General features: G+C 39.4%; 50 protein-coding genes, 3 pseudogenes and 1 riboswitch (2 of these 54 only partly in view). Of the genes and pseudogenes, 24 read left to right on the top strand and 29 right to left on the bottom strand.

Translation table 11 applies throughout. The annotated features are described in order from the left end of the window. Positions 1–637, top strand: partial view of an AAA family ATPase gene (locus tag L6469_RS14260; RefSeq protein WP_006281436.1) — the 3' portion only. It extends 707 nt beyond the left edge of the window; the window shows 637 of its 1344 coding nt (coding positions 708–1344); the start codon falls outside the window, past its left edge; the stop codon is at positions 635–637. Positions 638–641: 4 nt separating this feature from the next. Further along, positions 642–1283 (top strand): RloB family protein, encoded by a 642-nt coding sequence (locus L6469_RS14265; RefSeq protein WP_143067189.1) that lies wholly within the window; start codon positions 642–644, stop codon positions 1281–1283. A 338-nt stretch (positions 1284–1621) separates the two neighbouring features. On the opposite strand, the gene L6469_RS14270 is transcribed toward L6469_RS14265, so the two are convergent. The 10 genes from L6469_RS14270 to L6469_RS14315 all read right to left on the bottom strand — a co-directional run bounded on the left by L6469_RS14270 (position 1622) and on the right by L6469_RS14315 (position 14367). Further along, positions 1622–1918, bottom strand: a complete 297-nt coding sequence (locus L6469_RS14270) for a hypothetical protein (RefSeq protein ID WP_006281438.1) — start codon at positions 1916–1918, stop codon at positions 1622–1624. A 287-nt stretch (positions 1919–2205) separates the two neighbouring features. Further along, positions 2206–2781, bottom strand: a complete 576-nt coding sequence (locus L6469_RS14275) for a hypothetical protein (protein ID WP_039869527.1) — start codon at positions 2779–2781, stop codon at positions 2206–2208. Position 2782: 1 nt separating this feature from the next. Next, the gene (locus L6469_RS14280; protein WP_006281439.1) at positions 2783–4951 is read right to left on the bottom strand and encodes an AAA family ATPase; all 2169 of its coding nucleotides are present in this window, start codon (positions 4949–4951) and stop codon (positions 2783–2785) included. Beyond that, positions 4948–5175, bottom strand: a complete 228-nt coding sequence (locus L6469_RS14285) for a hypothetical protein (protein ID WP_006281440.1) — start codon at positions 5173–5175, stop codon at positions 4948–4950. The genes L6469_RS14280 and L6469_RS14285 overlap by 4 nt, the downstream gene beginning before the upstream one ends. Before the next feature lie 2 nt (positions 5176–5177). Further along, positions 5178–7454, bottom strand: a complete 2277-nt coding sequence (locus L6469_RS14290) for a DEAD/DEAH box helicase family protein (protein ID WP_039869531.1) — start codon at positions 7452–7454, stop codon at positions 5178–5180. 17 nt (positions 7455–7471) lie between these two features. Further along, positions 7472–8575 (bottom strand): hypothetical protein, encoded by a 1104-nt coding sequence (locus tag L6469_RS14295; protein ID WP_006281442.1) that lies wholly within the window; start codon positions 8573–8575, stop codon positions 7472–7474. After that, positions 8572–11799, bottom strand: coding sequence for a hypothetical protein (locus L6469_RS14300; RefSeq protein WP_006281443.1), 3228 nt, complete (start codon positions 11797–11799; stop codon positions 8572–8574). Before L6469_RS14300 ends, L6469_RS14295 begins: the two co-directional genes overlap by 4 nt. Continuing rightward, the gene (locus L6469_RS14305) at positions 11783–12685 is read right to left on the bottom strand and encodes a DUF4007 family protein (protein WP_006281444.1); all 903 of its coding nucleotides are present in this window, start codon (positions 12683–12685) and stop codon (positions 11783–11785) included. The genes L6469_RS14300 and L6469_RS14305 overlap by 17 nt, the downstream gene beginning before the upstream one ends. 601 nt (positions 12686–13286) lie before the next feature. Continuing rightward, the gene (locus L6469_RS14310; RefSeq protein WP_155815408.1) at positions 13287–13559 is read right to left on the bottom strand and encodes a hypothetical protein; all 273 of its coding nucleotides are present in this window, start codon (positions 13557–13559) and stop codon (positions 13287–13289) included. A gap of 487 nt (positions 13560–14046) precedes the next feature. Continuing rightward, a complete protein-coding gene (locus L6469_RS14315; protein WP_039869577.1) occupies positions 14047–14367 on the bottom strand; it encodes a heavy metal-binding domain-containing protein in 321 nt (106 codons plus the stop codon). A gap of 559 nt (positions 14368–14926) precedes the next feature. Here L6469_RS14315 and L6469_RS14320 point away from each other — a divergent pair. From L6469_RS14320 to hemL, 7 genes are all read left to right on the top strand, one after another. Further along, the gene (locus tag L6469_RS14320; RefSeq protein WP_006281446.1) at positions 14927–15910 is read left to right on the top strand and encodes a cation diffusion facilitator family transporter; all 984 of its coding nucleotides are present in this window, start codon (positions 14927–14929) and stop codon (positions 15908–15910) included. A gap of 47 nt (positions 15911–15957) precedes the next feature. Continuing rightward, on the top strand, positions 15958–16977 hold the full coding sequence (gene hemE, locus L6469_RS14325; protein ID WP_039869543.1) for a uroporphyrinogen decarboxylase: 1020 nt from the start codon (positions 15958–15960) through the stop codon (positions 16975–16977). A 74-nt stretch (positions 16978–17051) separates the two neighbouring features. Further along, the gene (gene hemA, locus L6469_RS14330) at positions 17052–17864 is read left to right on the top strand and encodes a glutamyl-tRNA reductase (RefSeq protein ID WP_006281448.1); all 813 of its coding nucleotides are present in this window, start codon (positions 17052–17054) and stop codon (positions 17862–17864) included. After that, complete coding sequence (gene hemC / locus L6469_RS14335; RefSeq protein ID WP_006281449.1) at positions 17851–18531, top strand: hydroxymethylbilane synthase; 681 nt, start codon at positions 17851–17853, stop codon at positions 18529–18531. Before hemA ends, hemC begins: the two co-directional genes overlap by 14 nt. A 12-nt stretch (positions 18532–18543) precedes the next feature. Next, entirely contained in the window at positions 18544–19170 is a 627-nt protein-coding gene (locus L6469_RS14340) for a uroporphyrinogen-III synthase (protein WP_006281450.1), read from the top strand. Between the two features lie 12 nt (positions 19171–19182). Then, positions 19183–20175 (top strand): porphobilinogen synthase, encoded by a 993-nt coding sequence (gene hemB, locus L6469_RS14345; RefSeq protein ID WP_006281451.1) that lies wholly within the window; start codon positions 19183–19185, stop codon positions 20173–20175. Positions 20176–20193: 18 nt separating this feature from the next. Beyond that, positions 20194–21468 carry a glutamate-1-semialdehyde 2,1-aminomutase gene (hemL, locus tag L6469_RS14350; protein ID WP_006281452.1) on the top strand — a complete coding sequence of 425 codons (1275 nt, stop codon included), beginning with the start codon at positions 20194–20196 and terminating at the stop codon, positions 21466–21468. 108 nt (positions 21469–21576) lie between these two features. On the opposite strand, the gene L6469_RS14355 is transcribed toward hemL, so the two are convergent. The 13 genes and pseudogenes from L6469_RS14355 to L6469_RS14415 all read right to left on the bottom strand — a co-directional run bounded on the left by L6469_RS14355 (position 21577) and on the right by L6469_RS14415 (position 29248). Further along, the gene (locus L6469_RS14355) at positions 21577–21936 is read right to left on the bottom strand and encodes an HTH domain-containing protein (protein ID WP_223918739.1); all 360 of its coding nucleotides are present in this window, start codon (positions 21934–21936) and stop codon (positions 21577–21579) included. Continuing rightward, on the bottom strand, positions 21926–22897 hold the full coding sequence (locus L6469_RS14360) for a hypothetical protein (RefSeq protein ID WP_006281454.1): 972 nt from the start codon (positions 22895–22897) through the stop codon (positions 21926–21928). The genes L6469_RS14355 and L6469_RS14360 overlap by 11 nt, the downstream gene beginning before the upstream one ends. 222 nt (positions 22898–23119) lie before the next feature. Further along, entirely contained in the window at positions 23120–23962 is an 843-nt protein-coding gene (locus L6469_RS14365) for a Fic family protein (protein ID WP_006281455.1), read from the bottom strand. Between the two features lie 141 nt (positions 23963–24103). Then, complete coding sequence (locus L6469_RS14370) at positions 24104–24427, bottom strand: hypothetical protein (RefSeq protein ID WP_006281456.1); 324 nt, start codon at positions 24425–24427, stop codon at positions 24104–24106. Between the two features lie 97 nt (positions 24428–24524). Next, entirely contained in the window at positions 24525–24746 is a 222-nt protein-coding gene (locus tag L6469_RS14375; RefSeq protein ID WP_006281457.1) for a hypothetical protein, read from the bottom strand. Then, positions 24746–25234 (bottom strand): annotated as a pseudogene (locus L6469_RS14380) (KilA-N domain-containing protein); the annotation flags it as partial. The pseudogene L6469_RS14380 and the gene L6469_RS14375, both read right to left, overlap by 1 nt. Positions 25235–25326: 92 nt before the next feature. Further along, positions 25327–25680, bottom strand: coding sequence for an Imm40 family immunity protein (imm40, locus tag L6469_RS14385; protein ID WP_039869551.1), 354 nt, complete (start codon positions 25678–25680; stop codon positions 25327–25329). A 109-nt stretch (positions 25681–25789) separates the two neighbouring features. Next, a complete protein-coding gene (locus L6469_RS14390; protein WP_237851155.1) occupies positions 25790–26332 on the bottom strand; it encodes an SH3 domain-containing protein in 543 nt (180 codons plus the stop codon). Between the two features lie 218 nt (positions 26333–26550). After that, positions 26551–27021, bottom strand: coding sequence for a hypothetical protein (locus L6469_RS14395; protein WP_006281460.1), 471 nt, complete (start codon positions 27019–27021; stop codon positions 26551–26553). 203 nt (positions 27022–27224) lie between these two features. Beyond that, entirely contained in the window at positions 27225–28223 is a 999-nt protein-coding gene (locus L6469_RS14400; RefSeq protein ID WP_039869553.1) for a C10 family peptidase, read from the bottom strand. Positions 28224–28557: 334 nt separating this feature from the next. Then, positions 28558–28743, bottom strand: a pseudogene (locus L6469_RS14405) (DUF2149 domain-containing protein); the annotation flags it as partial. After that, positions 28734–28988, bottom strand: a pseudogene (locus tag L6469_RS14410) (MotA/TolQ/ExbB proton channel family protein); the annotation flags it as partial. The pseudogenes L6469_RS14410 and L6469_RS14405, both read right to left, overlap by 10 nt. Continuing rightward, positions 28979–29248, bottom strand: coding sequence for a hypothetical protein (locus L6469_RS14415; protein ID WP_039869555.1), 270 nt, complete (start codon positions 29246–29248; stop codon positions 28979–28981). The gene L6469_RS14415 and the pseudogene L6469_RS14410, both read right to left, overlap by 10 nt. Before the next feature lie 641 nt (positions 29249–29889). Between L6469_RS14415 and L6469_RS14420 the strand changes: the two genes are divergently transcribed. Then, positions 29890–32325 (top strand): sodium-translocating pyrophosphatase, encoded by a 2436-nt coding sequence (locus tag L6469_RS14420; RefSeq protein WP_006281464.1) that lies wholly within the window; start codon positions 29890–29892, stop codon positions 32323–32325. 420 nt (positions 32326–32745) lie between these two features. On the opposite strand, the gene L6469_RS14425 is transcribed toward L6469_RS14420, so the two are convergent. Next, a complete protein-coding gene (locus L6469_RS14425; RefSeq protein ID WP_006281465.1) occupies positions 32746–33924 on the bottom strand; it encodes a serine/threonine protein kinase in 1179 nt (392 codons plus the stop codon). Between the two features lie 279 nt (positions 33925–34203). Here L6469_RS14425 and L6469_RS14430 point away from each other — a divergent pair, with 279 nt between their 5' ends. Both L6469_RS14430 and L6469_RS14435 read left to right on the top strand, forming a co-directional pair. Beyond that, positions 34204–34872, top strand: coding sequence for a hypothetical protein (locus L6469_RS14430; protein ID WP_039869557.1), 669 nt, complete (start codon positions 34204–34206; stop codon positions 34870–34872). A 20-nt stretch (positions 34873–34892) separates the two neighbouring features. Continuing rightward, on the top strand, positions 34893–35177 hold the full coding sequence (locus L6469_RS14435; protein WP_006281466.1) for an HU family DNA-binding protein: 285 nt from the start codon (positions 34893–34895) through the stop codon (positions 35175–35177). A 79-nt stretch (positions 35178–35256) separates the two neighbouring features. Here the strand turns inward: L6469_RS14435 and aat are convergent, their stop codons facing one another. The 4 genes from aat to L6469_RS14455 all read right to left on the bottom strand — a co-directional run bounded on the left by aat (position 35257) and on the right by L6469_RS14455 (position 40614). Beyond that, positions 35257–35916: a leucyl/phenylalanyl-tRNA--protein transferase gene (gene aat / locus L6469_RS14440; protein ID WP_006281467.1), complete on the bottom strand. Its 660-nt coding sequence runs from the start codon at positions 35914–35916 to the stop codon at positions 35257–35259. Positions 35917–35949: 33 nt separating this feature from the next. Further along, positions 35950–38415: an AAA family ATPase gene (locus L6469_RS14445; protein ID WP_006281468.1), complete on the bottom strand. Its 2466-nt coding sequence runs from the start codon at positions 38413–38415 to the stop codon at positions 35950–35952. Positions 38416–38417: 2 nt separating this feature from the next. Then, the gene (locus L6469_RS14450; protein ID WP_006281469.1) at positions 38418–38714 is read right to left on the bottom strand and encodes an ATP-dependent Clp protease adaptor ClpS; all 297 of its coding nucleotides are present in this window, start codon (positions 38712–38714) and stop codon (positions 38418–38420) included. A gap of 118 nt (positions 38715–38832) precedes the next feature. Continuing rightward, positions 38833–40614 (bottom strand): helix-turn-helix domain-containing protein, encoded by a 1782-nt coding sequence (locus L6469_RS14455; RefSeq protein WP_039869559.1) that lies wholly within the window; start codon positions 40612–40614, stop codon positions 38833–38835. Positions 40615–40747: 133 nt separating this feature from the next. Continuing rightward, positions 40748–40863: riboswitch (TPP riboswitch) on the top strand. Between the two features lie 130 nt (positions 40864–40993). On the opposite strand from L6469_RS14455, the gene thiS reads away from it, so the two are divergent. The 9 genes from thiS (at position 40994) to L6469_RS14500 (ending at position 51063) form a co-directional block, all read left to right on the top strand. Beyond that, entirely contained in the window at positions 40994–41191 is a 198-nt protein-coding gene (gene thiS / locus L6469_RS14460) for a sulfur carrier protein ThiS (protein ID WP_006281471.1), read from the top strand. Continuing rightward, a complete protein-coding gene (locus L6469_RS14465; RefSeq protein ID WP_006281472.1) occupies positions 41188–41805 on the top strand; it encodes a thiamine phosphate synthase in 618 nt (205 codons plus the stop codon). The genes thiS and L6469_RS14465 overlap by 4 nt, the downstream gene beginning before the upstream one ends. Before the next feature lie 19 nt (positions 41806–41824). After that, on the top strand, positions 41825–42604 hold the full coding sequence (locus tag L6469_RS14470; protein WP_006281473.1) for a thiazole synthase: 780 nt from the start codon (positions 41825–41827) through the stop codon (positions 42602–42604). 2 nt (positions 42605–42606) lie between these two features. Then, entirely contained in the window at positions 42607–44301 is a 1695-nt protein-coding gene (gene thiC, locus L6469_RS14475; protein WP_006281474.1) for a phosphomethylpyrimidine synthase ThiC, read from the top strand. 43 nt (positions 44302–44344) lie between these two features. Further along, complete coding sequence (thiH, locus tag L6469_RS14480; RefSeq protein WP_006281475.1) at positions 44345–45478, top strand: 2-iminoacetate synthase ThiH; 1134 nt, start codon at positions 44345–44347, stop codon at positions 45476–45478. Between the two features lie 5 nt (positions 45479–45483). After that, on the top strand, positions 45484–46077 hold the full coding sequence (locus L6469_RS14485) for a thiamine phosphate synthase (protein ID WP_006281476.1): 594 nt from the start codon (positions 45484–45486) through the stop codon (positions 46075–46077). Between the two features lie 209 nt (positions 46078–46286). Then, positions 46287–46649, top strand: coding sequence for a hypothetical protein (locus L6469_RS14490; protein WP_143007251.1), 363 nt, complete (start codon positions 46287–46289; stop codon positions 46647–46649). Between the two features lie 92 nt (positions 46650–46741). Further along, entirely contained in the window at positions 46742–49012 is a 2271-nt protein-coding gene (locus L6469_RS14495; protein ID WP_006281477.1) for a TonB-dependent receptor, read from the top strand. 422 nt (positions 49013–49434) lie between these two features. Beyond that, positions 49435–51063, top strand: coding sequence for a DUF6377 domain-containing protein (locus L6469_RS14500; protein ID WP_074803231.1), 1629 nt, complete (start codon positions 49435–49437; stop codon positions 51061–51063). A gap of 13 nt (positions 51064–51076) precedes the next feature. On the opposite strand, the gene glmS is transcribed toward L6469_RS14500, so the two are convergent. Next, a complete protein-coding gene (gene glmS, locus L6469_RS14505; RefSeq protein ID WP_006281130.1) occupies positions 51077–52921 on the bottom strand; it encodes a glutamine--fructose-6-phosphate transaminase (isomerizing) in 1845 nt (614 codons plus the stop codon). Between the two features lie 245 nt (positions 52922–53166). Between glmS and L6469_RS14510 the strand changes: the two genes are divergently transcribed. The 3 genes from L6469_RS14510 to L6469_RS14520 form a co-directional block, all read left to right on the top strand. Beyond that, positions 53167–54651 (top strand): L-fucose/L-arabinose isomerase family protein, encoded by a 1485-nt coding sequence (locus L6469_RS14510; protein WP_006281131.1) that lies wholly within the window; start codon positions 53167–53169, stop codon positions 54649–54651. A 148-nt stretch (positions 54652–54799) separates the two neighbouring features. Then, positions 54800–55381 (top strand): hypothetical protein, encoded by a 582-nt coding sequence (locus L6469_RS14515; protein ID WP_039869282.1) that lies wholly within the window; start codon positions 54800–54802, stop codon positions 55379–55381. 565 nt (positions 55382–55946) lie between these two features. Beyond that, positions 55947–57671 carry the 5' portion of an SNF2-related protein gene (locus tag L6469_RS14520; protein ID WP_006281133.1) on the top strand. The gene runs 1122 nt beyond the window's last position, so only the first 1725 of its 2847 coding nucleotides appear in the window; it begins with the start codon at positions 55947–55949; the stop codon falls past the right edge of the window.

Below are 57671 nucleotides of genomic sequence, written 5' to 3' on the forward strand. Positions count from 1 at the left end.
ATCAGATCTTCGTCGTGTGGAGTCAAAATCTGAGGAATTGGGCATTCCCGATGAAATCAGACAGAAAATTGAGGAAAGCCTTGACGGCAAGGATGAAAAGACTGGCGTAGTGATTCACAATGAGAGCCGCTTCATCTTTGCCGAGAAAGACGAGTCAAAGAACCTAAAGTGGTACGAATTGAAAACCATCCACAAGACAGAAGGCAGCGAGTCAGACTACATATTTGAGATGTTCGAGGAGTCCGATGGAACGTCTCGCCTTTTCGATTTCATTCCTATGCTCATTGATATGCGTGCCAATGATGCCGTCTATGTGATTGATGAGGTCGATAGGAGTCTGCATCCGATGTTGACTTTGAAACTGTTGGAGATGTATGACAGCTTACTCAGAAGCGATTCACAGATGCAGTTGATATGCACCACACACGAGTCCAATCTGCTTTCCACTGCCCCTATCCGCCAAGATGAGATATGGTTTGTGGAGAAAGACAAGAAGGGTGAAAGCCATCTGTCTTCGCTCTGTGAGTACAAGCCGAGGGAGAATGTACAGAAGGGGTATCTGAACGGTCGATACGGAGCCATACCATTCTTTGGAGAACTGAACAATATTCATTGGAACAATGCGAAGCAGGAATAGTTTAATGCGCGAGCGTCAAGAGGCCTTCCGTGACGCTCGCCTAATAGTCATAGCCTCCGAGGGCAAGGACACGGAGCGAATATATTTCAAGGCATTGGCCAAAGAATATACCAATCCCCGTGTGCATGTACATATCTTGGAACGAAGTGAAGACGAGCAAAACAACTCCAGCCCAGAACATGTGTTGAAGCAGTTGAACGATTACAAGGAACAGTATGCACTAGAAGCTGACGATGAACTCTGGCTTGTCGTAGATAAAGACCGCTGGACAGAATCGATGCTTTCTCGTGTAGCTACAGAATGTTCGCAGAATGACTATATGCACATGGCATTGAGCAATCCTTGCATCGAACTTTGGTTGCTGTTGCATTTGGTAGATGCCACTTCATTGTCTCCTGAGGAGCAACAGCTATGGCTGGAGAACCGTCGAAATTCGAGAAGGACAGATCCATATCTAAAGACACGATTGCGTCAAAAGATGGGTTCTTACCATGAGGCTGCATATGATGCTCAAATGCTGATTGCCCATGTTGAGGAAGCAATAGAACGAGCAAAAGCATTGGACAAGAATCCAGCAGACCGCTGGCCTCAGACGCTCGGAACACGAGTGTATCTGTTGGCTGAGAGTGTGATGAATAGAAAGTGATACAAAAGTTGACAGAGTGATTATAAACGATTGAAAACATAATGGTAATATATTTCGACCATAAAAAACGTCTAATTAACCGATTTCTCTGCTTTGGCGATATAAAGCTAAACAAAAGCTATTTCGGGCGGAAACTGCGATATTTTGCAAGTTTCCGCCCGAAATATGTAAGTATTCGATAATAGACGTACAAAAAATTGTTTAAAGCAACAGTTACTTATCTATTATTTCCACAGTCCAACCGAGGTGTAAAGAAATCCATCTTCTCTTGTAGTGAGAGATTCTGCATGGCACTAGAGGCTGGGGGCATAGGTGTAACAGACTTATGCTCCTTGTACTTACAATAAAGGTGACATGTAAAGCGGAAGATAGGTGATACCATCCTCTACTTTATAGTCAGCTGCATGCAAAACAGTAGGAGTGGTCATATACTCTCCAAACTTATTCATACACTTCTTTAGGGAAGATAAAGTGTAGTTCTTGCCGCTTTTGACTTCTATCGGACGGATATTGTGACGATTGGTCACTTTGTCCTTTTGAAGCAAGAAATCTATTTCCATTCGTTCCTCGGCTTTTTCTGACGACTTACTGTAGAAAAAGAGCTTATTGCCGCTGGCTGTCAGCATCTGCTTCATAATGATGTCATCCGCACCTTTTTGAGATTTTACACGGTGCAAATATACACCTTTTTGAGATTTTTTTGCAAGAGTTTTGACGGAAAAGCATAAGATATTTGATTATTTTAAGTCAATTAGAGCAATAAGCAGACGGTAAAACTCAGCGCCTTAAGATTTACTGGCGGAAATATACAAAATACTGCAATCCCGCCAGACTATCGATTATAAATCATAATCAAATTTATAACCGACATCCATAACGAAACACCTGATAAGACAGCGGCAAAACACTTATCTTTTCTCCCTTAATCCAATGGATCAGGTGTTTCTTCAAATTCATCTGATGTTTTATCCTCCTTCTGAGTGAATTCAAGAAAAGTCCTTAAGAATGCTCCCTCTTTGAAAAAATAATTAGGGTTTTCTTCTAGCTTTTCTTGCATATAATCAAAACCAAAGTTTGCATATTCCTCCATTTTTCGCATAAGTTCATCAACTACCTTGCGTTGAGAAATATCTCCCTTGTCCAATGCTATAAAATCAATATCAGTACGCGCAATTAAAGCTGCAAACATATATTCACGCAAACGAGGATATGATGTACGACCAAGACGTGACTCACCAGAACCCCAGTTAGAGATGGCCCAACCAAAATGTTTTCGTTTGGCCTTGTCCTCTACTAAAGGCTTAGTTTGGTTACTATATAAGCCTATAAAAAAAGCTAAAATAAATACTTCAAAACCAGCGCCATATATTTTCCCCCTTACCTCTTGATATTGGTTCACACCCTTACCATAGTCTGAAAAAACACTAATTACAGAGTCTTGATAGCGAACTTCCCAATTAGGATCACGTTTTAACCAAAGTTCATATAATGATTCCATACTATTTGATCTTTTCTATTGTTGTACAAATTGTAGCCATATTCTTATTATCAAAGCCATCTGCTTTTTTGATTCGATAGACAGAACAAGTTAGTTTTTCTATTTCAGAAAAGCGAATTTCTCCTTTTGTGATAAAGTCTTTTGTTATAATAATACATTGCTTCTTAAGGTGATCTATCACATTATAAAAATTTTCCTCTTTGGAATCTCCAAAGGATGAAGTTGCCGCATCAAATACAAGAGGATAATCTTCATCTCTTTTTTCTTGTGTAAAATCAGAAATAGCAAATAGCACAGAAATATACATAACTGTCAATTGAGAGCCTGAAGGCTTCTTTATTTCTGTACCATTAGAACTATAAAGATGTATTTCTGTAGAATCGTCAGCAGTTTGGCTTAGACGTATTTCTCCATGGAAGTCTGTTGCGCTAAGTAACTCAAGATAGCTATTAGCCTTATCTTCCATATCAGCAAGGAATCTTCGAAGATTTTCTTTTTTGGCAACAACAAATGCTTTGGATATTACTTCAAGAACACGATGAACATCTCGATATACCTTAACTTGAAAACTATCAGGATTGAGCTCATCCATCTGCTTTTTCAATCCTTCCATACGTGCTTGTAATTGTGTTAACTCGTTGGTCAGATCTTTTAATCTTAATTCTGCTCTGTTTTTCTGCTCAAACAATCCTTTAATATCATTGAAGTCTTTTTCCAAAACCTCTTCAGATACATTCCCTGCTTGAATGAGTAAGCGTGATTTCTCATCAATAGTATCCTGAATTTGTTTTTCCACCTCTTTTAATTCTAGATTTAGCCGTCCCACCAAATCCATTCTATCGTTTATTTCAATAATAAGTCCATTAATCTGAGACTCATTGCTACCACTAAGTGATAAACTTAAACTATGCAAAGACTCTATGTTATCTGAACAAAAAAGTTCCTTCTCCTCAATGGCTTTTTTCTGACTTTTTTTGGCAGCTTCTAATTCAACATGTTTTTTATATTCTTCAAGCTTCTGTAACATAAAATTATATGCGTCAGACCCTTCTTCCATTGGGCGACCACAAACTTTACAAATTCGGTCGTGTAGCATTTCTTCCATGGTTTCTTGATTAGGTAGATACCATGGAAGTTCAGGTGTTCCATTAACTAATGCCCCTTGAATTTCCTTGACAGCTTCAACTTTACCTATTTCAATTGCCTTCTTTCGCTCATCTTCCTTCTCCAACTTTCTCTTTTCACGACTGAGCGCAGAACACTTCTGTTTAAATTCTTGTAATACTTTAGGAAACGCACAAAGAATCCACATTTTGTCGAGAAGAGCATGATTGTAATCTACTAAACTTATCTTTGCTTTCAATTTTCTACTTCTTTCTTCTTTATTCTTCAATCGACTTTGAATGTCTTTGTATCTCTCTGATGCTTCCTGATTAGCTTCTAGATCTCCCAATCTTTTGGAATATATTTCCAAGGAGGTTGTCTTGTCTTTAATGTCTTGCTTCTTTGTTGAAATTTCTTCTCCAAGCCGGTTAATTTGAAGTTCCAATGATTTTGCTTCACCCGAGACTTTCTTATCTGATTTCATTTCCTTTAGATAAGCAGCATTAGCTTTCTCCTTGAAAGATGTTGTATATTCAACAAGGTCATCAAACTTTCTTATGTCTGAAAATTTATCTACTAAATCCTTCAGTGCAGCAGGATTATTAAAAACATTAAGTTCTGATTCTCCTTTAAACATACTAAATCTTTGAATAAAGGCATCATAGCATCTATCTATAAGATTTTTACCGCTTACTTTAACACGTTCTGACCCAGATGTCTCATACCCAATATAATTAAGTGAGCCAATCCTGAAATTATTATCATCGGTACGTTCAACAGAGAAAGATTTTTCAACATACTTTTCTCCGTCATGTTCAAATAACATTGATACAGAAACTTCGTCCTTCTCACCTATATCTAACTTAGATTTTCGCATTTCAGACACGTGGTCTATATTGCCTTTGTCAATAGTTGTATTGAATAACCATTGCAAAGCTTCAAAAAACGTAGTCTTTCCATCACCATTATCTCCAAGAATAAGTGTAAGTCCATCCGAGAACTCAAACTTATTGTTATCTCCGTAATAACTACGGAAATTTTTGATACAAATTTCCTTGATTATCATACGTTGTCGATTAAAAATTTATCTATTTCTTTCCAAAGTTCTTTATCAGAAGCACCTTCCCCTATTCTTTTAATAATCTGTGCAACTACATTAATTACATAATTATCAGAGTCTAAAGCCTGATCAATAGTACTGATATCAGATGGTGTATAACGTCCAAAACTCATCAGATTGCTATCAGACAAGACTGCTTGCAGCATTTTGTTATCATTACTTCTTGCCATAATCAGAATAAATTTATGTTATAATATGATAAAATTTGGTTTAACTCATTATATGTAAAGTCAGCATTTTCAGATAATACAGCAAAATCACGAACTCTTTTTAATTCACTCCTTAACAGATTACGTTCCATTTTATAGTTTTCTTGAGCTGAATTTATTTTAGGAGCAACGACTAAATCATGTATGATAGCCATATGTTTATCTGGATGCTTTCTTAAGATACGTCCCCTTCGCTGGATGAACTGTCTTGGATTACCTGTACTGGCACAAAAAATAGCCATTTCACTGCGAGGCACATCGACACCTTCATCAAGACATTTCATAGATGTCAATACTTCAATCTCACCATTTGCATATTTTTCAAGGATTTTATTTCTTTCTTTAATTCCTGATACGAATTTTTTCACGGTTGTTGTTTTACTAACATTTTGCACAATACGGGTATATATATCTATCAGATTTTCTGAATAATCATCATCTATTATACTATCAGTGCTGTCAAAAACATCAGCCATTTCATTGTCAGGGTTCGCCCCTTCAGGTACATAGACCAAGGTATATTTCAAGTTACCTTTTTCTGCAAATCTATCTTCAACAATCTGCCTAAATATTATTTCCTTTTCACGTGCTTTATGAACTATTCGTTTACGTTTAAGTAATAAACGCATTAATATATCATCACCTTTGGGGAATGAATCTTTTTCACTATTATAAAATTTAGCTAACTGAAGTGATATACGCATGTATTCTGCCATTTCTTCCTCGTTAAGTTTCACTACATGAGGAAAATATTTGTATCTGCATAAATATCCTTTGTCAATAGCTTCTTGCATATTAAATTCAAAGGTATAGCTTTTTTCACAGCCGAAGAATTCCATAATAGCCCGATTTCCACTTTCGTCAAACTGGCGTTCTGGAGTTGCAGATAGTCCTATACGACGGGGGAATTTTATTCCACCCAATCTGTCCAATATTCTTCCGGCACCCATATTGTGTGCTTCATCTGCAATCAATAAAATTTGTCGTGTTGTGTTTCGATTGAAATCAATTAATTCTCTAAATATGCTTTCACGAGCAAAAGAGGCATATGTGGCAATAATTATGAATGAGGAATTGTCATCTTCAATCACAATACTTTCTTTGATTTTTATATTATCGAGTTCTATCTTCCATTTAGGATTTTTGGAACTTACTTTAATTATATTATTAAAATGAAACCTTTTACACTCTTCCTCCCATTGATCAACGAGCGTAATTGTTGGTACCAATATTAGTGCTTTGTAAAAATGATATTTTTTCCAAATATTCAACAAACAATTCAATGAAGTAAGTGTTTTTCCTGTTCCTGTTGCCATAGCAAACAATCCTTTTTGCGTTACCTTCCAAAGATCATAAGCTTGTTTTTGGTAATCTCGTGGTTCATCAAAAGGAAATTTTGGCTCAACTTTATCTGAGGCTTTAATTTCTAACCGCTCTATCTGTTGAATTATAAATTCAGTTTTTTTTCTTGCCTTATTCAAAATGGCTTGAATGCTTTGAGGAAGGTTATCATTAAGGCGCCGTGAAATAAGAGCCTGTTCTTCGCGCATCAGCTCACCTATATCCTTATGCCTGAAGTTTGCACTTATTCCTGCTTTTACTTCGTCGGCCTTTAGATAGCAGACAGAATCATCATTGCCTGAAAAAGTCTTTTCAAAATCTTCGACAATGTCGTTTATCTTACAAATGTCGCCTTGTCCATCCCAATCACAAAACGCTGTGAGACTTTCCAGATTTTCAATTAAAGCCGTGCGTGAAAAGTTGCAAGACCCATCAAATGCGACCTTATTCAATCCATCAGAAAAAGAACCACATTTGGAATGAGCGATGCCTTCACCGCTCTTAGGTACAACTATTTTTATTTCCAGCCGATTGTTCTTAATCAACCAAGACAAGCACTCGAAGAAATGCTGATTACGCTCCGACAAGGTGCGCTTTACTTCTTGCAGATTGTGCAAGTCAAAATATGGCAAGGAAACACTATCATCACTCACCATCATTGCTTGCTGATCTTCAATAGACAGAACATCATTGATTACCATACGCATTCGTCCCCCATTATAGAGGAATGTGGCAAATCCATCACACAAAACGTTAATGGCAGAAGACGAAAAAAAACCAAGTTTTATATCAAACTCCGTTGCATTGCACAAAGCCTCGGAAAAAAAGCCGATTGGCTCCCATTCCGTTCTGGACTTAAATCTACGGCTAGCTGGCCACAATACGTTGTTCTTTAACATGAACTATCCCCCCTATATTATATAAAGCAGTTCGCACACATGATATCATCACCTAGGATTTCTGCAAGGGTCGTCCCCTTATTATTTGCCTTGTTTTCTTTTTGTCGTCGGATAATGTCAAGTTTAATCTGACGAATACGCTCTGGTTTAATGAGATCTTTCAAACTTTCATTCTGATTCCAAGTATATCCATCTTTCTCGAATTCCATTGCCTTTCTAAAAAGGTCCGGATGCTGTTCATAAAGCCATACCCACTCTATTTTCTGCTGAAAGAAACAAAAGTAGCACCCTGAACGACTACGGCAATAGGTACCAGTCTGACCATCCACCTCAAAAGGAATTTCCTCGTAATAGGCTGGTACCCCCACACCACTTTCTCTAAGCAAACGGAATATGTCGTCTTTAATCAATATATCAGTATTATCAAGCAATGGGAAATCATCGAGCTTTCCCACAGGATAATCTGTTGTTTTCAAGAATTCAAAAACAGCATGATTAAACAATTTAACGTCATAGTCAAGTAAAGCATTCATTTTCTTAGAATAGAAAAATTGCTTAGTAATCGGCTTTTTAACGGTTTCTATTATTTCTTCTCGTAAGAAACTTTGAGGACATAAACGTTCATAGATTTCAACTATCTGATCTAAATTTTCTTTGTGCAGAAATTTGTTGATAACATCAATACTCCAGATATTTTTACGAAATGGGAAAACTGCTTGAATATTTGGTTTTGATGATATATAGCCATCTCTGTCTTCATCGCCACGAATACCCACATACGAAACAGCATAATCGTCCCCCACATATTCCTCAAACTTATCTAGCTTCATCTTCTTAGTGCACCATCGAGCTTGAGGAGAAGGTAAGAAGCCACCCATTGCTTTAAGGAAGTGATGGAATGGAGTCGGCTCCGGGCTCCCTTCGGCGGCACGGAGTCTCTCAATCTTACCTAAATAGGCTTCCAAACGATTAATTAACGTTTCTGTTTCTGCAAGTTCACATCCAGTATCAGAATTATAATACTCTATCTTCAATGATGGGTATGTTTTTTTTAGATAAATAGCAAGAGCTGCACTATCTTTACCACCAGATATGCCTAATATGTGTCTAACCTTTGTCATTTGATTATTTTTTTGTTTAGTATCGACAGTAATGTACATACATCGATATTAGTATCACCAGAAAGTAATTGGGTAATTTTCCTTTCAAGCTCAGTAGCTTTCTTTCTATCCTTTTTGGGGAGTATGTACGTCTGCGTTCTCATACTAGTACCCTTATTGGTAACCATATCAAATGAATACGCATCTGACGTATTTTCATCATCAATCTTAGTAGATATATCAGAATATTTCTCGCACTCACGGAACAAATAGACCAAATCATCAGACAATTTATCCTCTTGTTCATCCTTTAGAGTATCAAGTCGTTGCTCTAGAATAGTATAACAAATTGATTGATACCATTGGACTCGATTATCATATACTGTCATTACATGATGGTAGAACTCACGTTGTTTATCTGTCAATAGATAGTCTCTAACATGAGCCAGTCTCTCACGAATCTCAATAATATACTCTGAATAATCATAGCTCTGCAACCCAAACTGCTCCACCAATCTTGATTCTATACGGTCTATCAACTGAGAGTAACAAGATCGTAGTTCTCTAATTGCACTCTGAATAATTCGTCCATATTCTGTGATGAATTCTTCTTGCTTTAGATTCTCTTGTGTAAAGCCAAGAGCTTCTGGTAAATCTTCGAAAAAAGCCTTTTCAGGATCTTTGGCTTGAGATAACACATCTCGGAATTTCATAGTTGTCCCATGATTAAATTTTCGAGTGTGCTTTGTATATTCATTAAGTCGCACATAGAAACTCAGGAAAGGCTTAATCGTTTCAATGAAACTATCATTGGTTATCGATATTTCCTCTCCAAGATTAATAAAATGACGATATTGATTAAAAAAATCCAACTTTACACCATCAACAGAGAATTTCTTTACCTCATAATCACCTGGATGCTTTTGAAGTAAATCAAAGAATTCCATATTAACATTTGGCATGAATGCACCTCTTGATGCATCATAAAGTGCAAAGTCTTGACGCTTAATAAACAGATACGTTGGAATCCAAAAATCCAGAAATCCCTGTTTTAATTTATATGGCTTAGTTGATAGCAACTTAATTAACTCTGAAATTTTTCGAGCTTTATTTTCTGAATTACGTAAAAATTCTTCACAAGCCTCCCATAAAGGCATAAATCCCTTATTCGTTGGAACATCTGCAAATTTACCATTTTGATGCAAACCTGTATTTAATAATAGAGATGCATAGATGGTTTTTTCCGGTGGGTATTTTTCATCAGTAAATCCCATTCCATTTTCAGAATAATGTTCTGTCAAATAAGTAAGATAACTTTTGCGAGCAGCAATAATCGCTCTACTGAGTTTATGTTTATTAAACAATTCATTTACCATCACAGGCGTTTTGCTATAAACCTCGTTACAAACCTTGGACAAAAGCCTATTAAAGTCACGATGTGATTCTACTTTCTGCTCTTTTCCGCCATACACCCAAACAACTCGGTTCTCATATGAAAACAAATTATCATTTATAGCCTTGTTGAGTAAAACTTCTTCATACTCCTTTAGTTTCCGAATTTCTTTTACAGCCACCCTATCATTTTTATCAAGTACATGATCCAACAAATATATGTACTTCTTGATATTGTAAAGATGATCTATAATATCCTTTGTATCGATGAATAAAGCGAATACTAGTGCATTATTGGTTTCGGAACTGAATTTTATAATCTCCTCTAATGCATTTTTATGTGTAGAGAAAATTAGTTCAATGTAACCATCCGTATCACCGGTAGGCACAATATCAATTGGTTCTTCACGAATAATATAGTCAAAAAAACGTGGCGTCCCTTTCTGATAGTAATGAGCTTTGACTGGTGAAATTCTGCGATTAAAAAAGACATTCAGCTCGTCCACAAAAGCAATAGGACGTGAAACCATCATGCCTGCCTCACGAATTTCTGCTTCAAGATCCACATCAGTACCTTCAAACAAAATTAATCGTTCTTTGTATGCAGCATAGCGTACAATTTTCTTGGAAGAAAGCTTCTGTATAATCTCTGTAGCATTGTATATTGCCATTGCTTCTCGGGCATATACAGCGAGATTATTTACCGTAAGTTTGAATCCTGCTGTTCCGAAAAGATTCAAAAGCCCAATTGCTTTTACCAACATTACGGCTTGTAGCATTTCCTTTTCTGTAGTCCAATCCTGTCCTTCAACTCGTTCGATTGAAACCTGTATTGTACTCCAGCTCATAGAATCAGAGTTAGCATCCTTCAAATAGGAATAGAAGTTATAATGTATGTAATCATACACCATTGAAAGGTTATACGTTTGATGCTTTGCAGGCCTAAATTCAGAAATAGAGTTAGTACCTCGAACTGATAAAAATGTAAAAAGAGAACGCTCATTCTGCCCATACCGTTGAATAGCAGTTGTTATGGTATAAGCAGCAAAAATATCCAATGGAAACAACTGAATAGCCGTGCCCAATAAGAAATCTTTAGAAACATACCTTGTTTCTTTCGCCAAATCTAATAAAGGTTTGACATTGTCCGAATTGTATATATTTTTTTTCTCATGCAACTGAGTAGATGCCAAATATAGCAATTGTTCTATTGGCTCTACAAATGCAATTTCCTTAAATCGCCCTTTAACCTTTATCCACTCATTTATTTGCGATTCTGTCAGACCTTTTGCATATGCACCAAAATTTTGATGAAGGGTTGTTAAAAGCATCATATTCCTACTTGGAACATTCACCAATTCTGAAAATTTCTGTAAGAAATATAATTCCTTTTCAGGATTATTTTTTGCTGCGTGTTCTAACACCTTACCAAACTCATCAATTACTATAAGCAAGAATTTTCCCTTATTCTGACATTGGGTGTAATAATCTTTTAGACTATCAAGAATGCTAGTTGTATTTCCTTCAACGTTCAAAGCTCTTCTAAGTAATATTGACATCTCGACATAATCACCTACAATGTTCATTATCTCAAATCCCTTTGCATCGGACAGATTCTTGGCATCAAGCAGATATGTCTTTTTCCCTCTATTATTCAAATCTGATTCTAGTGCCAAAAGGAAACTTGATTTGCCTGTGCCATAAGAACCAATGATAGTAAAAGTATGAATGCCTGAACGAAAATCATTTACTATGTTATGAATAGCATTCTTTGCATTAGGAGTTACCAAATATTGACTACCTTCTGCAAAGCCATTCTTTATATTTGCCGATAAACTAAATGTTTCTACCATAGTACTTGTCTAACACTTGTTTTATTTCCAAGTTCCTTATAAATTGAATTTGTTTAATTCCTGCCACATCACTATATGTGAAATATTGTCTATATTCATTTGACAACTTTTTCAACATTTCAATAGTCTCGAAATCTTGCATACAAAATACAAGCCCTACATTCTCTTGTATAGTCTCAAATGCAATAGTATTATCACCTTCAACCTGTTTAAGTTTCAAAAGGCCATAAAGAAAAATTTCTTTTGATACTTTTCGTTTGCCATCTACATTGAAATAATAGCTTTTCCCATCTGAACTCTGCCGAATCAGATCTAACTCAATCAACAATGACGAAAAATCCTCATTTGATTGAGGATTACGAGGAAGACAATAGTTTTGTAGCAATACACTGATATCCTTTTTTACAGTATTTACATTATAGTTATTTTGTTTACCTGCTTCAGCGACCTTCAATTTTATATAAGTTTGAATTTGCTCACGTTCAAACTGAGTACGTTCTCTTTGAAGTCCACAAAAAAACATATTATACAGTGATGCATCCTTTGAAAATACAAGATTAAAATGAAGAATCCAAATCGTAGCCAAATCCTCCATATATTTATCCTTGCCACTATTGTCATTAAAAAGATAATCCCCTAACTTGGTTGGCATATCATTTTCACAAATTCCAAAAACACGAAGCCAATAGCGAATTGACGATACCATGTTTTTTCCAACGCCCAATTTGATAACCGCATCCGCATTATTGAAATTATTTTTATTGACAACAAAATCATATCCTTTTTTCAACCACAAGGCTTTGCAAGAAAATGATTCATGTCCAGAGAAGATAAATTTGTTTTCGCAAGTTGTCACTTTTGCTTTCAATTTAAGTGTAACATTCATTCATCTCTTCCCAAGAGATGTATTGAAACAAAAAAGTGTTGATATACAGATGTTTACGAAGATGTTCTGATGCGTTTTGCTAAACAAATGGCAAAAAAGCGATGCCTAAAACCCGTTTTTTGGGCATAAAAATGTGCGGTTTGCGAAAAAAAGAGTACCTTTGTACTCAGAATCCGTCTCTTGGGAAGAGATGAAGATTTTTGCTAAACATTTTTTCGTTTCGTTGTGGTTTTAGCACTCCCAACTCTCTTTGCTCTCTCTACTTTTTTGCTTTCCTGTCCCTATTTTCCCTACTCTCTTCTTGCACGCTAAATTTTCTTAAATACGCTTTACTCGAATTCTCCGCACTAACTCTATTTTTCCGTACCAAGCTTACACACCCAACCGCCCTTACGTCCCTTGCCCGCTTGACTTTCTTTCTTTGCGTCTTGACGCTCTTAGCGAGAAAAAATCCGCCATCTGTCAAATAAAATGGCCAAAATCAGGGTCTTCCGAAAATCGCCATCTAGCTCGAAAAATTCAACTTTTAGACTGCCCACTTTGTCGCTTACACACACACTTGCGGCAAAACCCCAGCTCCTATACCCCAAAAGCTTAGACTTTAGCCGCTAAAACCTATGACCTTATCGCATAAACTCTTAGCTTTTGGGGTATAGGAGCTGGGGTTTTGCCGGGCATTTCTTAACGCCCCAAAACAGCTATCAGCTAACTCGCAATGAATCAGGCAGTTACAAACTATCGCAAAATTCGCATATTTCAGTCTTTCTAACATGCCGACTGCAAATAAGCGAATTATAAGGCGGTTCATGTCAACAAAATTCAAAACAACATATTTTGCTCTTATTGCAATATTTCTAAATAATATTTCTATCACTTGGTTATATATATATAATATTTTAAATATTTTACAATCCCCGCTCAGCCCAGTGTTTATCGGGCTTGAGCGCATGTGTAACGGATCGACTTGGTAAGGGTAGCGGATCGGTTTGGTTAAGCAAAAACCTTCTAACGGATCGACTTGGTAAGTCCTAACGGATCGACTTGGTAACATTTTTGAGGGCTAACGGATCGACTTGGTAACTTTCAAAAGCAAAAATAAAAATAAACTAAAACATGTACAATAAAAATATCACTTTTTTTTGCACAAGAAATGAGCTTTTATGGCTAATCTATGACCATGTCCTTTTGAAGAAAGACATCAAGCAAGTAAATATGTATAAACCTATAAACCAAACACTTACACACAAAAATAGCCTTAAAACAAGGGGGCGAAAAACCCCTCATTTTAAGGCTAAAAATAAAATGAGGTACTATATGCGAGTTTAGCCATTTTTGTCAGCTAAACGGTACATTTTGCAACTTTAGTCGATTACCACCGCTGTACCACTCACAGCAACCATAAGCATAGAACCCTGTGCACCAATCGTTTCGTAGTCAATATCGACACCTACTACAGCATTGGCTCCCATTTGCTGAGCACGCTCTATCATCTCACGCATGGAGGTATCCTTAGCCTCGCGCAACACACTCTCATAACTGCCCGAACGACCACCAATAATATCGCGAATACTTGCGAAAAAATCTTTAAAAACATTGGCGCCAATAATCGTTTCGCCAGTAACAACTCCTCTATAACTTAAAATGCGATGTCCCTCTACGGTTGGGGTGGTGGTTACCATCATGTTGTTGATCATATTTTTAAATATTTAAGTGTTAATAATCGTATTCCATTACCATTCTTTTTGGGGGTATTTATAATACGACAAAGATAGTATTATCTGATTTAAAAAACAAATTTACATGCTGATTTTTTCCTCCTGAAACAACATAAAAAAATATAAGCAGATTTGTCGTCACGACGAATCTGCCTATCACTTGACTTGTAAAAAACCTACAAAACTTTTTAAAAACTACGTCTAGTAAAACCTAAATAAAATTAACTAAACTAGTTATTAAACTCACATATTGAGACAGGCGATTGAACGGTAAATCGAAATACCTGCCTTAAATGGATGAGTTGACCTAAATTCACATCTAAACAGAATGCAGTTCGCTTACCACAAGTTCTAAAGACAATTGCAAAAATAAATAATATCTATCAGTAAAACTTTGCAAAAAGTACCAAATAATTTGTCATTTGTAACGAATACAAAAAAATATATCCTAAATTTTGAACAAATTATAGCTCATGTTACATTTTCTTTATATATTTGCTCTTCAAAGGTTTAAAGCACGTGAGAAATGGAATATAAAAGCACTGACTCTTCTGATGACTCACCCTTACGCGAAAAAAAACTATTTCGCATCACTTTGAGGGGAAGTTTGATTAATGTGATATTGCTTATTCTGAAATTTGCAGCAGGTATTTGGGGACATTCGGCTGCGATATTAGCCGATGCTGTGCACTCGCTGACCGACTTCGCTACCGATATCGTTGTCATCGTGTTTGTGAAATTAAGCAACAAACCGAAAGATAAAAGTCATGATTATGGTCATGGTAAATACGAAACCTTAGCTACGGCCATCATTGGTACCAGCCTCTTAGGTGTTGGTCTGATGGTCTGTTATAGTGGCATTTCGCAAATCATACAGAGCCTACGGGGCGAAAATCTTGGGCAACCGAGATGGATAGCTCTAGCTGCAGCACTGATGAGTATCGCTCTGAAAGAATGGGCCTATCGATTTACGGCTGCTGCTGGCAAAAAATACAAGTCGGAAGCCGTTACGGCTAATGCTTGGCATCATCGCAGCGATGCCCTTTCTTCTATAGGTACAGCTCTAGGTATCGGCGGTGCTATCCTGTTAGGACCAAATTGGGCTGTTCTCGACCCTATTGCGGCTGTCGTAGTGAGCTTTTTTATTTCGAAATCTTCTTACAAACTGATAAGGGATGCTCTGTCAGAACTGCTCGAGGCGAGTCTGGGTGATGAAACGGAAAATGAAATCATACAAATAGCTGAAAGCGAGGACGGGGTAATAGATGCCCACAACCTGCAAACCCGACGTATTGGCAATACGATAGCTATTGAGATGCATATACGTATGCCAGGACATATTACCTTATATGAAGCGCATCAGCATGCTACCCATATAGAACATCGATTACAGGCTAAATTTGGTAAACAAACACATATCGGACTGCATCTGGAACCGATAAAAATAAACGGGAAATACGAAAAGCCAGTCGTTAACACGAATCATCAAAAATTAGGATTGCATGATTGATGTATTTTTTGTACCTTTGCAACGATTTTGTACAAAGACAGTATGACATGAACGATTTGATACTTCGTACGTTACAAGGTAAAAAGACTGAGCGACCAGCAGTATGGTTTATGAGACAGGCAGGAAGAGTACTGCCCGATTATCTGAAACTACGCGATCTCCACAGTTTTGACGAGATTATGCACACACCTGATTTGTGTGCACAGGTAACGCTTATGCCTGTACATACCATTGGCGTAGATGCTGCTATCTTATTCAGTGATATTCTGGTAGTGCCTACTGCGATGGGCGCTAATATCAGTTGGACTGACAAAGGACCGGTATTCAGTACTCCGCTCTGCCAATATTCTGACGCAAGCAAACAGCTGAAACCTGATGCAAGCAAACTGGATTATATCTATCGCAATATCGATGAAATAAAAAGTAGAATATCAGACGGCACACCGCTAATCGGTTTCTGCGGCGGGCCGCTCACTACACTTTGCTATATGCTTCAGGGTAGAAGCACGGATAATCAGTTTAACGATGCTGTAAGTTATATTTTCAGTAATCCGGCAGAAACCGACCGACTCATCGAAGCCCTCACAGAGATGACCATCGAATATGCCCGTAACCAGGTAAAGCATGGTGTACAACTCTTCCAAATCTTCGAAACAAATGCCGGTGTACTACCTCAAAATGAATATATCGCCCACTTTATGCCTGCCATACGACGTATCGGACAAGCTGTGAAAGAAATGGGTGTTCCCGTAATATACTTTGCAAAAGGTCTGGGACTTGGCTTGCAAGCTGTAACCCCAGATATGTGCGACTTTGTAAACATAGACTGGCAGATGGACTTTTATGAGGCAAGAAAATTGGTGAACCCTGCCATCGGCCTACAAGGTAATCTAGACCCAAGGATTCTCTTCGCCAGTGAAGAGATTATCCAGCAAAAACTTGAAAGCTATCGCCCATATTGGGAAGAGCACCACAACTGGATACTCAACTTGGGTCATGGCGTTCCGCCACAAGCTCCACTCAAGAGCCTACAGTTTATCACCAATTACGTAAAAAGATCATGGTAACTTATCAATCAATAAATTTTAAAAATACTTCATTACAAGATCGCGAATCATATTTTAAAACGATCGAAAACCAGATGCCACCAGAGTCTGTTTTTCTACAGACTTGTAACCGTATGGAACTCTATTCGGGTAATGGTGATGTTCCCAAGCGTGTGGCTCGCCATCTTTTCCGCGTGGTGAGTGGACTGGAATCGGCTATCGTAGGCGAAAGAGCTGTTCAGGGACAGGTGAAAGAGGCTTATCTGAAAGCACGTAACGATCATCATCTGCCTGCCGGTATTCACAAACTCTTTGAGTGTGCTCTCGAAGTGGGTAAACGTGTGCGTAATGAGACCGAAATATCTCATGGTGCTGTAAGCCATAGTTTGGCTGCTGTAGAAATTATGGAAGAAGAACAGGTAGACTTGAAGCATGCACGTATTACGATTATCGGTGTCAACAAGTTGACCAGCGATATTCTGAAATTCTTGCAGAATAAAGGTGCGCAACTTCTTTTCTTGGGTAACCGAAGTCTGGACCGAGCTCACGAACTGGCTGATCCACTCGGCATACAGGTATTCGGTCTGGAGGAAAAGAAGAACTATCTGAAAAATACGGATATCTTGATTAGTGCTACTTCTGCTCCAAGTCTGGTGGTGACAACAGACGATATCGAGCGCGACCAGAAGTTGCTGGCTATCGACCTTGCTTTCCCTCGTGATATCGATGCAGAAATCGCTACTTATCCTAACGTGCATCTCTATAACTTGCGCGATTTGGAAAACCGTGTGAAGAAGAATATAGAGGTAAGATCAAGTGAGGTGGAAAAGGCTGAAGCTATTATAGAAGATGAAATCGAGATACTCGAGGATATCATGGAAAGGAGAAAATTATATGCCACAAAATAAGGAATTAGCGCCTATTAGGGTTATCGCCAGAAGAAGCAAACTGAGCCAGCTACAGGTAGCTGAGGTCTTCAATAGACTGAAGGATATACCTTATACGATCGTCTTTACGGATACCTTCGGCGACAAAAGACTGGATTTGTCTTTACTCAACGGTGAGGCTCCTGACGATATGTTTACTCGTGAACTCGACTGGGCGCTGCTGCATGATGATGCGGATATCGCTATACACTCTGCCAAGGATCTGCCTGAACATTTGCACCCTGATTTGGAAGTGATTGCGCTGTATGAGGCTTTTGATAAAACAGATGCTCTGGTAAGTAGAGACCATATCAAACTGATGGATTTGCCTGCTGGAAGTACCGTAGGTACCAGTTCGCCGCTGCGTAAGAAAGGCTTGTCAGAACTGCGACCAGACTTAAAGATTGTGGGGATACGTGGTTGTATCGAAGACCGCGTAGCTCAGGTAAGAGACGGCAAGCTAGACTGCGCTATCGTGGCTACTTGTGCTCTGAAACGACTGGGCATGGAAGACGAAATCACAGAGATTCTACCTTTCCCTACCCATCCGATGCAGGGAAGACTGGCTATTACAGCCAAAAGAGGTGAAGCTGCCGAAAACTTGAAAAAGTGGTTTGCACCTGGTAATATTCTTAACGAAACGATCTAATCATCATCGCCTATGCGTCTCTATACCGGACTCACATGTAAAGATCAAACGGCCATTCATACTCCGCTGATCGAAATAAGAGGACTGGAAGATGATACCTTACTGCAGCAAGCGGCTGCCTCTATCACCGACCATGATATTCTGCTGATGACCAGCAGGATGACGGTGAAATACTGGTATGAAGCCATGCAGAAGGTGAAGGCTCCATGGCACGGGCAGGTGGTGGCAATCGGACATACTACTGCCCAGGCACTGCAAGAGAGAGGCGCACAAAACCTCATTATCGCTCCTCAAGACGATTCTTATGGGGTTATCGAACTATTCCGTACAGACGAAAGACTTCTACATCGCCACGTTATATTTCCACGATCGGCTATAGCACTACCCATTATCCCTGACGGATTAAGAGAGTTAGGCTATACCGTACAAACGCTGACCGCCTACCAGAATGTAATGCCCGAACACCCGAAGAGAGTGGACCTCGCGACGATAGACACCATCGTATTTACATCGCCAAGTACCATCGACAACTTCTTGAAACTCTATGGTACGCTGCCCGAAGATAAAACGTATGAAACCCGAGGAGCTATTACACAAGCCCATCTGGAAAAACAACTGAAAAAAAGAAACCATATATAAAAAGATATAACAATGAAAAGATTCAGAGAATATCGTAAAGATCAAAGTACACGCGATCGTTATGCTGACGTATTTGTCAACGCAGAAGATTTTATCTACCCTTACTTTGTCGTAGAAGGTGAAAACGTAAAACACGAAATTGCATCTATGCCAGGTGTATATCACTTCTCTATCGACCTGCTGCTCAAGGATATCGCAGAAGTGAAAGAGTTGGGTATCAATAAGTTGCTTCTCTTTGGCGTTATACCAGACGAAGAGAAAGACGAGCGTGGATCTGCCGGTTACGATGAAAATGGTATTATCTGCAAGGCTATCCGTGCTATCAAGGCCGAATACCCAGATATGATTGTCATCGCCGACGTATGTCTCTGCGAATATACCAGTCACGGTCACTGTGGACTGATTCATAATCACGATGTGGACAACGACTCTACCCTGCCATTGTTGGCTCAGGAAGCATACGTATATGCTAAGGCTGGTGCCGACTGGGTAGCTCCTTCTGCAATGATGGACGGACAGATTGCTGCCATCAAGAGCAAACTTGTAGAAAACGGCTTGTATCCTAAGTGTAAGATATTGGGTTACTCTGCCAAATATGCATCAGCCTTCTACGGTCCTTTCCGTGATGCTGCTGACTCTACCCCAGCCTTCGGTGACCGCAGAACCTATCAGATGGACTATCGTACACACGATCAGGGACTTGAAGAGATTGCAGACGATATCGAAGAAGGTGTAGATGCTACTATGGTTAAACCAGGTATGCCATATCTCGACATGATCGCTCGTGCCGTAGAGCGTTTCCCTGAAATACCAATGGTAACTTATCAGGTAAGTGGCGAATATAGTATGCTCAAGGCTGCTTCGCTGAAGGGCTGGCTTGATGAGCCACGTGTCGTATTCGAAAGTCTTATCGCCTTTAAGCGCGCAGGTGCAAAATATATCATTTCCTATTATGCTAAGGAATATATGCAGAAGTGGGCTGAACGCTATACCATTAAGAAGTAATCAAGCAGCTATAAAACTATGAACGAAAGAAAAAATTCAAAGTTGGCTTTCGAACGGGCCTGCAACGTCATTCCAGGTGGCGTAAACAGTCCTGTACGTGCTCTGAAAGCAGTAGGAACAACACCGCTGTTTGTTAGCCATGCCAAGGATACTTATATATATGATATCGACGATAACAAGTTTATCGATTTCTGTATGTCTTGGGGTGTATTCATCCTCGGTCATAATCAGGATACAGTGAGCAAGGCTGCTGCAGAAGCTGTCATGCGTGGCAGTAGCTATGGTATCTGTACTGAGGCTGAAACTGTGCTTGCCAATAAGGTAAGGGAAGCTTTCCCAAGCATGGAAAAACTGCGCTTTGTCAACTCGGGTACAGAGGCTACGATGAGTGCTATCCGTGTAGCTCGCGGCTATACAGGAAGAGATATTTTGGTAAAATTTGAAGGTTGCTATCATGGTCATGCTGATCATCTGCTGGTAGCTGCTGGTAGTAGTGTAGCTACGCTGAACAATGCCTCTTCTGCAGGTGTTCCTCAGGGATTTACCCAGTATACCGTGGTATTGCCTTATAATGACACTGAAGCGCTGGAGAAATATTTCGCAGAACATGGTGACGAAGTAGCAGCACTGATTCTTGAACCTGTAGCTTGTAATATGGGTGTAGTTCCTCCTACCCGTGAATTCTTGGAAGCTACTCGCCGTCTCACTAGTGCTCATGGTAGCGTACTTATCTTTGATGAGGTTATTACCGGTTTCCGTTTGAGTTTTGGTGGCGCCCAACAGCGATTTGGTATCAAACCGGATATGACAACTGTCGGTAAGATTGTTGGTGGTGGATTCCCTGCTGCTGCCTTTGGAGGTAAGAAAGAAATCATGGATATGCTTGCCCCAGAAGGTCCTGTTTACCAGGCTGGTACACTAAGTGGTAACCCTGTAGCGATGGCTGCCGGCATTGCCACACTAGACCAACTGAAGCAGCCAGGATTTTATGACGAGCTCGAAGAGCGTGCTAACGACTTCTGCGCCCGCCTTGAGAAGATCATCGAAGGTAAAGACATCTATCTGAACCATTGTGGTACGATGTTCACCCTTTTCTTCAACCAAAAGAATCCAACTAATTTCCAGGAGACCAAGGCCAGCGATCAGGAGAGATTCGCCCGTTACTTCAACAATATGTTGGAAAGAGGTATCTATGTTAGTCCATCACAATTTGAAGGCAACTTCATCAGTCGTTGTCACACTCCTGAAATTCTCGACTACGTGCTCAAGAGTATCGAGGAAAGTATCGAATAAAATAGGAAAAAGCACCGTAGGTGCAAACTGTACATATATAAAAGAGGAAATGTTCACAGCAAATGAACATTTCCTCTTTTTATGCTAATGGAATTGGGCTAAATCAAATCAGTGACTAACAGAAATTATAACCCACTTACCATCATTATCCTTGCCTTCACGCTTCAGAGCACCAAGCTTCTGTAAAGCAGAAAGGTCACGCTCAATGGTGCGTTGGCTCACCGACAAAGTCTCCGACATTTGTTTGCCAGTTATTGTCGGAGATTCTTTGATAAGATTAAGCATTTTCTGCTGACGCTCAGTGAGTTTCGTCTCCGACACGTCTCCGTAATGGTCTCCGACATTCGAGGTGTCGGAAGAGGCAAAGGTCTCATTACAAATGCGCGTGAGTCCACTACCTCGCTTTTCCATATAGTCAAGCTGAGCCATCACATTTGCAAGTATGGGATTACGCCTTTCAGACGACACATCTTTGATGAGATTTTTTCTTGGGTAAATATTCTGCGTCTTTTAGTACGATATAATACCAAATGATGGATATTACGAATATTCCTAAAGTCCATAAGATATCTTCAAGATATTGCTTATAAAGATTAAATGCTCTAACAAACACAGGTTCTCCGTATTTGGTGTGCGGATCATCTGAAATAGCCATTCTAAAAGCAGAGCGATTGTAACCGTATTCATCATCAAGAACCTCTATATACGTTGAATCTTCTGATGAATAATTTTTCATCTCGGCCGTTGCCCTATTTACGAATTTCCGCATTTTTTCTCCACTATACCACAAAAAGCAATGTTCTCGGACATCAAAACACAACCATACACGCTTTTGAGATTTCACAGGAACAACTCCATTGAAATACATCTTTGTTCCGCTTCTTGAACTACTTTCTGTATGATAGTTTACCCCAAAATGTGTAGTGTCGATTTCAACTCCAGCAATTTTATAGTAGCAAAAACCTGGATTGCGCTTAATCTGATTTACATTTGAAATTCTAGTAATCTTTCTGTGTAACCGAAGTGTCAACAAACTGGAAAGGCCCATCATCAACCACATAAAAAGGATAAATGGTATGCATATTGCCACCAGCTTTGTTTTTCTACGTCTATAATCTCTTATTACTACATATCGGAGTGTTGGCCATACAAGAAGCAGACAAGCCAAAACAGACACACCAAATTGAATCAAGTTGTGCATATGTTTGTCAAATACCGATGGCATCAGTTCAAACACAATCTCTGTAACCAACATATTAAGAACCAGAATAACAAGTTCTATAGTGCCAAACTTAACAAGCACATTTTTAAGATTCTCCTTAATATAGTAAATATTGTATCTTAATTTCATTTCACTTAACTCAATATGCCAATGTGTACCGGGGTCTGGATGAACGAGGGACGGTTCATTTTCGTCAGGTAAAGTCATAACTATTATACCTTAACGGGTACAAAGTTATATATTTTTTTAATAATATACCAAAACGGGTATATTTTTTAATGTAATCTTTTGTTTTATACCCGAACTGATATATTTTTCAAAGAATTACACGCAATCACCAAAGGGAAAGAGTTTATCATTTAAGATACGGTACACATTTACGGATTTCCACGGGAATCGTCTCAACCTGGGATGAATCCCGTGTGATTTTCAGGCGGACCATGCAGGCGCGGGTGTTAATGTGAAGATATAACCGAAGTCTGTCTCTTTTATTTTTACATCACCTCCATATAGGTCATCATATGTCCCTAAAAAGAAACTGGTTATGATAGCAAATCTTCCTTCGACGCCTAATGATTTGAAAGCGTCTTTGATTTCAGAGAATCGAATCCGATAAATAGCTTCTGCTCGATGCATTAGAAATTGTACATTGTAGTGCTGCCAGATGTTTCCTTGTATCTCATACAGATATAATTCTGGTGTTTCGTAGATCCATGTGCCATTGTCTTGGAACATTTCCTTCTTCATCTTGTATGCAGATTGGAAGCAACGAGCATCTCCTATGGGAAGTGTAGAATGGTATTGTTCCTCCATCACAGGTAATCCTGAGGCAAACTGAGGTAATGCTTCTGTAAATTCCGCAATCAGTCGGTTCACCCTTTCCTCTGACACACCTTCTGCTTGTATTCCATTCGTTTCGTTTTTCAGCAATGGTTTCCCTAAATCTGTCAAGTAATACTTTTGAGTTGGACTTTTAGGTGAATTAGGATGTGTCATAGCGACCAATCCCTCCGAAATAAGAGGATCTATAACATTCGCCTTGAAATAGGTTGAATCTTTCTGCCCACAAAAATGTCTCATGTTTTTTGCCGACATGGGAGAGACCATTTTTCGAAGCAGTTCACCAATGTTGGGGATACTTAGTGACAGCTTAACGATTACTTGGTGATTACTTAGCGACTGCTTAGTGACCACATGTTCTTTACTTATTTCTGGTTTCGCTATTATCTCATTTCCCTTGGCATCATATTCCACAGAGTATATGATTGTCATAAACTGGCTTATAGTTGATTTGAATACAGGTTTCAAGTCTTCCGCACCGTTTGCCCACTATACATGCCACCTGGAGAAATTAATTGAAGTTCTTCTACTGTACAATTCCTACTTTTCATGAATTCTACCAATATTATAAGTTCATTTAACAGGTACAAAACAATTAACCTCGCCTAATTTATTTTTCATAACAAGTGTATCCTTGCGAAATGAAATATGTTGTACGATAGTTTCTCCCCAATAATCTAGGGACATACTATCGCCTGCAAACTGATAAGGGACTGCCACAATAGGATACTCATCTACATAATACAAACTATCCTTATCGATTTTGAACACTGTAACCTCATCACCACTTGGCGCCCAAAAACCAAATAATCGGGACTGTAAACTTTGTTGAGGCGAAGAGGCCATGCAAGACAACAGGGCAAAAGCTACTATTGAAATAAAAAATATTTTTTTCATATTCAAACAAATCTTATAATATAAACATTTTTTTAAAACAATTAGTATAACTAATAGCATCATTTTTTAATGATACTATCAGTTATTAAAGATATTGCTAGTATTGTTTTATTTCTATATGAAATGCAGGATCATGAGAATTAAGTGGATCTAGTAATTTTGTCACTCGCTTCAACAGCGCATTATGAAACACACTTCGCTTATCAATAGGAACTCTTTGATAGGAAATATCAATAACATTTATTTTCTTTAATGTTTCAGGTGTTCCACAATAATGAGATACATTATAAGGTCCTACTTCATAGATTTTATCTATCATCTTTTGATGGCATCTGTATGGATGCGATAGTTGATTTTGGATAGCTCTCTCTTGGCAGTCCATCCCAATTGTTTCTGTTCCTCCTCTTTCAGTCTCTGGAACTCGTCAATTAGGTAGAGTTTGAAGGTAACACTAATGGCAGTTCCAAACTCGAAAGCAATATCTTTGAATGCGTAGGTGCCACCATAGCGCCCTTTTTTCACAATGATACCAATGGCATTAGTCTTCTCAATCCATTCACTCACGCTCATCACGAAACTTGGCAAACCTGCCTGCATTCTAAAGTGGTCAAATTCGACCACTTTAAAATAGGGATTGTGTATCATCTCCCAAGTTCCCAGAAACTCTATAGTATAGCGAGTGCGAATCCAGTTCTTGATGATGTCTGCTGCACGGCTTTCACTTTGCTTGCCGTTTGCCATATCGGTGAGTGATATGTAGTCTTTGTCGTTATAAGACAAGACTGTTATTTCCGTGTTCTGAACCGTTTTGTTATCTCATATATTCTATGCACCTTTGTCCCCGACAACGAGCCATTGAAACAGGCTGGTGGCTCAGCGTCGGGAAGTCTTTGATTCGATTATTCTAATTGATCTTCTAGGACAAAGGAAAATAAAGGCCTATCACAAGAATGATTTTTAAAAGTCCTTATGTAAGATTCAGATTTATTACAACTATTTTGCACGTAATCATAAAATGACTCATTTGGAATCCTATCATAATACCAATTATCATCTGAGTTCTCTATAGTAGAATTATTCATACTATATACATCACCACCTAAGATTGGAATCACTAAAAGTTTGCATATTTGCACTATTTTAAGCGCTTCTTGGTATGGAAAAGCATAGCCTTCAATACCTAAATTTTTCAAGGAATAATATTCGGAAATATCATTATCTTGAATAATTGAAATTATATCATTCTGTTTCATTTAAAGGGACTAAATAATCTATGATTAATATCTCCGTTTGGCTCTTTGATAAATTCAAAATAGTCTTATTACAAATAGTTTCATATCTAATAAACGTACTTAAAATTATTTAATCAAACATGAATATTATCATTTTCTTTTTAATATCCATAGGGCATTTATCAAATGGTAGTATTCGTTTACGATATATATATCCGATAAATAAACTCCCATCATCAGAATAAGCCCTGCACCAATCACTTCCCCAAATTGGGGTATATAAAAATATCTGGTTCCTACGAATCTTTGTCTTTACTTTTGACTTCGTTGAAGGTCTCTCTCTGACATAGGTGAAACCATCTGGGTCATTAATCACAGCAGGAAATTTCATGTAATCCTCTTTATATAGAAGATTACATCCTTTACTATCATAGACGCAATTGATATCAGAATATCTGAAGCTGCGAGGTGGTTCAGTAGTTACCATAAAATACAGTGCTTTATTCCCCAAACCAAGTTCTACAACGGAATCTAACGGGTTACCGTAACTGAAAACATGTGCCTTGGTGATTGCTGCAAAAATAATACTATCACTTTTGTCTTGATAGAGCGACTTGACAGAATAAGTATTGTCCCCTATATCTATGCATTTTGACTGGCATGTTCCTAACACTTTATAAAGATCATATATACAATCTTTACAAGAGTGTTGTGCATGTGTGGATAAAAAGCATACGCATGCTAAAATTAACACAGTTGTACATTTCTTCATAATCATAATTTATTGAATCTGCACATTTAGATGAACTTATGAGGTGAAATATATGAGAAAATAAAATTAACAACATTCCAATCTCCATCAGGGATTGTGTAACTTTTGCAGTTAGAGGCTCATATATGAATTAAAACACATACAAGAACAGCCCCCACTATCATGTCAGCAATCACAAACAACAAGCATTGATAACGCCATTTTTTTATATTGATGTCACGTATGCTTTCGAAGTACTCAAAATAGCAATGGTCATATTTTGATATGGACATCATATAAAGCGACAAACAAAATAATATCAATACAATATAGCAGACCATTATTTTGTGCCCTAGAAAGAGGCTAAATAGAACCATAAACAACAAGGCTATAGGTGCAGAAAGAATACCAATTATAGCGATTGAATGATTGTTAGCCACCCATAGCGAATTACGTCTTAATCGTTTTTTATCATAATGCCCTAGTATGTTTTTGCCAAATGTTATCTTTGCGTCTATTGCCAAATCCCATTGGGAAAGCATATCACTTATAACATAATTTAGAATATTGTAATAATAGACAAATGTTCCCAAATAATTTCTTTTCTTCATATTTTAATTATTGGTTACCTTTGCAAAGAATCTATCTGCAAAGGTAACACTTTTTTATTAAGAAACTATTTATATACTTCAATATTATACCCGATATTAGCGCCAATCCGTGTTATACCTTATCTTCCCCTGAGCAGAGGATAAGAAAGGTATAGCTGAAAACATGAGTAAGGACACTATTGCAACTCACTTATAAATTTCCTTTATTTGCGGATACCCGTTATCAATTTTAAATGATTGAAAACTCCATCATAATAGTATCCATCAAAATTTCCTGACCATCCAAAATTGCAGTGCAAATAATATTTCTTTTCATAAGAAATACCTTCTACCTTACCGTAAATAGAATAGTCTGTCATCGTTCTTATAAGTTCTCTCGCACCATCAATAAGCCAGCAATGACCAAGATAGTCTGTACTTACTTCAAAGCCTAACACGTAATGCTTCTTATACAAATCACTGCCTGAAACCAAGACTGGAGCACCTTGACGAATTTCACTCAATACTGCATCATAACTATAGTCCACTTCCTGACCACAAGATGAATAGCCAAAATGAGCTAAAGTGCGAGAAATATCTGCAATATGTCCATCATTTTCTATTACAGGTGTAAAATTATTATACGGATATCCTTGATCCCATTGTACTTTGCATGGACCTTCTGGTAAATCGATATACTCTTCACTCCAAGGGCTGTATACAATGCTATCTTTTATACGATGATTTGGTATACCCTGCTTCGCAAGGACGTTGTAGCTTGCATCTGTATATTCTAAGAAAAGGATGAATCCCGGATTATTAATCACAGAATCCTTCTTCAACTGTCCTGTCTCTGTGATAGCCAAAAGTGGACCAAGACGAGTATCATTGGACATGATAGCATAACCACCATTATCCTTAAAATTGAAGACATAGACATAATTAGAGTCTACGTTCTCTCCAGAAGTACTACGGCTTACGAGTTTCTGAGTACTATACCCTTCAGCTATCTGTGGAATCTGCCCTTTATTTGCTCGAGTAGATTGAATAGAAAGAGAACGAAGAATAGATTCCAAGGAATCTTTTGCAGCATCAAACGTTAAGTGAGTAGACTTTTCTGCTGTAGGTTCGTACCCGGGAATTGGATCCGGTAGATACACATCCTTCTGACGGCATCCGGTCAGGAGAACGATAAATAATAAAAAAGATAAAAATTGTTTCATAATGGTTATTTTAATAAAATCTCTCTTTGCTTGCAAAATTACTAATTTATCACGAAAAAAACAAACATATTGATTTTTTTTAAATAAAAGATATAATTTATATTATCTGTAATAATTTTAGTACTAAATGGAATATTATACCGATTTTTTATTTATAGAAAAACTTTTATAAGACTGATATTTATAGGCTCCATTTATCAACTCTTATAACCTAGAACCGTTTAAATCCTATATAGTAAAATTAGGCAGTACCCTCTGTGATGGTACTGCCTGTTTTTACTATTTACTAATCTAATCATCAACGAGGCCTTCGCCTCGCTGGATGTGGAAACACCTATTCAGGAACATAGATGATTTCACCATTATCAAGTTGATAGGCTACACCCACCTTCTTTCCTTTGTTTTGATTCTTTGAAGACTGATTCTTTGAAGGGGTATATCGGTTTATCTTCTTGCCCTCCTTGGTGATAATCTCCATATTCTCCTTGCCGGGATTCTTCACCATACTGAAATCTTCCTGATATACGCAATGACAAGCACGTTATCTGTCTTTGGGAGTTTTGCTATGACATCATCAAGTGTCTCGGCTGTCACATCCGTGAGTGCCTTTCGCACATAAGCCGACATCTTTCTGATGGTGAGATACTGCCCAAAGAAACTACCAATAAGCAGTAGTGCACGAATAAAGACGATGATAAGAATGACAATGACTGGCACAAGCAGTCCTGTGCTAATCCAGTAAAGTATGTCTGAAATTATTTCCATTTTTTTTGTTTTTTTCTAAAATAACCAATTCCACCACAAAGGACGGCGATTGCGATAAATGTAAGTAGGGCTCGCCATTCTATCGGGTCTGATCCCTTGAAATTTGTGCTGCCATTGACTGTACTAACTATGCCAAGGATAAGTACCAGAGCTGCGGATAGAAAGAGCAGTTCAAGCCGGAGTGCCTTTTGTGGCAACAATAATCGGAGAGCGTAAGTACCTCCTATCATAGTAAACGGTGCGCCGGCTAACTTTGCCATCGTAGATAAGTTTGCCAGAAAGCATACAGTATGCCATTTGCCATATTACCTCAAGCGTGAGCACAACCGAAGTATCGAGCATGAGTTGCTGATTTCCCAACCACGCACTTGATCGAGCGTCAGGGAATCGTACAATGCTGTTTCCTTGTCGTGTTTTATATTACCCTTTAGCGTATTATGATCAATGTCTGCCGCCTGTATGGTAGGAGCCACACTGGCAAGCAGAACATTTGAAAGAAATTTACTAAATAAAAACAAGACTTTTGATTATGCTAAATATACCCCTAAAGATGAATAGATTATATAATAATGTATAACGACGACTTCGTATTTGACAAGTACAGTTATCAAAACACCTATAACATTCCTCATTTAACCCAAGTGTTGCCCCCAAACAGGACAAAAAGATAAAATATATTTGGAACTTATTTGAATATTTTATATCTTTGTTCTTGCGTTTATTCGCAAATGTATATCAAGTTTCAGCATATCATACAACTAAATGTTTCAACAAATAAAAATCGTTATATAAAAAATATTATCGAATATATGTTTCAGCAAAGACTATACACGTTATATTAATACAATGTATATCAATATGGACATATCATGGAAATCAGTAACAATTAACTTATATCAATATGAAAAAATTACTTATGTTAATGTTGACCGCAACCTGCGCAACACCACTTTTGGCAAGCGAAGCTGATCTGGTCATTCCTGAAAGTATCCACGAGTTTGGATTTTTACATTGGGGATTTTTGGTAACACTCCTCGGGTTTATCTTCGGTATTTATTATTTCGCCAAAACAAAGGCTCTTCCTGTACATGAGCGTATGGAAGACATCGGAGAAGTAATCTATAAAACATGTTCTACTTATCTGAAACAGCAAGGTAAATTTCTTGCAACCCTTTTTATTTTCATCGGTGTTATCGTAGCCCTTTACTTCGGTGTTCTCTCAGAAGGCACTACTACTGGCGGTGTCCTCCTTATTTTATTATGGACCATTATCGGTATCTGTGGCTCATACGGTGTAGCTGCTTACGGTATCCGTATGAACACGTATGCTAATGCACGTATGGCCTTTGCATCACTGAAGCGAAATCCACTCAACCTGCTTAATATTCCTCTGAATGCTGGTATGAGTATCGGTGTGATGTTGGTATGTGTAGAGCTCTTCTTGATGCTCGTCATCCTGCTTTTCATGCCTACCAACTTGGCTGGTAGCTGTTTCGTAGGTTTCGCCATTGGTGAGTCTTTGGGTGCTTCAGCCCTTCGTATCGCAGGTGGTATCTTTACCAAAATTGCTGATATCGGTTCAGACTTGATGAAAGTAATCTTCAAGATTGGTGAGGATGACCCACGTAACCCTGGTGTTATCGCAGACTGTACGGGTGATAATGCAGGAGACTCTGTAGGTCCTACTGCTGATGGTTTCGAGACATACGGTGTGACAGGTGTTGCATTAGTTTCATTTGTACTACTCGCAGTACCAAATGCTGCCGCTCAGACTCAGCTTCTTATCTGGATCTTCTCTATGCGTATTCTGATGGCTGTAACATCTGTTGTTGCCTTCTATATTAATAAAGGTGTAAGCAATGCTAAATATGGCGGTAACGAAGACCTCGACTTTGAAGCTCCACTGACGAACTTAATCTGGATTGCTTCTATCCTTAGTATCATTGCTACCTATGCCGTATCATACTTCCAGCTGGCAAGTATGGGTAATGACCTTTGGTGGATTTTCGCTACTATCATTTCTTTGGGTACTTTGGGAGCAGCTGTTATTCCAGAGATTACCAAGGTATTTACCTCTCCAAAGAGTGGCCACGTACTCGAAGTAGTAAAGGCTTCTCATCATGGTGGCGCTTCGCTGAATATCCTTTCTGGTTTCGTAACGGGTAACTTCTCTGGCTTCTGGACAGGTTTAGTCTTCGTATTGCTTATGTTCGTGGGCTATGCTGCAAGTATCAATATCGAAGAAAGCCTGATGTCTTACCCAGCTATCTTTGCCTTCGGCCTAATCGCTTTCGGTATGCTCGGTATGGGTCCTGTGACTATCGCAGTAGACTCTTATGGCCCTGTAACTGATAATGCACAGAGTGTATACGAATTGAGCCTTATCGAGGATATGCCTAATAAGGATCAGGAAATCGAACAGAATTATGGTTTTACTCCTGATTGGGAGAAGAGTAAATATTATCTGGAGCAGAACGATGGTGCTGGTAACACTTTCAAAGCTACAGCTAAACCGGTATTGATCGGTACTGCAGTAGTAGGTGCAACAACCATGATTTTCTCTATTATCTTGGTTATCAAAAACGTTTTGGGTATCGATCCAGCAAGTGTACTGAATATTTTAAATCCTTATACCATTCTTGGTTTCTTGTTGGGTGGTTGTGTTATTTACTGGTTTACCGGTGCAAGTACACAGGCTGTTACTGTAGGTGCTAACCGCGCCGTTGCCTTTATCAAGGATCACATCAAACTCGATCCTAACGCACCTAAGAAGGCTGACTCTAAGAGTAGTGTTGAGGTGGTTAAGATATGTACACAGTATGCTCAGAAGGGTATGTGGAATATCTTTATCGCTATCTTCTTCTTTGCATTAGGTTTTGCTTGTTTAGCTTCTCCTGCAAGTATCGGTGGTAACAATGCGGTATCATTATTCGTTAGTTATCTTATCAGTATTGCCCTCTTTGGTTTGTTCCAGGCTGTATTTATGGCTAATGCAGGTGGTAGCTGGGATAATGCTAAGAAGGTGGTGGAAGTAGATCTGGCTTTGAAGGGCACAGACCTTCACGATGCTTCTGTAGTAGGTGATACTGTAGGTGATCCATTTAAGGATACTTCTTCTGTATCGCTGAACCCTATCATCAAGTTTACTACCCTCTTCGGTTTGTTGGCTATGGAGATGGCTATTAGCGAATCTTTCCGTGAGTTGGCACCATATTTTGGTATTCTCTTCGTGCTTATCGCTATCGTCTTCGTATGGCGTTCATTCTACAAGATGCGTATCGATGACTCTATGGAGAATATCCTGGAACAGTACAACAATAAGAAAACTGAAGAATAATCTATCTTAACGCATATTACTCATCTTGCACTTCGTAGGCAAGTTCTCAATAGAAGTGCAAGATGACTGATTCAACTTAAAAAGTCTCCATCTTAAACTATATAAGATGGAGACTTTTTTGCATCCCTACGCATGTACACTTGCTTATCCATCAGATAACGCCTAACTATCAAGAGCTACTAACTATCAGATATAGCAGCTTTACCATCAGATAGCAGCTTAGCGGCGGCTAACTTATCCAGCAGCATTCCCCCATGAGTAAAGACATAAAAAAACGATATAATTCCATATCGACAAAAATATGAAATTATATCGGTCTATTGAAACTCTAAAAATACCGTCGTCAGCTACGTTTTAATCTTCAACAGAGCTGACGCTTTAACTTGTATCTACCTATAGTTTTATTTACTTCTTGGCTTATTACTTCTTGAGCTGAGCCTTCTTGCCATTAATATAATCAGCAAAGAATTTATCAAAAGCCTCAAGATCAGCGCCTTTCAACTGATAAGCACGAAGAATACCTTTATAATAACGAGCGACCTGCTTACCAGGATAACCCTGTTTTACACCATTAATATAAGGGGCAAATATTTTATCGAGATCGGCAGTAACTGCACCCTGAATCTGATTAACAGCATCACTGGCCGTTGCGGCAGCTGGTTGATTCTCCACAGTTGCTGCAGCTTGGTCTGGTGCAGGAGTCTGAGCAGGAGCACTCGCCTGTGCATCAGCATAAGCAGCGTTACCATTAGCACTGGCATCACCATTCTCTGAAGCCACAGTCTCAGTAGAATCTGTCTGAGCTGTATCGTCTGCAGCAGTAACGTCACCTCCAAACTGAGTTACAGCTAAGAAGATGGCCAACACAATAACAGCAGCACCAACGATGCCACCCACAAGCTTGAGATTAAGCTCACCACCATGATTACCACCATGTTCGAGTGCCTGAATTGCATCCTCTGCTTGCTCATAACGCTCATAACGGCCAAAAGAACAACACCGCTCGATAACCTTGGTAGCCATACTGCCTAAATTCATATCCTTAAGCAACATACCAATGGAATAGATATCAGCATAACCATCTACCGTCATTGTTCCATCTCGAAGCTCTGGTGCAAGATACTTCAACGAAACACTCTGTTCAGCACTCTCATCCGTATCGAGGAAACGGAAATCAATAAGTTTAACCTGATCACCTTGATTCGTAATCAAAATATTAGATGGCTTCAGATTACCATGAACCACCTTATTCTTATGCAGATAATCTACAGCAGAAGCCAACTGATGTAAAACTGCAAACTTTTCTTCGTCAGAGTGTCGCTCTTGAATATACTCCTTTAACGAACGACCATTGATATATTCCAATACGATACACGTACCCTGATTCTCGGTTTCGATCAAGTCGATGTATTTTACAATACCCTCATGATTCAAAGCAGAGCACTTTTTGTACTCACGCTGCAAAAGGTGAGCAAACTGCTTACGAGACTGATATTCTAACTTAAGTCCCTTTAAGATATAGGTATCCTTGCCACTTTGACAAGAATAATAGGCATAGATTCCCTTGCTGCGAATCTGCTTAATTTCTGTGTAATTCATCTCTTCACTCATTTCGCATTGAAAATAACTTCATTTTAAGTTTCAAAGTTACAAATCATTTTGTAATTTTAAAAGAATAAATGATTATTCACTCCTAATATTAAGCAATTTTAAATAATTGATTAAAAAAATGCTAAATTTCAAATGATTTTACTTCTGAAAAAGGAAAGTTTTTATTTAAAAGATAGCGACTATATCAGAAAATTTCGCTATTTTTGCAATCACATCTATGCACTTCTTGGAATAGTAAAGAAAAATTTTGCAATGGTTTAGACTCAAATGAAGCTAAAACAAGATATCTTACAAAGCCAACCTCATCGTGTACAAAAACTATTCACACAATGGGAAAACTATATGGAAGCTCATGTTGCTTTTTGGTCTTTACCTGGCAATCTGGACATTCATACGGAAGCACATAGTGCACGTGTACTGCTCCATGCACTCCGCATTGGCCAGTTAAGAAATCTTAGCGATAATGCCATGACTGCTCTTGCTCATACCTGCATTTTTCACGACACTCGTCGCAAAGATAATTATAGGGATATCGGTCATGGGGATCGTGCCGCTGAATATTATGCGGATTTCTGCAAACTGCAGAGTCAAGAGAATAAAACTTCTATTTCCTTTTACCAAGAGGCTTACGATGCTATGAAATATCATGATCGTAATGATGATATCGGGGATAAAGCTATCGCTGTGTCGCATATCGGAAATGACGAGGGTACGACTATAGGACAGGAAATATATCATATCTTCAAAGATGCTGATGCACTCGATAGATATCGACTGGGGGACTGGTGTTTGGATGAACGCTTTTTGAGAACTCCCGAATCGAAAAATATGACCAAGTTCGCTCTTGATCTGGTATTATGCACAACCCCACCAGACGAGCTCAAGAAGGTTTGGGATCTGACACTACCCTTTAAGCCCAAGAATTCTAATCATTAAACTATATAAATATAATAAATATGAATAAGACAGAACTTATAAGCAAGGTAGCAGAACAGGCTAACTTGACTAAAGCTGAATCTAGCAAATTAGTTAACGCTGTATTAGGTGCTATCGCAGACAACCTCTGCGAAGGTGACGGTCTGTTGGCTATTCCTGACTTTGGCCGCTTTCAGGTAAAGCAAGTGCCTGAGCGTACTGGTATCAATCCTTCTACTAAAGAGAAGATTGTTATCCCTGCTCACGATAAAATCGTATTTAAGGCTTCAGATAATATGAGCATCTATAGCAGAAAACATCAGTAAACTGAATGTCATATAAAAAGGACACTTCTATTGAAATAGAGGTGTCCTTTTTGTATGTAGGTATATTCAGTCGGAATCATTAAAAATCTTCGTGAATCAGTCTGAGATATTCATCATAGTCAATATACTTAGCGCCCATCGACTTGAGATGAGGAGTTTCTAACTGACAATCGATTACCGTACCTCCTCTATCTTTCATCATATTGGAAAGATAGATTAAAGCGAGTTTAGATGCCGAAGGCTCAAGAGAGAACATACTTTCGCCGAAGAAGGCTCTACCCAAAGTTACGCCATAAAGACCACCTACTAATTTGTCGCCATTCCACACTTCCACACTTGCAGCGAATCCTTGATGATATAGTTCGGTATAAGCCTGAATCATATCTTCACCAAGCCATGCCCCTTCCTGCTCGATACGATTTTGTGCTTTACTGCATCCCTGTATCACTTCATCAAAAGCCTTATTGAACGTAACGCGATATTTTCCACTACGAATAAGTTGCTTCATAGAGTGACTAACATGAGCTTCGCCTGGAATAATGACGAAGCGTTTCATCGGACAAAACCACATGATATCGGGTGCATCCCTGAAACTATACCATGGAAATATACCATAGTTATAAGCTAACAACAGGCGGTCAATACTCAGATCGCCACCTATTGCTATCAGTCCATCTTCATCTCCACCTCGCGGATCTGGAAATGCGATTTCATTTTTATCTAATTCGTATACTGCCATTTAAGGGTAAATTGATAAATTTGTCACGACATCCTATTTCAAGATAAACTTACCATCTTGATACTCGACATCGACATGGCCACCTTTTCGAAGTTTGCCATAAAGTATCTCCTTCATCAGTAGCGGTTTTAACTCTCGTGCTATAACACGGTCCATTTCGCGAGCACCATATTCTTGAGTAAAACCACGTTTAACGAGTTCTGCAATAGCCTCATCTGTCAAGGTCAAGGTAACGTGCTTATTTTGCAATTTAGCCTCTAACTCGCTCACCTTCTTCTGCAAGATCAACGATGCCATCTTCTCGTCCATATCGTGGAAGACAACAATACCTGAAAGACGGTTAATAAACTCAGGCTTGAACGTTTTCTTCACGGTGGCAAGCATAGCGTCACCACGACTGACAGCACTCTGGAATCCGACACTAGCCTGTGAGGCAAACTGAGCACCCGCATTACTGGTCATAATAACCACGACATGACGGAAATCAGCTTTCTGACCTTTATTATCAGTAAGTTTTGCATAATCCATGACCTGCAAGAGGATATTGAAGATATCACTATGCGCTTTCTCGATTTCGTCGAGCAATAGTACACAGTTCGGAGTCTTGCGAATAGCATCTACCAACAATCCACCATCTTCATAACCAACATAACCAGCAGGGGAACCGATAAGTTTAGCCACGGCATGTTTCTCCATATACTCAGACATATCGAAACGTACCAATTCTATTCCTAACTGTTGTGCGAGTACACGAGCGACTTCTGTTTTACCCACACCTGTCGGACCGACAAAGAGCAGACTCGCCAATGGTTTATTATCATCTTGTAAACCCGCTTTAGCCATTTCCACAGCCTCGACCACCTGAGATATCGCCTCGTCTTGCCCATAGATACGCTCAGCCATACGCTTATACAACGTTTTAAGCTGTTTGTTATCATCCTCTTTCATCACAGAAGCATCTATCTTGCAAGTACGCTGTAATACCTTAGCAATCAAATCTTTAGTAACATACTGAGTAGACTTATCATTCGGATGAATCTCAAGATACGCACCAGCCTCATCCACCAGGTCTATAGCTTTATCCGGAAGAAATCGGTCGTTAATATATTTGGCAGAAGCCCTCACCGCAAACTCTATAGCCTCTGGACGATAAACCACATGATGATACTTCTCATAATTCTTTTGCAAGCCCTTGATAATAGCTATCGTCTCGTCGATACTTGGTTCGTTAATATCGATTTGCTGGAATCTTCGCACAATACTCTTAGACTTGGCAAAGAAGCGGTTATACTCCTCATACGTCGTACTACCGATAAAACGGATGGTACCCGCTTCAAGATAAGGTTTAAGCATATTAGAAGCATCAAGAGCAGAATCACTTGTAGTACCCGCTCCAACCAAAGTATGTATTTCGTCAATATAAATGATAACATTCGTCTCGCGAGCAGCACCACTCATAATCTTCTTGATACGCTTCTCCATATCACCACGAAACTGTGTACCGGCAACCAGCGAAGCCATCTCAAGACTATAAATCTGACTATTTTTCAGTCGATCAGGCACTTCACCCTTATTAATACGGTCGGCCAATCCATACACCAAAGCCGTTTTTCCTACACCCGGTTCACCCACATGAAGCGGATTATTCTTATCCTTGCGACAAAGAATCTGCACCGTACGGTCAAGTTCCTTATCACGTCCGATAAGAGGATTATGCCCCTCTACCAGAGGATTAATATGCGTTACATATTTTTTCCAACTGTCATCATCGGCATCATCTTCGGCATCATTAGGAAGAGGCTGAAAATTTCCAAATGCACCAGGGATAAAAGGAATACGAATTACACCGTCCTTATTACCGATTTCGACCTCTGCGTTAGGATCTATATCATCAAAATCCTGATCTGAGTCATCAAAACTTTCATAATTTACAGAATCATCATCCGTATTACCGAAATGGATAAGTGGCTGTATATTCGAAACATCTATAGTAGGGTCGAGTGGCTGAACGAAATTTTCATGAGAAGCTTTGCAACGCTTCATCAGTGCCTTCATGAAAGGCTCGAAGTTACCGAATTCACTGAATTCTAGAATATATTTCTTGAGATAGAATGAAGCCCAAGACTCAGGTAAATTCCATAAACTGATGATAATGATCTGTAAAGGTATACGGCACTCAAAACCTCTACCTGCAGAATTCGCCATCAAAGCAGCATTCTTAAAAAGTTGCGTCAACTGAAAAGAACTCTCCACATTTTCGGGTTCTTCATCCAACATATCAAGACCGTCGGTATAAGACTTTAAATCCTTCATCATGCCTTGAAGATCTACATGATAAGGACGACAAGTCTCTATGAATATATCGTCAGAGATGATGGTTTCAAGCAAATGCTCCGGGGTAATAATTTCGCAATGACTCTTTTTGCAGTTTGATTCAGCCCCTCTAATGTAATATTCTACTAAACCTGAAAAAATAAAATCAGAATCCTCTACTATCATAATTATTCAGCTTGCATTTCTATACGTAATGGGAACCCTGCCTTGTGAGCCATTTCACTAGCATTTGTGGTCTTGGTTAAAGCTATATCATAGCTATATACACCTACAACGGCACTACCATTGAGATGAACCTTCATCATCAATTCTTCTGCTTCTTGATAAGCTTTATGAAACACAGTCGTGAGCACCTCGATTACAAAATCCATAGTCGTTACATCATCGTTGAAAAAGATAACCTGGTAACGTCTAGGCTCTTTCAATTTAATTCTTTCTTTAATATTGCTGTTTGTTTGAGACATACTTTAACTAATAACTATTGTTTCGTAAAAGTACAAAAATTATGCCAACTCAAAAAACTTTCTCTCAAAAAATTAAGATAACAAATAATTCTTGATATAAATTCATTTCTTTGCATAGCTATACTTGACTTGCGACAGCTTTACGATATTCGGTTGAGGTCATCCCCATAAAATCCTTAAACGTTCGCTGAAAGGTGCGCAGAGAACTGAATCCACAATCTTGAGCAATAGCCTCTATCGTATATTCAGGATGCTCTTTTAGCTCCAAGCAACATTTCTTGATACGTATGCCATTGATAACTTTAATGAGCGAATCGCCGTTCATCGTATACTTCAGCACTGCACTGAGTTCAGCATCCTTGATCACTAACTTGCGGAGCACCATTGCACGCGTAAGAGTAGGATCTTTATATAATTTCTCTTCATCCAGATACTGTAACAACTTCAGTCGGATAGCCTTCAGAGAATGCATATCGTAGCCTTCTGGTACTTTATCCGATAAGCTATCAGTTTGTTTCTGTAGCTTTTCTGATGCATGAGCCCCCGTCTGAAAACTTGCCATCTCCCTATTTTCACGTTCAACCTCCTCCTTGTATCTCACATTCTGATCATCCACCTGACGGTTGAATGCTTCATATTCTTCTATCAACTTCCGATTTTTAGCCTGCATAGCTTTACTGTGGCGCACATAGGCAATAAATATACCTATAAGAATAGCTATGAGAACGAGCACTACAGCTACTATAATATTCAGAATATTACGCTGATTAATCTTTTCTTGTACCTCAGCCCGTAATTGTTCTGTCTTAAATTGCTCCTGCATGTGAGCCGTAGTCTGTAAATATTCAAAAGCCCTCAGACTATCCTTGAGATTACTAATCGTATGAAGTTTAACAATAGCAGCTTTCAAATTACCTTGATGCTCGAGGGCAATACTCTCAAGGCGAAGCAGTTTGATAAAATCATCACTTATCGTATCACTGCCTTTATAAGCCATGATATCCTGATGATACGACAACAACTGGCTGTACTTGCCACTATAAAAGAGGTAAGGTATTATCGCCATCTTGCCTACAGCCGTTTGCGCCATCTTAGTACCCCAAAACTTTTTGACATAGCTTTCAGCCTCAGCTTTATTACCCAAGAGCACATTGATATGAGCCATGTCAGCATAACAATACCCCCTGGCACGATCTAAGTTGACATCGCTTACTTGTGCCAAACTATCGATGAGACTCTCATGCTTTTTACTCAACTGCCAGGCATCTTCCAGTTTCCGCTCTTCAATCAAAAAGAAAGCAGCTTTACCAATAGATTTAGAAAGCAGCAGTTTTGCTTCTATACTAGGATCTATCCTCTCAAGCAGTGCTATACTATGCATCATTTCGCGCATACCGACATCACGAGCGCCTGTACACCAAAGAGCCTGTCCTACATTAAACATAAAAAAGCCATAACGGCTACTGTCACGGAGTTCTTGAGCCAAGCGAAGCCCTTGTTTAGAATAATGTGTAGCCACAACATAATTATTACGTTGCAACGCAATCGTACTAATTAATTCAAATACCTTCAAACGTCTTTTAGGCGATGCGAGCACACTGTCATCTTTAACTATCGAACGAATAAGTACGGCAGCAGAATCGATATCATTATAATATCGTAAAAAGATGGAGGCTTTTTCTCGAACAGCATCGGCATGGCACATCATTCCTTTTCTCTCTGCATCATCGCAAAGATGTAAGGCGTCTTCTGGATTTCTCGCTGATACCTTATTAATATATGAGGAAAGGTATATGGAATCGCCCGGGTTTTGGACTAGTGCTGTTTTATCCTTATGAATACAAGAATTAATAAGCAGTACCATTAATACTAACAGCACGGTGGTTATAGCGTTTTTCATTACCAAAAAATACTACTTGAGTGTCATTTTACATTGCAAATGTAAGAAAAATAAGGGTATATCACAAATAATATCATTAAAAATCTATGTTTTGTATTGACTTTTCAAGAAAAAGTGTAACTTTGCACTCGTAAAAGAATACTCGGGGTGCTCTACACGAAGCCAATAGGCTTAACATGTAGGGCTGAGATGATACCCATTAAACCTGATGCTGGTAATTCAGCCGTAGGAAATGAGCAAGCTAGAATAGCAATAGAAAGAAAGTATAGACAAGATCCCGGGTAATGACGTAGTTATATGTCGTTGCTCGGGCTTTTTTTGATACGGACTTGTATCATCTTAATCCCCCTTGATGCGAATACTAATCAGGATTAAGAATATGAATATTACACTTAACGACAAGTCACACCAGACCAATGCTGCTAATCTGCAACAACTGGCAGAAGAATTAGCTTTGCCTGCTTCAGGCGTAGCTATCGCCCTAAACTCAGAACTTATTATTCGTGACGAATGGAGTACTACAGCTCTTGCTGATGGTGCAGATATTCTCGTGATAACAGCTGCTTGTGGCGGATGATACAGTTTATTAGCCATTACACCGAGCACTACAGTTATCTCGATGGTATACGCATGGCTCTTCAAGGAGGATGTCGATGGATACAGCTTCGCATGAAAGATGCTACAGACGAAGAGATCAGACCTATCGCCTTGCAGGCTATGCAACTCTGCAAGGATGCACACGCTACTTTCATCATCGATGACCATGTAGCTCTAGTAAAAGAACTGGGGGCTGACGGTGTTCACTTAGGCAAAAAAGATATGCCTATCGACCAAGCCCGACAGATACTAGGACCACAAACTATCATCGGTGGTACGGCGAACACTTTTGAAGATATCCAAGCACACGCTGCTTCTGGAGCCAATTATATCGGTTGTGGTCCCTTTCGATTTACAACCACGAAAAAAGGTCTCTCACCTATTTTGGGATTAGAAGGCTATCGACAGATCGTAAGTTTGATGCGCAAAGCACATATCGATTTACCTATTGTGGCGATAGGTGGCATTACAGCCCAAGATATACCTGATATTATGCAGACAGGTGTAAACGGAATAGCGCTAAGCGGAACTGTGCTGAGAGCAGACAACCCGATTAAGGAAATGCAGCGACTACTCCAACTCATCAAAGAATAAATAAAGCTATCATAAAGCAATGGAAAAAATAAAAATCGCAGACCGTGAGTTTAGCTCACGCCTATTCCTGGGTACAGGAAAATTTAATAATAACCAACAGATGGCAGAAGCCATCAAGGCTAGTGAAACCGAAATGGTAACTGTTGCCATGAAACGTGTAGAACTGAGCGACAAAAACGATGACTTGCTCACTCATGTTATCCAAAACAAAAATATCCAACTTCTGCCGAACACAAGTGGTGTACGCGACGCCAAAGAAGCCGTATTTGCAGCCATGATGGCTCGCGAAGCATTTGGCACAAACTGGGTAAAACTCGAAATTCACCCAGACCCTCGTTATCTTTTACCTGACTCCATCGAGACTTTGAAAGCTACAGAAGAACTTGCCAAGAAAGGTTTCGTGGTATTGCCATATTGCCAAGCTGACCCAACCCTCTGCAAACACTTGGAAGAAGCAGGTGCGGCTACTGTCATGCCTCTTGCAGCCCCTATCGGCAGTAACCAAGGCTTGCGCATGAAAGATATGTTGCGTATCATCATCGAACAGGCTACCGTACCAGTCGTCATAGATGCAGGTATCGGAGCACCTAGTCAGGCTGCAGAAGCCATGGAAATGGGTGCCGACTTTGTACTCGTGAATACGGCAATAGCCGTGGCAGGCAATCCTGTCGAAATGGCCAAGGCTTTCAAGGAAGCCGTCATCTCTGGTAGAAGAGCATTCGAAGCAGGTCTTGGTGCTGTTAATATGTGCGCCGAAGCCTCTAGTCCATTAACCTCATTCTTAAACGAAGCTATCTAATTATGCCACAAGATCATCAAGCTTATGCTAAGCGCGAAAAGGCCTACATGAATGGCCGTATCTATAAGGACATACGTGTGGGTATGACCAAAGTAAACTTGACACCAACTGTGACGCGTGATGAAAACGATAAACCGCACATGACTCCAAATGCTCCGGTATATATCTATGATACGAGCGGACCTTTTACAGATCCAAATGTAAAGGTAGATCTGAAAAAAGGTATCAAACGAATTCGCGAAAAGTGGATTGTAGACCGTGACGACACAGATAAATTACAAGGAGTAACGAGTGAATACGGACAGATGAGACTTGCAGACCATTCGTTAGATCATCTGCGATTTGAACATATTCATCGTCCACGTCGTGCCAAGAAAGGATTACATATCACTCAGATGGCTTATGCGAAAGCGGGCATCATAACTCCTGAAATGGAATACGTCGCTATTCGCGAAAATATGAATTGCGAAGAATTGGGTATCAAGAGCTATATCACTCCTGAATTTGTACGTGACGAAATCGCAAGAGGGCGTGCCGTGTTACCAGCCAATATCAACCATCCAGAAAGTGAACCGATGATTATCGGTAGAAACTTCCTGGTGAAGATTAATACGAATATCGGAAATTCTGCCACGACGTCAAGCATCGAGGAGGAAGTGGATAAAGCTGTATGGAGCTGTAAATGGGGTGGCGATACCCTGATGGATCTTTCTACCGGTGATAATATACACGAAACACGTGAGTGGATTATTCGTAACTGTCCGGTTCCAGTAGGTACAGTGCCTATTTATCAGGCGCTGGAGAAGGTTAATGGTAAGGTAGAAGACCTCAACTGGGAGATTTTCCGTGATACTCTTATTGAACAATGTGAACAAGGAGTAGACTATTTCACCATTCATGCCGGTATCCGTCTTCAAAACGTGCACTTGGCAGACCATCGTCTGTGTGGTATCGTAAGCCGTGGTGGCAGTATCATGAGCAAATGGTGCCTTGTACATAACCAGGAATCATTCCTTTACGAACACTTCGATGACATCTGCGATATAGTTGCACAATATGATACAGCACTCTCACTAGGAGATGGATTACGACCAGGCTGTACTGCCGATGCTAACGATGCTGCTCAATTTGCAGAACTCGATACCATGGGCGAACTGGTGGAGCATGCATGGGCTCGCAATGTACAAGCCTTTATCGAAGGTCCAGGACATGTTCCGATGCATAAGATACGCGAAAACATGGAACGCCAACTAGACCATTGTCATGAGGCTCCATTCTATACCCTCGGTCCATTGGTAACCGACATTGCACCGGGTTATGACCATATCACCAGTGCTATCGGTGGTGCACAGATAGCGTGGTTGGGTACTGCAATGCTCTGCTACGTTACACCGAAAGAGCATCTCGCTCTGCCCAACAAGGAAGATGTGCGCACAGGTGTTGTAACCTATAAGATTGCAGCTCATGCAGCCGATTTGGCTAAAGGGCATCCTGGGGCAGAGATTCGTGATAATGCACTATCTAAGGCTCGCTTCGATTTCCGCTGGCGCGACCAGTTCCATTTGTCACTCGACCCTGAACGCGCCTTGCAATATTTCGAAGAAGCCGGACACACGGATGGTGAATATTGCACGATGTGCGGTCCTAACTTTTGTGCCGCCAAACTAACTCACGATTTGAGAAAGTTGAAAGCATAAATAATAAAATAAATATATAAACATATAAGAAACATTAGAATCAATGTTTTCAGACGAATTAGCAAATATAAGTTGGGATGAGACCACAGAGCGAATTGCTCAGATGACTGATAATGATGTGGTTAGGGCTCTCCATAAGTCCTATTGCGATGTCAATGACTTTATGGCATTGATTTCACCTGCTGCCATTCCTCATTTAGAAGAAATGGCACGGTTGAGCCGCAAATATACCGAACAGCGTTTTGGTAGATGCGTATCGATGTTTATTCCGCTCTATATTACCAACTCATGCTCTAACAGTTGCGTGTATTGCGGTTTTCATCGCCAAAACCCGATGGCTAGAACCATCTTAACACCAGAACAGATTGAAAATGAATATAAGGCCATCAAGAAACTTGCACCCTTTGAAAACATTCTTCTGGTAACAGGTGAGAATCCCGCCAAAGCGGGGGTGCCTTATCTGGCTAAAGCGTGTGATATCGCCAAAAAATATTTCGCGAATGTTAAAATCGAGGTCATGCCACTTAGTACCGAAGATTATCGCGAACTGACTCATCATGGCATGAATGGTGTGATCTGTTTTCAAGAGACCTATCACAGAGAGAACTATAAACTGTATCATCCTGCCGGCATGAAGAGTAACTTTGAGTGGCGACTCAATGGTTTCGACCGTATGGGTATGGCTGGTGTTCATTCTATTGGTATGGGGGCTCTGTTAGGGCTGGAAAAAGAATGGCGCACGGATGTGGTCATGATGGCTTACCACCTACGCTATTTGCAGAAGCATTACTGGAAGACCAAATACTCAGTAAACTTCCCACGTATGCGTCCTGCACATAATGAAGGGTTCCAGCCAAACTGCTTTGTTACAGATAAGGAACTGGCGCAGATGACTTTTGCTATGCGTATCTTCGACCATGACGTAGATATCTCTTACTCTACACGCGAACCTAAGGAAATTCGCGATAACATGGCTACATTGGGGGTTACAACAATGTCGGCTGAATCGCATACTAATCCTGGTGGTTATCATACGTATCCACAAGCACTCGAGCAATTTAGTGTAAGTGATAACCGTACTGCTGTAGAAATTAATCGAAGATTACACGAAATAGGCCGTGAACCTGTCTGGAAAGATTGGGATGCTAGTTTCGATGAAACTTTCCGCGTAGGATAAAACAGATGTTCACAACTGTTGTTATAACGATGCCCGATAAGATAGAGCGAGAAGCACAACGTATCGTTGAGCTTCTCGCTTCTGCTCATTCGGCTAACCGAGAAGGTCTTCATGTATCAACCACAAACCCTAAACGGAAATATGCTGACCTCATTCATATACGTAAGCCCAACTGGACTTTCTCTCAAATCGAAGCCTTGATACGAGAGATACCCGAAGATTACTATTCACGTATCGTCTTACACGATCATCACGAACTGGCAATTCGCTATCATCTGTATGGCATACACCTGAATCGCCGCAATCCTGAACCCATAGAAGGATGGCAAGGTAGCATCAGCAAAAGTTGCCACAGCATCGAGGAAGTAATCACGTGGAAAAAACGATGCAACTACGTTAGCCTTTCTCCTATTTACAATTCGATATCCAAAATAGGATATCAGGCCGCTTTTACAAAGAGTCAGATAGAGCAAGCCGTTAAAGATGGTATCATTACCTCAAAAGTATATGCCTTAGGCGGTGTTACCTACGATAAACTACAAGAATTAGAACATACGGGATTTGGAGGAGCACTACTATTAGGTGATGCCTGGAGGTAAGTACTCTGACAAATAGTCTTATTGCATTTATAAACAAAAATACTTTGTCTATTAGATATTTTGAGTATTCTACATTGCCAAATATAAAAAAATGTATTATTATATTGTAGAATATAAAATAAGCAACTAAAATAATAAAATTAGCTAGCTATTTACCGCTAATTTCGTAAATTTGCTAAACGTTTTACTATAACCAAGGTAGAAAAAGATTGAAAAAAGTTCTGAATCATAGACGAATATGGAAAGCTCGAATACTGCTAGCAGTATTCATTCCTATGTTGCTTCTATCAGTAACTCATATCCACCATGAATCAGAACGAAGTGAACAAGCATGTTATGAGTGCTTGCACCATATCAACCATGCAGGTCATATTACCAACCAAACGGTCAGTATAGACCATTGCATACTCTGTTCATTTCTTTCTCTACCATATATCACACCTACTATATTAGTCGCTGCTTTAACAGCAGTCTATAGTTATGTTTGCTTCGGATTGAAGCGAACAGTTATTCTCAAACAGAGGATAACGGGTGTCGGATTACGTGCACCTCCATTCTTTTCATTTTCTTAATACGGCATAAAACCGTACTCATTTAAATCAGTAGCCCATGATATAAAAGAAATCGTGGGACAGTATTACATACATATATAGCAACAACGAAAATGAAAAAAATAATGGTTATGCTCCTTATCCAGATGATTATAATAGGAGCATGGGCAGAACCTATGCGTGAATCTGCCACATTTACAGGTCAAGTAACTGATGCCAGCGATGGTAAACCTCTCATCGGAGTAACAATCTATTTTCCAGAACTACGTCAGGGTACTACCACAGACACAGATGGTAACTTCAAACTAAGTGGATTACCTGCCAAAAAAGCTGAGGTGCAAGTTTCTTACCTCGGTCACCAAACTATCGTAAAGGTAATCGACTTATCACAAACACAACACATGAATTTTGTACTGAAAGAGTCGAATGCACTCATCAATGAGGTAGTAGTAACCGGACTTACAGGCCATACCCTAATGAAAGATTCACCTACACCGATCTCTGTCATCAGTACACAACAATTGGTCAGTACTTCATCAACCAATATCATTGACGCACTCAGCCATCAACCTGGTATATCACAGCTTACAACAGGTAGCGGTATCTCTAAACCTATCATCAGAGGACTTGGAAGCAACCGTGTGGTAGTTGTCAATGATGGTATACGTCAGGAAGGTAACCAGTGGGGTGCAGAACATGGAATAGAAATCGATGGAAATGGTATCTCTTCTGCAGAAATACTCAAAGGTCCAGCTTCGCTCATGTATGGTTCTGATGCCATGGCAGGTGTGATTGTCTTTCATGGTGACCAGATAGCACCTAACCATACCATGCAAGCCAACTTATCGTCAGAATATCAAACCAACAATGGACTTTTTGACTACTCCGTAAACTTCAAAGGCAACGAAAACGGTTTTGTATGGAATGGGCGATGGTCTGATAAAATGGCACACGACTATAAAAACAAATACGACAACTATGTACAAGGCTCTCAATTTCGCGAACGAGCAGCTGAAGCCATGGCGGGACTCAATAAAAACTGGGGATTTTCACATCTACTCTTGAGCTACTATCACCTTACACCTGGTATTATTGAGGGTGAACGAGGAGATACCTATAGCTACAGCAAAGAATTACCGTTTCAACAAGTACATCACTATAAAGTAGTAAGCGACAACTCTTTCTATATTGGAGATGGAACACTTAAAGCAACACTCGCCTATCAGCAAAACCGCCGACAGGAATACGAAGAAAGTATGGATGAAGCCGGACTTGATTTTCAGTTGCATACCATCAACTATGATCTGAAATATCTTATAGCGGAACATAGTAACTGGAAGATAGCCACCGGTGTTAACGGTATGTATCAGCGCTCTCTTAACCATGGTGACGAGTATCTGATACCAGCCTACCAGCTCTTTGATATCGGTGTATTTGGCACCACAACCTATAAAACGGGTAAGTGGACATTAAGTGGCGGTTTGAGATATGACCACAGACACTTACACAGCTTTGCACTCGAGGAACAATTCGACCAGTTTTCGCGAAACTTTTCAAACATCACCGGCAGTGCAGGTGCAGTATACGAAATACAACCTAATATGAATGTCAGAGTAAATCTGTCTCGTGGATTCAGAGCACCTAACCTCAGTGAACTTGCATCAAATGGTGTACACGAGGGATCTGTACAATATGAGCTTGGTAACCACGATCTTAAACCAGAAAATAGTTGGCAGATTGATGCAGGATGGGACTATACCACCCCTAAAGTAACCCTACAACTATCTCTATTCAGTAATTGGATCAATAACTATATCTTCACGGAAAAACTAGAAGGTATACAAATAGAAGGTTACGACACCTATCAATACACACAAGGCCATGCCCGACTGATGGGTGGTGAATGCAGTATCGACTGGCATCCGATAGAACAGATACATTGGCAGAATGCCTTCTCATACGTAAACGCAGTACAGTTAAATCAACCTGAAGACAGAAAGTATCTGCCGTTTACTCCAGCACCTAAGTGGACCTCAGATTTTCGTTACGATATCATAAGAGACGGTAAGGTGCTCGATAACACCTATATCAATATCAATATGGAATGTCATCTGAAACAAGACCATTACTATGCATACAACGATACTGAAACCGCTACACCAAGCTATACACTCGTAAATATAGGTATGGGTACAGACTTGAAGATAAAAGGCAAGAAAAGAGCAAGTCTATACATAACAGCAAACAACTTGTTCGACCGCGCCTATCAAGATCATTTAAGCAGGCTCAAATATACTACCTATAATCCTGAAAATGGTAAAATGGGAATTTACAATATGGGCAGAAACTTTGGTTTCAAACTGCTAATTCCGATACTCATGTAATACATGAAACAAACAACAAAAAAGGGAGATTGTCTCACGACAGTCTCCCTCTTTTTGTTTCTTTTATTAAGAAACACAAATTTAAGCGATTTATGTTTAAACTTCAATACATAAAATATTAACTCAAGTAGTCTTTTCAATATAGATCAATACCTTATAAGAAGATTATGGAGCTAATTGTATACATCTATCTCCTGTGTTGGTTGTTTTTATTTTGATGCAAAGATATACCATTTCACATAAAAACAAGCAGTAACCTATAGATTGAAAAGCAAAAGTAAATTTTCAAGGTATTTAAACAGCTGATAATAAACATTTTAGAATATAAATACATGAAATAAGATAGTAATTGTAAATACTGATAATTTATTTGGTAATAATTGGAAATATTAGTATCTTTGCCAAAAATAATTCAATTTCTTATGTTTCGAAACATATTTGTTATCATTATATACCTCACCATGTCTATGTCTGGGATAGCACAGACCTTCGATATAGACAAAGATCTTGATCGCTTGGATAACGTCGTATCCAAGGCCAAGTGGTATTACGCCGACAAGGAAAAAGAAATAGGAAAACTTAAGCTGCAGAATACAACATCATATGGTGACCAAGACCTATATACTTACCTGCTATCAATTACAGATGCATATCTAAAATATAACAGTGACTCTGCTCTATATTATGCCAACCAATGCCATCAAATCGCATTGAGTGACAAACAAGCAGAAGAAATACTCGACATAGAACTCCGTCTTATATTAATACATATATATAGAGGTGAGATTGACCAGGCTATGCATATGCTAACTCAAAAAGGAGATATAAAAAAGGCGCCTATACCGTGCCAACAATTAATGGCCATCATATCAATCGAACTAGAAGGCAGATACCTGGGAAGAAAATATCCTCTGTTCTCAAAAGCCTTCAAACTGCATAGTAAAAAGATTTGGAGCAAATACGGCCAGTATATATCTAAGGATAACTGGCTGTACTATTACTATCGAAACTTTTATCTAGGAGATGTCAGCAAATCTACCTTACAAAAACTGCTTCAAAAAGCCCGCCCCAATACCATACAGGCAGCAATGCTTAACATCGCTCTAAGCAAAATATACAGACAAGAAAAAAATCAAAATGCATACGCTCACTATTTGATAGAATCAGCTATTAACGATATCACCAGTAGCAACCGTGAAGCTATGTCACTTCTCTTTCTACTGAAGACGCCTTATATAGAGCAAGGTAGTAGTAGAGCTGCTGAATATGCGCTACTCTGCACAGACAATGCCACTTCTTTTCATGACGGCTTGCGAAGTTTGGACATTGTCAAGGCCCACTCTATCATTACCCGAAAATACGAGGAAAAGATGAAACGCAATGAGAAATATCTGGTTACAGGTATTATTCTGCTTTTTCTTACCTTAATTGCTATCATCATTCTCTCTTATCTCATGTATCTACGAGCTCAAAATCGAAAGATAATGGTCGATGATATGCAAAGAATGAATCGCTCATTACACTACTCTATCGATTCTGAACGCCAACTTCAGGAGAAACTGAAAATTAATAATCGTAAACTGCTAGAAGAAATCAAAAAAAGAAACAGAAACTTCATCGAGGTATATAGACTGATTACTAATTATCTCGGCGATATCGACGAATTCAAAAAAGGCGTCTATAATCTGCTGATTACAGGACAAATAGAAAAAGCAAAAACGATGCTTACCTCATCAGGTAACCTCGAGAAATATCTCCAAAATTTCTATTACCAGTTTGATATTGCTTTCCTCGATTCACATCCTGATTTCGTGATGCGCTTTAATGCACTGCTGAAACCTGAAGCACAAATCAAACAGCCCAAACCAAATATACTTACTGTAGATCTACGCATTTATGCCCTTATCAGCATGGGTATAACAGACAGTGTATCTATCGCCAGCTTCCTGCATTTCTCAGTACAGACCGTATACAACTATCGCTCCAAGATACGAAAAAGTGCTATCAGTCCGGCTGACTTTGCCGAACAAATAGCACAATTATATAGTTAATATCTTAAAACTCTTACTCTACAGTAACCGACTTCGCCAAGTTACGAGGCATATCCACATTCAGGCCCTTATCTACAGCGACATAATAAGAGAGTAGCTGCAAAGGAATAACACTCAATAATGGCACCAACCAGTTAATGGTAGATGGCACATAGATAATTTCGTCGGCTATCTTGCTAATCTCTTCATCACCCTCTGTAGCGACAGCGATGATATTACCACCACGAGCCTTTACTTCCTGCATGTTACTGATAATTTTCTCGTAACCCTCATGGTGTGTAGCAATAAAGAGACAAGGCATATCAGCATCAACCAAGGCAATCGGACCGTGCTTCATCTCTGCAGCAGGATATCCCTCAGCATGAATATAACTGATTTCTTTCAACTTCAATGCTCCTTCGAGCGCTACAGGATAATTCCATCCACGCCCCAAGTACAAGAAGTTATGAGCATAGGTAAATCGACGAGCCAAATGCTCTATCGCATCATCCTGCTCCAAGATTTTCTCTATCTTCTCAGGAATAACCTGCAACTCCTCTACCATCTCCTTATAACGCTTGTCATCAAGCTTACCATTAGCCTTACCTAATGCCAAAGCGAGCATTTCGAAACAAAATACCTGACCTGTAAAGGCTTTCGTAGAAGCCACGCCAATTTCTGGTCCTACATGGATATAAATACCCGTATCTGTCTCTCGAGCGATACTACTACCTACAGCGTTGACAATACCGAAAATCATACAACCATTATCCTTAGCCAAGCGGATAGCAGCCAATGTATCGGCAGTCTCACCAGACTGAGACACAGCGATAACCACATCATCTGGATAAAGTACCGGGTTACGATAGCGGAACTCTGAAGCATAATCTACCTCTACCGGAATACGACAGAACTCCTCGATGAGCTGCTTGCCGATAAGACCAGCATGCCATGAAGTACCACAAGCCACAATAATAAAACGGCGAGCATGCAACAGACGATTGCCGAAATTATCCACTGCAGATAGTTTGATTTCATCATCTACAATACGTCCACGCATACAGTCACGCATACAGTCAGGCTGATCATGAATCTCCTTCAACATAAAGTGAGGATAACCACCCTTACTCAGCATATTGATATCCAAGTCTACATGCTTTACCACAATCTCAGCCTGCGTCTCGTCAAGATTATAAATCTGCAAATCCTTGCCACACTCGATACAAGCCACCTGCTCATCGTCTACATACACCACATTTTTCGTATATTCCACGATAGGAGTCGCATCACTGGCGATGAAAAATTCCTCATTATTCTGACCTACACCGATCACCATAGGCGAACCCTTACGAGCCGCTACAATCTGATTAGGACAATTCCTATCGACGACCACGATAGCATACGCACCAATACATTTGCGCAAGGCATTAGTTACAGCCTCAAGCAAATTAAATCCGTGCTCATCGATACCGAACTGAATAAGCTGAACCAGCACTTCAGTATCTGTATCACTCTGAAAATGATACCCCTTAGCTTTGAGTTGCTCACGCAATACCGCGTAATTCTCGATGATACCATTATGCACTATCGCAAGGTTACCACTCTCAGATACATGAGGATGCGCATTACGAACAGAAGGTTCACCATGAGTAGCCCATCGTGTATGAGCGATACCGATAGAACCCGAACAATCTTTATCAGCTGCTACCGTTTCCAAATCGGCCACCTTACCCTTCGCTTTATAAATATTAAGTTCATCTTTCTGGTTAAGCAAAGCTACACCAGCGGAGTCATAACCACGATACTCTAGGCGATGCAATCCCTTTATCAAAATTGGGAAAGCATCTCTATTACCTATATATCCAACTATTCCACACATAGTTACATTCTTTTAATTTCTATCTTTATTAAACTTTTGTATCCAAAAGTAAACACAAAGATAATGCTTTTTCACCGGATACACCACTTTTTCATATAAAAAGTGTCCTTTAACCAATTTTACACTATTTTTATTTGGTGTAATTCATATAATCATTTATCTTTGCAACAAGATTTACAACCTATGAATTTTGTATCTAAGCAATTTTTCATACTAAGTATATATATTACAAAAACATTAAATATATGGTATCTAATAACATTCCTACAGTGAAGCTCGGTATTATTGCCGTAAGCCGTGACTGTTTCCCTATCGCACTGTCAACTCAGCGTCGTGAAAACATTGTAAAAGAGTATAAAGGCGAAATTTTCAACTGCCAGACTACAGTAGAAAATGAAGCTGATATGAACAAAGCTGTTGAAGAAGTAAAGGCAGCAGGTTGCAACGCACTCGTTGTATTCCTTGGTAACTTCGGTCCTGAGACCCCAGAAACTCTTATCGCAAAGAAGTTTGACGGTCCTTGCATGTTTGTTGCAGCTGCAGAAGGCGATGGCGACATGATCAATGGTCGTGGTGATGCTTATTGTGGTATGCTCAACTGCTCATACAACCTTGGCATGCGTCACTTGAAGGGTTTCATTCCTGCTTATCCTGTAGGTACAGCTAATGAAATCGCTAAAATGATTGAAGACTTCATTCCTGTAGCTCGCGTAATCTTGGGTCTTAAAGGTTTGAAGATTATCACTTTCGGTCCACGTCCTCAGGACTTCTTCGCTTGTAACGCTCCTATCAAGGGTCTTTATGAACTTGGTGTAGAAATCGAAGAGAATTCAGAGCTCGACCTTCTTGTATCTTATCGTGAGCACGCTAACGATCCACGTATCGCTGACGTTTGCGAGGATATGCGTAAGGAAATGGGCGAAGGCAAATATTACGAAGAATTGCTCGCTCGTATGGCACAGTTTGAGTTGACATTGCTCGATTGGGCTGAAGCTCACAAGGGTGACCGTCAGTATGTAGCATTTGCAGACAAGTGCTGGCCAGCATTCCCAAGTCAGTTTGGTTTCGAGCCTTGCTATGTTAACTCTCGTCTTGTTAGTCGTGGTATTCCTGTAGCATGCGAGGTAGATATCTATGGTGCGCTCTCTGAGTACATCGGTATGTGTGCAAGCGATGACACCGTTACATTGCTCGATATCAACAACTCTACTCCACAGTACATCTACGATGAGGACATCGTACCTAAGTATGGTCAGAAGTATAGTCTTACAGATACATTCATGGGCTTCCACTGTGGTAACACTCCTTCTTGCAAGATGTGTTCTAACCGTGCTATCAAGTTCCAGCTTATCCAGAACCGCTTGCTCGAGAATGGTTGCACACCAGACTTCACACGTGGTACACTTGAGGGTGATATTGCTGCTAGCCCTGTTACATTCTATCGTCTGCAGTGTGATTCAGAGGGTAACCTCCGTTCTTACATCGCTGAGGGTGAGGTACTTGATGTTCCTACACGTTCATTCGGTGGTATCGGTATCTTCGCTATTCCAGAGATGGGTCGTTTCTATCGTCACGTATTGATCCAGAAGGGTTATCCACACCACGGTGCTGTAGCCTTCAATCATGTTGGTCGCATCCTCTTCGACGTATTCAAGTACCTCGGTATCAAGGATGTTGCTTACAACCAGCCTAAGAGCTTACCTTACCCAACAGAAAATCCTTGGGCTTAAGGTCTGCTTTTCAACAAAGAATACTTTGTCGAAACCAAATAAACATCAACTAGGAGTGTCAGTTTTTGACACTCCTTTTTTATATGACCACTATATGTATATAAAGAAAATATTAATTATACTCATTAACATACTCATGTGTTTGCACATGCAAGCACAAAAGAAGAAAAATCCATATATGAATCTTACTTATAGCACCCCAACGATAGAAGCTATAGAAGGGAAATTACCATATATGTTTGATGAAAAGATAAAGACTTCTCTTGATTGTTCCAAGGCTATATATATGCCCAAAAAGATAAAATATGACCCGTATGGAAATAAATTATCTGCACCAAAAATTACAGGAAGTAGCTTCCATATTTTTCTGGAAAAATACAAAAGAGATAAGGATTGGGCAGAGAAGTCCTTATCATACTTCTGTGAACATTTTAATGAAAAATCATCTAACATCATTACCTGCATTGATTGCGATACGACCAATTATGAACTTGTCATAAGAGTATTAGAAGTCTATAAGAATGGTTATATCAAGGCACATGTTATTTTAAAGGATACGAAAACAGACAAGGAACTTTGTTACTTTGAAGTAAATAGTAAAGATGGTGATACAGATGACGAAATAACACTCAGAGATCAGATGAAGGATATTGGAGATACTATAGGCTCCATAATGACAACAATACAGAAATATGAGGCAAAGCAAATGAGAAAAAATAAAACGCACTAATCCAAGAGTACCTCTACTCTACTATATAATAATGACTTAGCCTACATACATTACCGTATAGTAATGTATGTAGGCTAAGTCATTATTGCTAATACCAAGAATACGGAAACTTCTACGAGCTCTCATCACGCAGCAATACACTAAGGTATCAACAAAATTAACCTCACTTCATTGAAAATACGGATAAATAATAAGGCTAAAATAGATAAAAGAATTATTGCAAACCCGGGATTTGTTTTGCAAATTTCTACATCTCTTTCTAAGAGACGGATTATTGAGTACAAAGGTACTCTTTTTTTCGCAAAATGCACATTTTTATGCCAAAAAAACGGGGTTCTAGTCTTCGCTTTTTTGCCCTTTGTTTAGCAAAACGCATCATACCTTTCTTGTAAACACCTGTGTATCAACGCTTTTTTATTTCGCTCCGTCTCTTAGAAAGAGACGAAGGAAAATTTCTCGACAAAAGCTACTAAAATGCCAACTGGTAAACAATCTAATTAAATATCATTATTGCGCAATAAAAAGGTAGAGCTGTAAATCGAGATATAGCATAGAGACTTTTATAATGACAAATGCGATAACTCGTTTTCATGCAAAATACTATGCTGCCCTTCTAAACGGGCAGTCAGCAAATGGTGACATAGGTTCACTCTCACAATCGCTGCTGAGTAGTACTGTAGACATCAATCCTCATCAGATTGATGCCGCTTTGTTTGCTTTTGCATCGCCATTTTCTAAGGGCGTGGTTCTTGCTGATGAAGTGGGCTTGGGAAAAACCATCGAAGCGGGTCTGGTCGTTTGTCAGTATTGGGCAACAGGAAAGAGAAAGATTCTAATTGTTTGTCCAGCCTCTCTGCGCAAACAATGGGAAGCAGAATTGCTCGATAAGTTCGGAATCCCCAGTGAAATTCTTGACACTAAGAACTTTAATGCTTATCGTCGCGAAGGGAAGAATCCACTAAGTCCCAAGCATGCCATAATATGCAGCTACAACTTTGTGGCAAAACACAAAGAAGACATTTTGCTTCATGGTTTTGACTTGGCGGTTATAGATGAGGCTCACAAGATGCGTAATGTCTATCGTTCTTCTGCCCGAACTTCTGCCGAAGTACGTGATGCTTTGACTGGTGTAAAGAAACTGTTGCTTACAGCCACACCCTTCCAGAATTCTTTGATGGAACTATATGGTCTTACAAGTATCATTGACGACCGTCTGTTTGGCAGTGAAAAAAGTTTCCGAAGACAATATGGAAAAGGAGAAAATCTGAAAGAACTGCGTCAACGCATTGAGAAGTTATATACCCGTACTTTGCGACGCGACGTAAAGGAATATATCAATTATACCCATCGTCTTCCACTTACACAAAAGTTTAATGCTACCGATGAGGAGCAACAACTATATCAGGCTGTAAGCGATTTTCTGCGTAGGAACGATATCTATAGCGTTCCAGCTGCGCAGAAGAAGCTCACGACTATGATTGTGCGTAAGATTCTGGCTTCTTCTACCTACGCACTCATCTATACCCTTACACATATTAAAGAACGTCTCCAACGGATGCTCGAAAGCCAAAAACAGGAGCGTCTTGACATCGAAGACCTTGTAGATGAAGACACTTGGGACGCTTATGAAGACGAGGCTGCTGATGCTGGATATGATGAAGATGAGCAGCTTGATTTTGAAGATATTGATGTTCCTCGTTTGAAAGAGGAAATCAAAACCATAGAGGGCTTCATTGAAAAAGCAAAATCGATAAAAACCGAATCGAAATCAAAGGCTTTGCTCGTTGCTTTGGAAGAATCGTTTACCAAACTTCAAGAACAGGGTGCAGAAAGGAAAGCTCTTATCTTCACTGAATCAACAAAGACGCAGGCTTTTCTGCGTGAGTTTCTTGAAGCTAATGGCTATGCCGACCGTGTCGTGTTATTCAACGGCAAGGCAAGTGAACCACAGACCAACGAGATATACAAACGCTGGTGTCTGGAGCATCCAGACAAAGTAAGCGGCATCAAGGCTGCTGACCGAAGAGCTGCTGCTGTGGATTATTTCCAACACAAAGCAGACATCATGATTGCTACGGAAGCTGCAGCTGAAGGTCTGAACCTGCAATTCTGCTCATTGGTTATTAACTACGACCTGCCGTGGAACCCGCAACGCATAGAGCAGCGTATTAGTCGATGTCACCGCTACGGACAGAAGTACGATGTTGTGGTGGTCAATTTCCTCAATATGCGCAACTATGCTGATGTGCGTGTATTCCAATTACTTTCCACGAAGTTTAAGCTCTTCAAC

It is taken from the genome of Segatella baroniae B14 (genome assembly GCF_022024235.1).
GTDB lineage: Bacteria > Bacteroidota > Bacteroidia > Bacteroidales > Bacteroidaceae > Prevotella > Prevotella bryantii.

What these genes read in the sequence shown, in the direction of transcription:
- L6469_RS14515 (WP_039869282.1), top strand. Translation starts at nt 54,800, where the DNA reads ATGCAAGCACAAAAGAAGAAAAATCCATATATGAATCTTACTTATAGC.
- L6469_RS14400 (WP_039869553.1), bottom strand. Translation starts at nt 28,223, where the DNA reads ATGAAACAATTTTTATCTTTTTTATTATTTATCGTTCTCCTGACCGGA.
- L6469_RS14500 (WP_074803231.1), top strand. Translation starts at nt 49,435, where the DNA reads ATGTTTCGAAACATATTTGTTATCATTATATACCTCACCATGTCTATG.
- L6469_RS14435 (WP_006281466.1), top strand. Translation starts at nt 34,893, where the DNA reads ATGAATAAGACAGAACTTATAAGCAAGGTAGCAGAACAGGCTAACTTG.
- L6469_RS14320 (WP_006281446.1), top strand. Translation starts at nt 14,927, where the DNA reads ATGGAATATAAAAGCACTGACTCTTCTGATGACTCACCCTTACGCGAA.
- hemE (WP_039869543.1), top strand. Translation starts at nt 15,958, where the DNA reads ATGAACGATTTGATACTTCGTACGTTACAAGGTAAAAAGACTGAGCGA.
- hemB (WP_006281451.1), top strand. Translation starts at nt 19,183, where the DNA reads ATGAAAAGATTCAGAGAATATCGTAAAGATCAAAGTACACGCGATCGT.
- L6469_RS14300 (WP_006281443.1), bottom strand. Translation starts at nt 11,799, where the DNA reads ATGGTAGAAACATTTAGTTTATCGGCAAATATAAAGAATGGCTTTGCA.
- thiH (WP_006281475.1), top strand. Translation starts at nt 44,345, where the DNA reads ATGTTTTCAGACGAATTAGCAAATATAAGTTGGGATGAGACCACAGAG.
- L6469_RS14510 (WP_006281131.1), top strand. Translation starts at nt 53,167, where the DNA reads ATGGTATCTAATAACATTCCTACAGTGAAGCTCGGTATTATTGCCGTA.
- L6469_RS14365 (WP_006281455.1), bottom strand. Translation starts at nt 23,962, where the DNA reads ATGACAATCATATACTCTGTGGAATATGATGCCAAGGGAAATGAGATA.
- L6469_RS14425 (WP_006281465.1), bottom strand. Translation starts at nt 33,924, where the DNA reads ATGAATTACACAGAAATTAAGCAGATTCGCAGCAAGGGAATCTATGCC.
- L6469_RS14420 (WP_006281464.1), top strand. Translation starts at nt 29,890, where the DNA reads ATGAAAAAATTACTTATGTTAATGTTGACCGCAACCTGCGCAACACCA.
- glmS (WP_006281130.1), bottom strand. Translation starts at nt 52,921, where the DNA reads ATGTGTGGAATAGTTGGATATATAGGTAATAGAGATGCTTTCCCAATT.
- L6469_RS14370 (WP_006281456.1), bottom strand. Translation starts at nt 24,427, where the DNA reads ATGAAAAAAATATTTTTTATTTCAATAGTAGCTTTTGCCCTGTTGTCT.
- L6469_RS14360 (WP_006281454.1), bottom strand. Translation starts at nt 22,897, where the DNA reads ATGACTTTACCTGACGAAAATGAACCGTCCCTCGTTCATCCAGACCCC.
- L6469_RS14295 (WP_006281442.1), bottom strand. Translation starts at nt 8,575, where the DNA reads ATGACAAAGGTTAGACACATATTAGGCATATCTGGTGGTAAAGATAGT.
- L6469_RS14375 (WP_006281457.1), bottom strand. Translation starts at nt 24,746, where the DNA reads ATGATAGATAAAATCTATGAAGTAGGACCTTATAATGTATCTCATTAT.
- aat (WP_006281467.1), bottom strand. Translation starts at nt 35,916, where the DNA reads ATGGCAGTATACGAATTAGATAAAAATGAAATCGCATTTCCAGATCCG.
- L6469_RS14465 (WP_006281472.1), top strand. Translation starts at nt 41,188, where the DNA reads ATGATACAGTTTATTAGCCATTACACCGAGCACTACAGTTATCTCGAT.
- L6469_RS14450 (WP_006281469.1), bottom strand. Translation starts at nt 38,714, where the DNA reads ATGTCTCAAACAAACAGCAATATTAAAGAAAGAATTAAATTGAAAGAG.
- L6469_RS14455 (WP_039869559.1), bottom strand. Translation starts at nt 40,614, where the DNA reads ATGAAAAACGCTATAACCACCGTGCTGTTAGTATTAATGGTACTGCTT.
- L6469_RS14265 (WP_143067189.1), top strand. Translation starts at nt 642, where the DNA reads ATGCGCGAGCGTCAAGAGGCCTTCCGTGACGCTCGCCTAATAGTCATA.
- hemC (WP_006281449.1), top strand. Translation starts at nt 17,851, where the DNA reads ATGCCACAAAATAAGGAATTAGCGCCTATTAGGGTTATCGCCAGAAGA.
- hemL (WP_006281452.1), top strand. Translation starts at nt 20,194, where the DNA reads ATGAACGAAAGAAAAAATTCAAAGTTGGCTTTCGAACGGGCCTGCAAC.
- L6469_RS14270 (WP_006281438.1), bottom strand. Translation starts at nt 1,918, where the DNA reads ATGAAGCAGATGCTGACAGCCAGCGGCAATAAGCTCTTTTTCTACAGT.
- hemA (WP_006281448.1), top strand. Translation starts at nt 17,052, where the DNA reads ATGCCACCAGAGTCTGTTTTTCTACAGACTTGTAACCGTATGGAACTC.
- thiS (WP_006281471.1), top strand. Translation starts at nt 40,994, where the DNA reads ATGAATATTACACTTAACGACAAGTCACACCAGACCAATGCTGCTAAT.
- L6469_RS14415 (WP_039869555.1), bottom strand. Translation starts at nt 29,248, where the DNA reads ATGGCAAAGTTAGCCGGCGCACCGTTTACTATGATAGGAGGTACTTAC.
- L6469_RS14470 (WP_006281473.1), top strand. Translation starts at nt 41,825, where the DNA reads ATGGAAAAAATAAAAATCGCAGACCGTGAGTTTAGCTCACGCCTATTC.
- L6469_RS14430 (WP_039869557.1), top strand. Translation starts at nt 34,204, where the DNA reads ATGAAGCTAAAACAAGATATCTTACAAAGCCAACCTCATCGTGTACAA.
- L6469_RS14445 (WP_006281468.1), bottom strand. Translation starts at nt 38,415, where the DNA reads ATGATAGTAGAGGATTCTGATTTTATTTTTTCAGGTTTAGTAGAATAT.
- L6469_RS14340 (WP_006281450.1), top strand. Translation starts at nt 18,544, where the DNA reads ATGCGTCTCTATACCGGACTCACATGTAAAGATCAAACGGCCATTCAT.
- L6469_RS14280 (WP_006281439.1), bottom strand. Translation starts at nt 4,951, where the DNA reads ATGATAATCAAGGAAATTTGTATCAAAAATTTCCGTAGTTATTACGGA.
- L6469_RS14275 (WP_039869527.1), bottom strand. Translation starts at nt 2,781, where the DNA reads ATGGAATCATTATATGAACTTTGGTTAAAACGTGATCCTAATTGGGAA.
- imm40 (WP_039869551.1), bottom strand. Translation starts at nt 25,680, where the DNA reads ATGAAACAGAATGATATAATTTCAATTATTCAAGATAATGATATTTCC.
- thiC (WP_006281474.1), top strand. Translation starts at nt 42,607, where the DNA reads ATGCCACAAGATCATCAAGCTTATGCTAAGCGCGAAAAGGCCTACATG.
- L6469_RS14285 (WP_006281440.1), bottom strand. Translation starts at nt 5,175, where the DNA reads ATGGCAAGAAGTAATGATAACAAAATGCTGCAAGCAGTCTTGTCTGAT.
- L6469_RS14315 (WP_039869577.1), bottom strand. Translation starts at nt 14,367, where the DNA reads ATGATGGTAACCACCACCCCAACCGTAGAGGGACATCGCATTTTAAGT.
- L6469_RS14290 (WP_039869531.1), bottom strand. Translation starts at nt 7,454, where the DNA reads ATGTTAAAGAACAACGTATTGTGGCCAGCTAGCCGTAGATTTAAGTCC.
- L6469_RS14495 (WP_006281477.1), top strand. Translation starts at nt 46,742, where the DNA reads ATGAAAAAAATAATGGTTATGCTCCTTATCCAGATGATTATAATAGGA.
- L6469_RS14305 (WP_006281444.1), bottom strand. Translation starts at nt 12,685, where the DNA reads ATGAATGTTACACTTAAATTGAAAGCAAAAGTGACAACTTGCGAAAAC.
- L6469_RS14395 (WP_006281460.1), bottom strand. Translation starts at nt 27,021, where the DNA reads ATGAAGAAAAGAAATTATTTGGGAACATTTGTCTATTATTACAATATT.
- L6469_RS14485 (WP_006281476.1), top strand. Translation starts at nt 45,484, where the DNA reads ATGTTCACAACTGTTGTTATAACGATGCCCGATAAGATAGAGCGAGAA.